General features: G+C 65.1%; 58 protein-coding genes (1 of these 58 cut by a window edge). 22 read left to right on the top strand and 36 right to left on the bottom strand.

All coding sequences use genetic code 11. The features are described 5' to 3' along the window. From AC13HB_RS05275 to AC13HB_RS05260, 4 genes are all read left to right on the top strand, one after another. Nucleotides 1-833 carry the 3' portion of a cell division protein FtsX gene (locus AC13HB_RS05275; RefSeq protein ID WP_482948686.1) on the top strand. Its footprint begins 73 nt before the window's first position, so 833 of the gene's 906 nt are visible here — the last part of the coding sequence; its start codon lies beyond the left edge, outside the window; its stop codon occupies nt 831-833. A gap of 105 nt (nt 834-938) precedes the next feature. Continuing rightward, complete coding sequence (locus tag AC13HB_RS05270; RefSeq protein WP_482948685.1) at nt 939-1,538, top strand: YdcF family protein; 600 nt, start codon at nt 939-941, stop codon at nt 1,536-1,538. Then, a complete protein-coding gene (locus AC13HB_RS05265; protein WP_482948684.1) occupies nt 1,538-2,272 on the top strand; it encodes a lysophospholipid acyltransferase family protein in 735 nt (244 codons plus the stop codon). The genes AC13HB_RS05270 and AC13HB_RS05265 overlap by 1 nt, the downstream gene beginning before the upstream one ends. A 4-nt stretch (nt 2,273-2,276) precedes the next feature. Beyond that, complete coding sequence (locus tag AC13HB_RS05260; RefSeq protein WP_482948683.1) at nt 2,277-3,284, top strand: DUF2125 domain-containing protein; 1,008 nt, start codon at nt 2,277-2,279, stop codon at nt 3,282-3,284. A 12-nt stretch (nt 3,285-3,296) separates the two neighbouring features. Here the strand turns inward: AC13HB_RS05260 and hisC are convergent, their stop codons facing one another. Both hisC and AC13HB_RS05250 read right to left on the bottom strand, forming a co-directional pair. Next, nucleotides 3,297-4,385: a histidinol-phosphate transaminase gene (gene hisC, locus AC13HB_RS05255; RefSeq protein ID WP_482948682.1), complete on the bottom strand. Its 1,089-nt coding sequence runs from the start codon at nt 4,383-4,385 to the stop codon at nt 3,297-3,299. A gap of 8 nt (nt 4,386-4,393) precedes the next feature. Continuing rightward, on the bottom strand, nt 4,394-5,167 hold the full coding sequence (locus AC13HB_RS05250; RefSeq protein WP_482948681.1) for a class I SAM-dependent methyltransferase: 774 nt from the start codon (nt 5,165-5,167) through the stop codon (nt 4,394-4,396). 73 nt (nt 5,168-5,240) lie between these two features. Here AC13HB_RS05250 and gloB point away from each other — a divergent pair, with 73 nt between their 5' ends. Next, nucleotides 5,241-6,011 carry a hydroxyacylglutathione hydrolase gene (gloB, locus tag AC13HB_RS05245; RefSeq protein ID WP_482948680.1) on the top strand — a complete coding sequence of 257 codons (771 nt, stop codon included), beginning with the start codon at nt 5,241-5,243 and terminating at the stop codon, nt 6,009-6,011. Nucleotide 6,012: 1 nt separating this feature from the next. Beyond that, complete coding sequence (locus tag AC13HB_RS05240; protein WP_482948679.1) at nt 6,013-6,477, top strand: cupin domain-containing protein; 465 nt, start codon at nt 6,013-6,015, stop codon at nt 6,475-6,477. Here the strand turns inward: AC13HB_RS05240 and AC13HB_RS05235 are convergent. Together AC13HB_RS05235 and phbB are read right to left on the bottom strand one after the other, a co-directional pair. Beyond that, the gene (locus AC13HB_RS05235; RefSeq protein WP_482948678.1) at nt 6,474-7,223 is read right to left on the bottom strand and encodes a DUF4908 domain-containing protein; all 750 of its coding nucleotides are present in this window, start codon (nt 7,221-7,223) and stop codon (nt 6,474-6,476) included. The genes AC13HB_RS05240 and AC13HB_RS05235 overlap by 4 nt on opposite strands. A 92-nt stretch (nt 7,224-7,315) precedes the next feature. Then, nucleotides 7,316-8,041 carry an acetoacetyl-CoA reductase gene (phbB, locus tag AC13HB_RS05230; RefSeq protein ID WP_482948677.1) on the bottom strand — a complete coding sequence of 242 codons (726 nt, stop codon included), beginning with the start codon at nt 8,039-8,041 and terminating at the stop codon, nt 7,316-7,318. A 152-nt stretch (nt 8,042-8,193) separates the two neighbouring features. Here phbB and phaR point away from each other — a divergent pair, with 152 nt between their 5' ends. From phaR to AC13HB_RS05215, 3 genes are all read left to right on the top strand, one after another. After that, nucleotides 8,194-8,811 carry a polyhydroxyalkanoate synthesis repressor PhaR gene (phaR, locus tag AC13HB_RS05225; protein ID WP_482948676.1) on the top strand — a complete coding sequence of 206 codons (618 nt, stop codon included), beginning with the start codon at nt 8,194-8,196 and terminating at the stop codon, nt 8,809-8,811. Between the two features lie 210 nt (nt 8,812-9,021). Continuing rightward, nucleotides 9,022-9,354 carry a hypothetical protein gene (locus AC13HB_RS05220; RefSeq protein WP_482948675.1) on the top strand — a complete coding sequence of 111 codons (333 nt, stop codon included), beginning with the start codon at nt 9,022-9,024 and terminating at the stop codon, nt 9,352-9,354. Between the two features lie 165 nt (nt 9,355-9,519). Next, complete coding sequence (locus AC13HB_RS05215) at nt 9,520-11,250, top strand: hypothetical protein (RefSeq protein ID WP_482948674.1); 1,731 nt, start codon at nt 9,520-9,522, stop codon at nt 11,248-11,250. 63 nt (nt 11,251-11,313) lie between these two features. Here the strand turns inward: AC13HB_RS05215 and AC13HB_RS05210 are convergent, their stop codons facing one another. Both AC13HB_RS05210 and AC13HB_RS05205 read right to left on the bottom strand, forming a co-directional pair. Next, the gene (locus tag AC13HB_RS05210) at nt 11,314-11,733 is read right to left on the bottom strand and encodes a hypothetical protein (protein ID WP_482948673.1); all 420 of its coding nucleotides are present in this window, start codon (nt 11,731-11,733) and stop codon (nt 11,314-11,316) included. A 137-nt stretch (nt 11,734-11,870) separates the two neighbouring features. Beyond that, nucleotides 11,871-12,620 carry a glycosyltransferase family 2 protein gene (locus tag AC13HB_RS05205; protein ID WP_482948672.1) on the bottom strand — a complete coding sequence of 250 codons (750 nt, stop codon included), beginning with the start codon at nt 12,618-12,620 and terminating at the stop codon, nt 11,871-11,873. 100 nt (nt 12,621-12,720) lie between these two features. On the opposite strand from AC13HB_RS05205, the gene AC13HB_RS05200 reads away from it, so the two are divergent. Continuing rightward, nucleotides 12,721-14,697 carry an ArnT family glycosyltransferase gene (locus tag AC13HB_RS05200; RefSeq protein WP_482948671.1) on the top strand — a complete coding sequence of 659 codons (1,977 nt, stop codon included), beginning with the start codon at nt 12,721-12,723 and terminating at the stop codon, nt 14,695-14,697. After that, entirely contained in the window at nt 14,672-15,580 is a 909-nt protein-coding gene (locus AC13HB_RS05195; RefSeq protein ID WP_482948670.1) for a hydroxymethylglutaryl-CoA lyase, read from the top strand. The genes AC13HB_RS05200 and AC13HB_RS05195 overlap by 26 nt, the downstream gene beginning before the upstream one ends. A 13-nt stretch (nt 15,581-15,593) precedes the next feature. Here AC13HB_RS05195 and AC13HB_RS05190 read toward each other — a convergent pair whose 3' ends face one another. From AC13HB_RS05190 to cysS, 9 genes are all read right to left on the bottom strand, one after another. Next, nucleotides 15,594-16,607: a glycosyltransferase family 2 protein gene (locus AC13HB_RS05190; protein WP_482948669.1), complete on the bottom strand. Its 1,014-nt coding sequence runs from the start codon at nt 16,605-16,607 to the stop codon at nt 15,594-15,596. Continuing rightward, nucleotides 16,535-17,761, bottom strand: coding sequence for an O-antigen ligase family protein (locus AC13HB_RS05185; protein ID WP_482948668.1), 1,227 nt, complete (start codon nt 17,759-17,761; stop codon nt 16,535-16,537). The genes AC13HB_RS05190 and AC13HB_RS05185 overlap by 73 nt, the downstream gene beginning before the upstream one ends. 16 nt (nt 17,762-17,777) lie before the next feature. After that, nucleotides 17,778-19,712, bottom strand: coding sequence for a threonine--tRNA ligase (thrS, locus tag AC13HB_RS05180; RefSeq protein WP_482948667.1), 1,935 nt, complete (start codon nt 19,710-19,712; stop codon nt 17,778-17,780). Next, the gene (gene yidD / locus AC13HB_RS05175) at nt 19,709-20,059 is read right to left on the bottom strand and encodes a membrane protein insertion efficiency factor YidD (RefSeq protein ID WP_482948666.1); all 351 of its coding nucleotides are present in this window, start codon (nt 20,057-20,059) and stop codon (nt 19,709-19,711) included. Before yidD ends, thrS begins: the two co-directional genes overlap by 4 nt. Nucleotides 20,060-20,229: 170 nt before the next feature. After that, the gene (locus AC13HB_RS05170; RefSeq protein ID WP_482948665.1) at nt 20,230-20,697 is read right to left on the bottom strand and encodes an iron-sulfur cluster assembly scaffold protein; all 468 of its coding nucleotides are present in this window, start codon (nt 20,695-20,697) and stop codon (nt 20,230-20,232) included. A gap of 39 nt (nt 20,698-20,736) precedes the next feature. Next, on the bottom strand, nt 20,737-20,982 hold the full coding sequence (locus AC13HB_RS05165; protein ID WP_482948664.1) for a hypothetical protein: 246 nt from the start codon (nt 20,980-20,982) through the stop codon (nt 20,737-20,739). A 248-nt stretch (nt 20,983-21,230) separates the two neighbouring features. Beyond that, nucleotides 21,231-21,497 (bottom strand): hypothetical protein, encoded by a 267-nt coding sequence (locus tag AC13HB_RS05160; protein ID WP_482948663.1) that lies wholly within the window; start codon nt 21,495-21,497, stop codon nt 21,231-21,233. 26 nt (nt 21,498-21,523) lie between these two features. Further along, complete coding sequence (locus AC13HB_RS05155; protein WP_482948662.1) at nt 21,524-22,225, bottom strand: AbiU2 domain-containing protein; 702 nt, start codon at nt 22,223-22,225, stop codon at nt 21,524-21,526. A 3-nt stretch (nt 22,226-22,228) separates the two neighbouring features. After that, nucleotides 22,229-23,614 carry a cysteine--tRNA ligase gene (gene cysS / locus AC13HB_RS05150; RefSeq protein WP_482948661.1) on the bottom strand — a complete coding sequence of 462 codons (1,386 nt, stop codon included), beginning with the start codon at nt 23,612-23,614 and terminating at the stop codon, nt 22,229-22,231. A gap of 232 nt (nt 23,615-23,846) precedes the next feature. Here cysS and folE point away from each other — a divergent pair, with 232 nt between their 5' ends. The 3 genes from folE to AC13HB_RS05135 all read left to right on the top strand — a co-directional run bounded on the left by folE (nt 23,847) and on the right by AC13HB_RS05135 (nt 25,578). Beyond that, the gene (folE, locus tag AC13HB_RS05145; protein WP_482948660.1) at nt 23,847-24,464 is read left to right on the top strand and encodes a GTP cyclohydrolase I FolE; all 618 of its coding nucleotides are present in this window, start codon (nt 23,847-23,849) and stop codon (nt 24,462-24,464) included. Nucleotides 24,465-24,621: 157 nt separating this feature from the next. After that, nucleotides 24,622-25,008 (top strand): DUF4168 domain-containing protein, encoded by a 387-nt coding sequence (locus AC13HB_RS05140; protein WP_482948659.1) that lies wholly within the window; start codon nt 24,622-24,624, stop codon nt 25,006-25,008. Between the two features lie 285 nt (nt 25,009-25,293). Continuing rightward, nucleotides 25,294-25,578, top strand: a complete 285-nt coding sequence (locus AC13HB_RS05135; RefSeq protein ID WP_482948658.1) for a DUF4168 domain-containing protein — start codon at nt 25,294-25,296, stop codon at nt 25,576-25,578. Between the two features lie 65 nt (nt 25,579-25,643). On the opposite strand, the gene AC13HB_RS05130 is transcribed toward AC13HB_RS05135, so the two are convergent. Then, nucleotides 25,644-27,335, bottom strand: a complete 1,692-nt coding sequence (locus tag AC13HB_RS05130) for an alkaline phosphatase D family protein (protein WP_482948657.1) — start codon at nt 27,333-27,335, stop codon at nt 25,644-25,646. A 106-nt stretch (nt 27,336-27,441) separates the two neighbouring features. Between AC13HB_RS05130 and AC13HB_RS05125 the strand changes: the two genes are divergently transcribed. The 3 genes from AC13HB_RS05125 (at nt 27,442) to AC13HB_RS05115 (ending at nt 29,971) form a co-directional block, all read left to right on the top strand. Continuing rightward, nucleotides 27,442-28,452, top strand: a complete 1,011-nt coding sequence (locus AC13HB_RS05125; RefSeq protein WP_482948785.1) for an RluA family pseudouridine synthase — start codon at nt 27,442-27,444, stop codon at nt 28,450-28,452. Continuing rightward, a complete protein-coding gene (locus tag AC13HB_RS05120) occupies nt 28,453-29,115 on the top strand; it encodes a TetR/AcrR family transcriptional regulator (protein WP_482948656.1) in 663 nt (220 codons plus the stop codon). Between the two features lie 94 nt (nt 29,116-29,209). Continuing rightward, complete coding sequence (locus AC13HB_RS05115; RefSeq protein WP_482948655.1) at nt 29,210-29,971, top strand: cupin domain-containing protein; 762 nt, start codon at nt 29,210-29,212, stop codon at nt 29,969-29,971. Between the two features lie 54 nt (nt 29,972-30,025). On the opposite strand, the gene AC13HB_RS05110 is transcribed toward AC13HB_RS05115, so the two are convergent. From AC13HB_RS05110 to ruvC, 15 genes are all read right to left on the bottom strand, one after another. Next, nucleotides 30,026-30,667, bottom strand: coding sequence for a glutathione S-transferase family protein (locus AC13HB_RS05110; RefSeq protein ID WP_482948654.1), 642 nt, complete (start codon nt 30,665-30,667; stop codon nt 30,026-30,028). 25 nt (nt 30,668-30,692) lie between these two features. Beyond that, nucleotides 30,693-31,523, bottom strand: a complete 831-nt coding sequence (folP, locus tag AC13HB_RS05105) for a dihydropteroate synthase (protein ID WP_482948653.1) — start codon at nt 31,521-31,523, stop codon at nt 30,693-30,695. 104 nt (nt 31,524-31,627) lie between these two features. After that, entirely contained in the window at nt 31,628-33,544 is a 1,917-nt protein-coding gene (gene ftsH, locus AC13HB_RS05100) for an ATP-dependent zinc metalloprotease FtsH (protein WP_482948652.1), read from the bottom strand. 72 nt (nt 33,545-33,616) lie between these two features. Next, the gene (gene tilS, locus AC13HB_RS05095; protein ID WP_482948651.1) at nt 33,617-34,999 is read right to left on the bottom strand and encodes a tRNA lysidine(34) synthetase TilS; all 1,383 of its coding nucleotides are present in this window, start codon (nt 34,997-34,999) and stop codon (nt 33,617-33,619) included. Continuing rightward, a complete protein-coding gene (gene ybgF / locus AC13HB_RS05090; protein WP_482948650.1) occupies nt 35,000-35,923 on the bottom strand; it encodes a tol-pal system protein YbgF in 924 nt (307 codons plus the stop codon). Between the two features lie 133 nt (nt 35,924-36,056). Beyond that, nucleotides 36,057-36,572: a peptidoglycan-associated lipoprotein Pal gene (pal, locus tag AC13HB_RS05085; RefSeq protein ID WP_482948649.1), complete on the bottom strand. Its 516-nt coding sequence runs from the start codon at nt 36,570-36,572 to the stop codon at nt 36,057-36,059. A gap of 133 nt (nt 36,573-36,705) precedes the next feature. Next, complete coding sequence (gene tolB, locus AC13HB_RS05080) at nt 36,706-38,067, bottom strand: Tol-Pal system beta propeller repeat protein TolB (RefSeq protein WP_482948648.1); 1,362 nt, start codon at nt 38,065-38,067, stop codon at nt 36,706-36,708. 20 nt (nt 38,068-38,087) lie between these two features. Then, entirely contained in the window at nt 38,088-38,927 is an 840-nt protein-coding gene (locus tag AC13HB_RS05075; RefSeq protein WP_482948647.1) for a cell envelope integrity TolA family protein, read from the bottom strand. 10 nt (nt 38,928-38,937) lie between these two features. Continuing rightward, on the bottom strand, nt 38,938-39,372 hold the full coding sequence (locus AC13HB_RS05070) for an ExbD/TolR family protein (protein ID WP_482948646.1): 435 nt from the start codon (nt 39,370-39,372) through the stop codon (nt 38,938-38,940). Nucleotides 39,373-39,375: 3 nt separating this feature from the next. Continuing rightward, nucleotides 39,376-40,044, bottom strand: coding sequence for a protein TolQ (gene tolQ, locus AC13HB_RS05065; protein ID WP_482948645.1), 669 nt, complete (start codon nt 40,042-40,044; stop codon nt 39,376-39,378). Between the two features lie 157 nt (nt 40,045-40,201). Continuing rightward, nucleotides 40,202-40,867, bottom strand: a complete 666-nt coding sequence (locus AC13HB_RS05060) for a nuclear transport factor 2 family protein (protein ID WP_482948644.1) — start codon at nt 40,865-40,867, stop codon at nt 40,202-40,204. Between the two features lie 81 nt (nt 40,868-40,948). Continuing rightward, a complete protein-coding gene (gene ybgC / locus AC13HB_RS05055) occupies nt 40,949-41,416 on the bottom strand; it encodes a tol-pal system-associated acyl-CoA thioesterase (RefSeq protein WP_482948643.1) in 468 nt (155 codons plus the stop codon). A 3-nt stretch (nt 41,417-41,419) separates the two neighbouring features. Continuing rightward, entirely contained in the window at nt 41,420-42,475 is a 1,056-nt protein-coding gene (gene ruvB / locus AC13HB_RS05050) for a Holliday junction branch migration DNA helicase RuvB (RefSeq protein WP_482948642.1), read from the bottom strand. A gap of 55 nt (nt 42,476-42,530) precedes the next feature. Next, a complete protein-coding gene (ruvA, locus tag AC13HB_RS05045; protein WP_482948641.1) occupies nt 42,531-43,184 on the bottom strand; it encodes a Holliday junction branch migration protein RuvA in 654 nt (217 codons plus the stop codon). Next, nucleotides 43,181-43,681, bottom strand: a complete 501-nt coding sequence (ruvC, locus tag AC13HB_RS05040) for a crossover junction endodeoxyribonuclease RuvC (protein ID WP_482948640.1) — start codon at nt 43,679-43,681, stop codon at nt 43,181-43,183. Before ruvC ends, ruvA begins: the two co-directional genes overlap by 4 nt. A 286-nt stretch (nt 43,682-43,967) precedes the next feature. On the opposite strand from ruvC, the gene AC13HB_RS05035 reads away from it, so the two are divergent. The 4 genes from AC13HB_RS05035 (at nt 43,968) to AC13HB_RS05020 (ending at nt 47,089) form a co-directional block, all read left to right on the top strand. Beyond that, nucleotides 43,968-44,306: a hypothetical protein gene (locus AC13HB_RS05035; RefSeq protein ID WP_482948639.1), complete on the top strand. Its 339-nt coding sequence runs from the start codon at nt 43,968-43,970 to the stop codon at nt 44,304-44,306. Between the two features lie 103 nt (nt 44,307-44,409). After that, nucleotides 44,410-45,024: a hypothetical protein gene (locus tag AC13HB_RS05030; protein ID WP_482948638.1), complete on the top strand. Its 615-nt coding sequence runs from the start codon at nt 44,410-44,412 to the stop codon at nt 45,022-45,024. Between the two features lie 21 nt (nt 45,025-45,045). Then, on the top strand, nt 45,046-45,723 hold the full coding sequence (locus AC13HB_RS05025) for a hypothetical protein (protein WP_482948637.1): 678 nt from the start codon (nt 45,046-45,048) through the stop codon (nt 45,721-45,723). 178 nt (nt 45,724-45,901) lie between these two features. Further along, nucleotides 45,902-47,089: a cupin domain-containing protein gene (locus tag AC13HB_RS05020; protein ID WP_482948636.1), complete on the top strand. Its 1,188-nt coding sequence runs from the start codon at nt 45,902-45,904 to the stop codon at nt 47,087-47,089. A gap of 75 nt (nt 47,090-47,164) precedes the next feature. Here the strand turns inward: AC13HB_RS05020 and tkt are convergent, their stop codons facing one another. The 5 genes from tkt to AC13HB_RS04995 form a co-directional block, all read right to left on the bottom strand. Further along, complete coding sequence (gene tkt / locus AC13HB_RS05015) at nt 47,165-49,147, bottom strand: transketolase (protein ID WP_482948635.1); 1,983 nt, start codon at nt 49,145-49,147, stop codon at nt 47,165-47,167. Between the two features lie 64 nt (nt 49,148-49,211). After that, nucleotides 49,212-50,762: a glucose-6-phosphate isomerase gene (gene pgi, locus AC13HB_RS05010; RefSeq protein ID WP_482948634.1), complete on the bottom strand. Its 1,551-nt coding sequence runs from the start codon at nt 50,760-50,762 to the stop codon at nt 49,212-49,214. Between the two features lie 54 nt (nt 50,763-50,816). Further along, nucleotides 50,817-51,968, bottom strand: coding sequence for an AGE family epimerase/isomerase (locus tag AC13HB_RS05005; protein ID WP_482948633.1), 1,152 nt, complete (start codon nt 51,966-51,968; stop codon nt 50,817-50,819). A 30-nt stretch (nt 51,969-51,998) separates the two neighbouring features. Then, a complete protein-coding gene (locus tag AC13HB_RS05000; protein ID WP_482948632.1) occupies nt 51,999-52,760 on the bottom strand; it encodes a YebC/PmpR family DNA-binding transcriptional regulator in 762 nt (253 codons plus the stop codon). Between the two features lie 101 nt (nt 52,761-52,861). Beyond that, nucleotides 52,862-53,944, bottom strand: a complete 1,083-nt coding sequence (locus tag AC13HB_RS04995) for a mannose-1-phosphate guanylyltransferase/mannose-6-phosphate isomerase (RefSeq protein WP_482948631.1) — start codon at nt 53,942-53,944, stop codon at nt 52,862-52,864. 192 nt (nt 53,945-54,136) lie between these two features. Between AC13HB_RS04995 and AC13HB_RS04990 the strand changes: the two genes are divergently transcribed. Next, nucleotides 54,137-55,234, top strand: a complete 1,098-nt coding sequence (locus AC13HB_RS04990) for an SMP-30/gluconolactonase/LRE family protein (RefSeq protein WP_482948630.1) — start codon at nt 54,137-54,139, stop codon at nt 55,232-55,234. Nucleotides 55,235-55,639: the final 405 nt, after the last annotated feature.

The following is a 55,639-nucleotide window of genomic DNA, read 5'->3' as shown; positions in this document are numbered from 1 at the left end:
GTCCCCTCTTCGTGGTGGCGTCCATCCTCGTCTTTCTTGCCTGTATCGCAGCACTCGGTGCGCGCGGCGCCTGGCTGCAGGCGGAACGCTGGACCAGCGATCTGGAAAGCAGCCTGACCATCCAGGTACGTCCGATGGACGACCGCGACGTGACCGCCGATGCGGAAGAGGCTGCACGCATCGCCGGCGAGCTACCCGGTGTGGCGAGCGCCACGGCGCGAAGCCGGGAGGATGCCGTCCGCCTCCTCACGCCCTGGCTCGGAGAGGGAAATCTGCCCGAGGATCTGCCTCTGCCGCTGATGGTGGAAGTCCGCCTGAACGGGAATGTCGAGGTGGACGCGGAGGCCCTGCAGGCGTCGCTGGATGCAGCCGGACTGGTCGCCCGCGTCGACGATCACGGACGCTGGGCCGAAGCGGTCAGGCGTGCAGCCCGGACCGCGCAGACACTGGGCGGTGCCTTGCTCGTCCTCCTGACCGGCGCAGCGGCCGCCGTCGTCGCCTTCGCCGCCCGTGCAAGTCTTGCCGCACGAACCGATGTCATCGATGCGCTGCATCTGTGCGGTGCCGCCGACAGTTTCATCGCCGGTCTGTTCGAGCGGCGCTTCTTCATGCTGGGGCTGAAATCGGGGGCCGCCGGCGCCTTTTTCGCCGGCCTGGTTTCGGTCCTCGTCTCGCTTGGCGATTCCCCGGCGGACATGGCATTTTTCCTGCCGCAATGGACCACGGCACCGTTCGAACTGGTCCTGCTGGTTCTGGCGCCGCTGCTGGCGGGCATGACAGCCGCGCTGTCCGCCCGGCTTGCAGTCGCCGCCGATTTGAGGGGACGCTGGTGACCGGTCACAAATCGGCCCGGATCGGATAGAAGAGTTCGCGAATGGACAGGCATGACAAGGCTCGCCGCAGGGACGGCCCGCCGCCCTCGACCGGAGGAGTGGCCGATGCGTGACGGTCGTTCGCAAACCGGCTCGCTCTTGCGCGCCATCGCTTTTCTTCTTGTCGTGGCCGCCATTATCGGCTTCGGCAATTATGCCGGCACGGTCACCGGCTACAAACTGCCGCCGGCGGACAACCGCTCCGACGCCATCATCGTCCTGACGGGTGACGCCGGACGTCTTGCCGCCGGGACGGAATTGCTGCGCGCCGGTCAGGCCCCGCACCTGCTGATTTCCGGCGTGAACCCGTCGACCACGCCCGGCGACATTCAGCGCTCGACCGGGTTGAGCGATGCGGAACTCGCCTGCTGCGTCACGCTGGGCCGCGACGCCACGGATACGGTCGGCAATGCCCGCGAGGCGAGCGAGCTGGTGCGTGCCAACGGTTATCGGCGCTTGATCATCGTCACGTCCGACTATCATCTGCCGCGGAGCCTTCTGGAAATGAAGATGTTGATGCCCGGCGTTGAACTTACCCCCTATCCGGTCCGGACCACGCCGCCCTGGCGCGATCTCGGCGCTGGCCGGCTCTGGCTGCAGGAATACGCCAAATACACCGCGGTCTGGCTGCTCCAGCCCTTCGCGCCGCGGCCGGACACCGCCTGATGAACACGCTGAAATCCTACGTTTTCTACGTCTATATGTACGGGCTGATGGCGATCATCGGCCTGATCTGCACGCCGGCCCTGCTCGGGCCGCGCAGCTGGTCGCGCGGCCTGCTGCGCCTTTATCTCAAGATCGTCTGGTTCGGCCTGCGCTGGATCTATGGTGTCCGCTTCGAGGTGCGAGGGCGCGAGAACCTGCCCGCAGGCGGCGCGCTGATCGGCTCCAAGCATATGAGTATGTGGGAGACGCTGGCATTTTGGGAAATTCTCCCCGATCCGGCCATTATCCTGAAGAAATCACTGATCTTCATGCCCTTCTTCGGCTGGTTTGCCGTCAAGCTCGGCAATATTTCCATCGACCGGAAGGGCGGTGCGAAAGCGCTGAAGAAAATGCTCCGCGATGCGGCGGCGCGCGGCGAGGAAGGCCGACAGGTCCTGATCTTCCCGGAAGGCACCCGCGTCGAACCCGGCGAGGCGCCGGACTTCAAGCCGGGCATTGCCGGTCTCTATCTCTCCATGAACCAGCCCTGCGTGCCGGTCGCGCTGACATCCGGGGTCTTTCTCAAATCCTATTGCGGCTTGAAGAAACCCGGCCGGATCGTGGTGGAATTCCTCGAACCCATTGAGCCGGGGCTCGACAAGCAGCGCTTCCTCAGCCTATTGCATGAGCGCATCAATACTGCGACCGACCGCCTGATCGAGGAGACGCGGGCGCCGGACGCACGGGAGCCGTAATCACATGCTGCGTTCGCGTTTCATGCTGCCCTTCGGCGGGATCGTCCTGCTGTTCGTGCTGTACACCGTCTACTGGTTCTTCGCCGGATCGAAAATCCAGGCCTCGGTCGAGGACTGGATTTCCGACCAGGAGGCGGCCGGCTACGCGATCGAGCACCAGGGCATCCGCATGGGCGGCTTCCCTTTCCGCTTCCAGGTCCGCATCGTCTCTCCGACCATTGCCGCGCCGCAGATCGAGGGCGGATGGGAAACGCAGTTCGCTGAATTGCGCGGCAATGCCATGCCGCATGATCTCAGCCTCTGGCGCGTGGATTTCTACGGCCCCATGCTGCTCAACGATTATATCGAGCCGGGCTCGCGCCTGCAGATCGATGCCGCCCGCGCCGCCTTCAGCCTGTCGCACAATTCCGACGGGCAGACCGAACGTGTCGGCGCCACCATCGAGCAGCTCGCCATCACCACGCTGGCCGGTCCGGCTCCCGATGTCAGCGCGATCGAGGAATTGCTGATCGGCAGTGCCGTCGAGGACAGCGATGCCCTGCGGCTTCGCATCGAGGCGCGCGGAGTCACCGCAGCGCCCGAGGCGCTGGAGCCGGACGTGATCCGCGCCTTCGGCCAGACAGCCGACGTCATGAAGGTCAATCTTACCGTCTCGGAATGGTCGACCCTGGCGCGCAGCGCCGACGCCAATGCCTGGACCCGGGCCGGTGGCCAGCTCGAAATCGTTTCGGCCGAGCTGGGCTGGGGTCCCGCGCATCTGACGGGGACCGGCGAGTTCACGCTGGATGCCATGGCCCGCCCGGACGGACGCCTCTCCCTGCGCATCACCGACCCGGACGCCCTCGCCGACGCCCTCGTCGAAGGCGGGCTGGTGCCGCGCGAGAACGAGGAAGCCCTGCGCCTCGCCGCCATGCTGGCACCGCGCAGCCCGGAGGGCGTATCACTGCCCTTCCGCGTCAATGATGGCGGAATCTATATCGGCCCGGTCCGGATCGGTTCGCTGGACCGATAAGGCCCCGGCAACCTAGCTTTTCATGAACTCTTCGAGGGCCGCGACGAGGGTCCGGTTCTCCGCAGCCTTGCCGACGGTGGCGCGCAGGGCGTTGGGCAGGCCGTAGGGCTGGACCGGCCGGATGATCACGCCCTTGGACGTCAGGAAGGCATCTGCGTCCGCCGCCGTCTTGCCCGGGGTTTCCGGGAAGTGGATCAGGACGAAATTGCAGACGCTCGGCGTCACTTCCAGGCCGAGACCGCCGATCTGCTGGCGCAGCCAGCCGACCCATTCCTCGTTGTGGTCGACGGAACGCTTCATGAAGTCGCGATCGGCGATGGCGGCGGTGCCCGCCTCGATAGCCGGCATGTTCACATTGAACGGGCCGCGCACGCGGTGCAGCACGTCGATGATGGACCGGTTGCCATAGGCCCAGCCAAGACGCAGGGCTGCGAGACCGTGGATTTTGGAGAAGGTACGCGTCACCACGATGTCGTCGCGCTCGCGGGCCAGCTCCATCCCGGCGGAATAATCCGCATCGCGCACGAATTCGGCATATGCGGAGTCGAGCACCAGCAGGGTCGAAGCCGGCAGGCCGTCGCGCAGGCGGCGCACCTCGTCGTCGCTGATATAGGTGCCCGTCGGATTGTTGGGATTGGCGATAAAGACGATGCGCGCATCATCGCCGGCCGCCTCGATGACGGCATCGACGTCGGTGCGGTAATTCTTCTCCGGGGCGGAGACGAGCTCGGCGCCGCACTGCATGGCGACCAGTCGATAGACCAGAAAGCCGTATTGCGACTGGACGACCTTGTCGCCCGGATTGAGATAGGCCCGGCCCAGAAGCTGGAGCAGTTCGTCGGAACCGGAGCCGCAGACGATATTCTCGGCCTCCAGACCTTCCTCGCGGGCGATCGCCTCGCGCAGCTTGGTCGCGCCGCCATCGGGATAGAGATGCAGCTTGTCGCGCGTCGCGGCGAAGGCGTCGGCGGCCTTGTCCGAACAGCCCAGCGCATTCTCGTTGGAGGACAGCTTGATCGGGTTGGCGTGCCCGGCGGCTTCGGACGCCCCCGGCTTGTAGGGGCGAATGTCGAGAATGCCGGCGCGCGGTTCGATGGCCATGGAAGTCCTCACTCCTCTCGCGGCGCAAGACGGGATGCCGGCGCCGGGTTCTGACGGGGAGATAGCGCGGGCTGCCCGCGGGCTTCAAGCCTGCGCACGCGCGCAGGTGCAGTACGCCGTTCCGGCGTGACCGCGCCGGTGTGCTTCACCGCCTCGACCATCAGCACGCCGCCCAGCCCCGCCCAGGCATATTCGCCGACCTCTTCCCACACATTTGCGATGCGGCGGTGCGTGGACCAGCCCCAGGGCGGCGCATAGAGCGCCCGCGACCAGGCCGTCGGCTCCAGCAAGGCGTCGTCGAGCAGGCCGGACAATTGTCCGCGTGAAAAGGGCTGCCCGTGCCCGAAGGGCGTATTGTCCAGCCAGGCCCAGAGCCCGGCGCGCGCCGCCGTGACGATGACCAGGCGGCCCTCCGGCGCCATCACGCGCCAGACCTCGCGCAAGAGGGGCTGCAACGCGTCCGCCTCCTCCAGGGCGTGGACCAGAAGGACACGGTCGAACATGGCCTCGGGAAACGGCAAATGCGTCTCGTCGCCGAGGGCCGCCGGACATTCGCCGCCTTCGGGCACCACGGCCCCCTGCCCCGCGGGCATGAAGGAGATGCAGCGCCGCGTTCGCCGCCTGTAGGGCTGGAGATAGGGTCCCGCAAAGCCGAGGCCGAGCATGTCGAGCCCGGTCACGTCGGGCCAGATCGCGGCCAGCCGCCGGGCGATCATGCGCCGCGCGGTCTCTCCCTGACGGGAGCGGTAGAAGCGAACGAGCTCGAGGGCATCACGTCGCACTGGCCAGCCTCCGGTCTGGTGCCTTACAACTGGACCTGATCCTTTCACACTCCCGAGCCGGACGGAACCGAGAATGAGCGCGCTCCAGATTCGCCAGTTTCCCTGCCTCACCGACAATTACGGCTTCCTGGTCCACGACCCGGACAGCGGCGAGACGGCCACGATCGACACGCCGGACGGGGAGACCATCGTGGCCGAAGCGAAGGCGGCCGGCTGGACCATTACCCAGATCTGGAACACGCATCACCATTTCGACCATGCCGGCGGCAATCGCACCGTCCAGGCGCTGACCGGCGCGCGTATCGTCGGCCCGGCGCGCGACACCCACCGCATTCCGGACATCGATGTGCCGGTGGACGACGGCGACCATGTCAGCCTCGGCAATCACACGGCACGGGTCGTCTTCACGCCGGGCCATACGCTCGGCCATATCTGCTATCTCTTCGAACAGGACCGGATCGCCTTCGTCGGCGATACGCTTTTCGCGCTGGGCTGCGGCCGCCTTTTCGAGGGCACGCCGGAGCAGATGTGGGACAGCCTCTCCACACTGGCCAGACTGCCCGACGAGACGAAGGTCTATTGCGCCCACGAATACACCCAGGCCAATGCCCGCTTCGCCCTGAGCGTCGATCCGGACAATCAGGACCTGCAGGCCTATGCCGCAGAGGTCGACCGCGAGCGCATTCATGGCGAACCGACCGTGCCGACGACGATCGGCGCGGAGAAAGCCGCCAACCCCTTCCTGCGCCCCGCCGACCCGGCCATCCGCGCCCGCCTCGGCCTCGAGGACGCCAGCGATACGGACGTCTTCGCCGAGCTGCGCAAGCGCAAGGACAATTTCTGAGATGACCGACAGCTCCGAAACGCTTCCCGGCCAGGCCCGCACCCTGATCGACATGCTGGGCATGCAGCCTCACCCCGAGGGCGGCTGGTATGCGGAGACCTTCCGCGACATCGCCGGACCGGACGGGCGGGCCCGCTCGACGGCGATCTATTTTCTCCTGCCCGCGGGCGAGGTCTCGCACTGGCACCGTGTCGATGCGATCGAGATCTGGCACTGGTATGACGGGGCCCCGCTCGCCCTGTCTATCAGCGAGGACGGCGACGGCGTGGAGACCGTCACGCTGGGTCCGGACATCCCGGCCGGACAGCGTCCGCAGGGCATCGTGCCGGAACAGGCCTGGCAAAGCGCCCGCTCGACCGGCGCATGGACGCTGGTCGGTTGCACGGTGGCACCGGGTTTCGAGTTTTCGGGATTCGAGCTGGCCGAGCCGGGCTGGGCACCGGAGAGCCTGCGCGGCGGCGGCTAGCTCTCGTTCGGTTCCGAGAGGAAAGCCTCGCGGATATAGGCCGAGGACGGGCGGCCTGCGAAACCGTATTGCGGCGCGATGACGATGACCAGCTCCGTACCGGTCCGGTAGGCGGCCGGGGCGTCGCCGGTGACAAGGCGGATCGATTCGAGATCACGGATGCGCTGACGCTCGCCGCGCAGCATGTCGACGGCGTGTATGACCCGGTTGAGCGTGTCGTACTGCACGCCCAGACCGGCCCGCGGCGCGGGTGTGTACTCGATCAGGATATCCCGGTTCAGCCATCGGGCGAGATCGTCGGCGAGACGGCTGGCGCGGCCGCGCACTTCCGAGGCCGAACGCGGGGTCGGCGCGATGCCGCCGGCCGGACTTGCATATTCGACGATGACGCCGTTCGGCGCTTCCGGCGGGAAATAGGTCGCGCCGCCCAGACCGGTCAGGCGCATGACTTCGCGTCCCGTATCGGTCACGAAAGCCGTACCGCCGCCGGGTGCGCGATTGGGGTAGAGGACCAGGACTTCCGCCTCGCTGTCGTCGCGCTCGCGCAGCAGGGCCGGGTCGCCGGACCGGTCGAACTGGAAGAACTCGCCGGTGTCCGCGCGCTGGTACCAGCCCGTAAGCTGCTGGCTGCGTTCATTGCGCAGGAGCCGGTCGCGCAGCGGGTTGTCCTGCGCCTCGGACATCGGCACAGAGATCGACCCGGCGCATAGCAGCGCGGCGAGTATGGCAAGAACGGATCGTGTCATCCCGAAAGGTGTATCAACCGGCAAGAGGGCAAATTTGGGGCAGGCGCTGCAATCGTGCTGCGGACACGCATCACGCGCAGTCCGCAGCAGGGTCAGGTGATGTACTGGCCACCATTGATGGGCAGGGTGGCACCGGTCATGAAGGCTGCGGCATCGCTGCACAGATAGACGGTAAGCGCGGCGATCTCCTCCGCCTCGCCGAGACGTCCGGCGGGAATGCCGGCGATGATGCCGTCGAGGACTTTTTCCGGCACGGCTGCGACCATCTCGGTATTGATATAGCCCGGCGCTATGCAGTTGACGGTGATACCCTTGCGGGCCGCCTCCTGGGCGAGCGCCTTGGTGAAGCCGATAACCCCGGCCTTGGCGGCGGAATAGTTCACCTGGCCCATCTGGCCCTTCTGGCCGTTGATCGAGGAGATATTGACGATCCGGCCCCAGCCGCGCTCGCGCATGCCCTCATAGACGGGCCGCGTCATGTTGAACATGGAGTCGAGATCGGTGCGCACCACATCGTTCCACTGCGCGAAATCCATCTTGTGGAACATCGCATCGCGCGTGATGCCGGCATTGTTCACGAGGATATCGAAACCGCCGCCAGCGAGGCGCTCGGCTTCGGCAATACCGGCCGCGCAGGCATGGAAGTCGCCCACATCGAAACGCGCGACCTCGATACCGCTCTCGCGCGAGAAGGCGCCGGCCTTTTCTTCATTGCCCGCATAATTGGCGACCACGATATGGCCGGCGGCCTTGAGCGCATGACTGATCGCAGCCCCGATACCGCGCGTACCACCCGTCACCAGTGCCCGTTTCGACATCTCCCCATCCCCTCTGGACAAAATGCAATAGTCTTCGCGCTTGCAGCACACCCGTCAGTGCGCGTACACCCTTACATGAAATAGCGACACGCGCATGTCGAGGGAAATAAGGCCCGAGACCCTGCGGGACACGCGAATATGGGGAGTATGTGGTGACGAAATCGAACGGTAAGACGCCGGACATCGTGATCAAGAAATACGCGAACCGGCGCCTCTACGACACATCGACCAGCCAGTATGTGACGCTCGACTACCTGCGCGACCTCGTGAAAAAGGGTTCCAATTTCCAGGTCGTCGATGCCAAGAGCGGCGAAGATCTGACCCGCGGCGTGCTGGCACAGATCATTTTCGAGGAAGAAAGCCGCGGCGCGAACCTTCTGCCGGTCGACTTCCTGCGCCAGCTGATCAGCTTCTATGGCGACAGCCTGCAGACCGTGGTGCCCGGCTATCTGCAGATGTCGATGAATTCCTTCTCCCAGCAGCAGGAGGAATTCCGCGAAAAGATGGCCGAGGCGATGACCTCGCCGCAGGCGGCCACGTCCCTGATCGAGGAACAGACGCGCCGCAATATGGAAATCTTCGGCCAGGCCATGCGCATGTTCACCCCCTTTACCCAGCCGGGTGGCGAGAGCGGCGGTCAGGCCGATGCGCCGGCAAAGCCGGCCGCGGCGAAATCGTCCACCGCCGAGGAGAGCGAAGATCTCGCCTCCATGCGCGAAGAGCTCGACGCCATGCGCGCCAAGCTCGACCAGCTGCTCGACAAGAAATAGCAGGTCAAGCAGGGTCTCCGGCCGGACTGTCCCGAATTGGCACAGCCGGCCCGCCCTCCCCGGCGTTAAGACTTTCGTATCGATATGACCCGGATCGGGCGGTTCTTGTGACCGTCCGGAGACGATTCGGGACATCTGGTTCACATTTACGCCCAGAATCGTGCTTAACCTCTCATTAAGACTTGGCACACGCCTTGCGACTTGATGAGCATGACCACGATCCGTAGCGCATATCCCGTCCCGATCCCGACCAGCCGCCGCGTTGAGCCGGCCGGTCGTGCGCGCGGTTCGAATGATCGTCCGGCCAGACAGGAACGGGCTCTCGTCACCGTCCCGACCCCGCAAAGCTCCGAGCGCGACGCGCCGCGGAATTTTGTGCGGGCCCGTCCTGCCACAGCCGAGGTCATGGTCCAGGTGATCGCCGGTCAGCCGCGCCGCGGTCTGAAGGCCGAAGCCAGCGAGCTCGACCGCTATCGCCGCACCTATGCGCAGGCCGCCAAGCCGGCTGCCGCGCCGCGCCCCAGCATGGAGCGCCGCGCATGATCGCCCGCGCCCTCACCTCCCGCCGCTTCGGCTTCTGGTGCGACGCCGCACTGGGCGCCGGCGTCGTCTTCGTGATGATCTGACGGGCGAGAGCTCTTCCTCCGCAATTCAGGCTTGCTTTCGCGATAAGCGCACGAAAGCATGCGCGCCTCGGGGGAGGTGTCCGTGCCAAATCAATCCGACTTGCCCGGCGGCCTCGCCCGGCTAAACCTGCTCACCTATGCCGTGCTGCTCGTTTTCGCCGTCCTGCTGCTGACGGTACCGGCTGCAAGCGAAGGGCTTGGAATACACAGGCATACTGCCTTGCCGGTCGCCGTCCTGTTCCTTTTCGACGTTATCATTCTCGGCCTCGCGTCGCCGGCAATACGCTTCAAGTTCAGCTCCCGATACTGGGATGGCTGGGTCCTCGGCACGGCGACCCTCGCCGTCTGGATGACCTTCGCGCTGAACACCTCGCTGGTCTGGCAGGTCGTCGTGATGGCAGCACGCTTCGACCGCGCCTGGATCGCGATCCTCCTGCTTCCGTCACTGGCCATGGGCTGGCTCGGTCTGAAATTCATGGCGGAGAAGCGTTACGCACGCGGCGAGAAAGATTCGGCCATCAAGGCTGCGCCTGAGGGGGACGCGAAGCCGACAATGCTGGAGCGTCTCGAAAGGCTCGTCATCGAAGGAGCCCGATCGCTGCTCGGGGTGGTCATCGTCCTCCAGCTCGTCATCATCGCGGGCGCCTTCTATTTGATAACCTATACATTCCTGAACGAAATGCTGGCGAATGATGTCGTCATCGCACCACGAAACCTCCCCGGTATCATTGGCGAGGTGAGTGGCCGCATAGCGGAATCCTATCTCGAGCTTGCCTGGCCTACGGCGCGAGTGACGCTCGTCCTCGGCGGGCTCACCTTTGCCATCATCATCCCTTTGGTTCTGCTCGTGGATGTCGCCATGAACCGATCAGTGCGGCGCCGTTCAAAGCTCGAACCGCTCAACGATGCCGACAGAAGCTGGATCGAAGCCGGTACGGAGACTTCGCTCGACTGGACTGCCGCACAACCGAAATCCCGGCTCGCCCCGCTCGTCGTCACGCCCATCCTGATTTTCGCGATGAGCCTCGCAGTCGGACTGGGGGCCGGCGCGCCTGCCCTGGGTAGCCGGACACTGAACGCGATCCTGTTCGCGCAGGATGACGAACTTTTCGGGTCAGTTTTGGGCATGACCGGCCCGGTCGTGACGGCCCTGCCCTTCATGATGATCGGTATTCTGGTCGGCTTCAGTGGCGCGCAGGCCCTGCCCGGACTGCGCCGCTTCTATCTCGCCATGAACCGCGACCGTGTGGAGCGCATGACCAGCCTGGCCCGCGCGGAAATCCGCTCTGCGCTGGAAAGCGCTGCGCGCAAGGGCTGGTACTCCAGATACGGCGCCTTCGACCCTGAGCACTTCCACCGGCGGTGGAGCCGTCGTGGCAGTGAGCTGGCCGGTCGCATTTTCATGGTTTGCCTTCCGATCGCGCTCGTGCTGACCGTCTATGATGCCCTCTGGTTCCGCAGCTGGGGCGAGACCTCGCTGCGCTATTCGGGACCGTTCGAGATCACCGTGCATGACGTCGCCTACACGGATGTGTCGCGCCTGGAAGTGCGCTGCGACGTGCTCACGGGCGATGCCGGGCCGGTTCCGTCGACCGAATACGCGATCGTGCTTGGGGACGGGAGCCGCTTCAGCCTGCATGACCGGCTCCGCCCCCATTTGCTCGACGCGCTCCGGTTCATCGACACAGCCGTCCGCGCTGGTCAGGCCGAGATGGTCGATCTGGCACCGGACGGCGACCGGGCGGGCTGCGAGGCCTTGCTGCGTGGCCGCTATGGCGACGATGCGGCAGCCATTATCGAGCTCCTGAGATAGCCCACAAGAAAAAGGCCTGCCCCGGAGGGCAGGCCTTTCGCATTTCGGGTGGTGACGGCTAGGTCATTCGCCGCCGCCGCCGACGGCGAGGTCGCGGCGGGCCGCGACGATGGTGACGACGAAACCGGCCACGGTATCCATGAACGCCATGAGCGTGATCAGGAAGAAAACCGAGGTGCCGAAACGGCCGACCAGCAGGAACATGCCCATCGCGATCACGAAGACGACCATGGACAGGCCGTGATTGAGAATGGTCGCGGTGCCGGTGCCGGCGGATTTCACGAGCTCGATAAAGAGCGTGAACATGCCGAGAATGATGAGCAGGTCTCCCAGCTTCATGTCCCAGGGACCGGAAGCGAGATTGATGGTGAAGACACCGCTGTCCATCATGGCGGCTGCTGCTGCGGGATCGCCGGCGCTGAAGAGCACAAGGGCGGCGTAGACCACCACCGGAACGATCATGAGCGGAATTACATTGAACATGGAACCTCCCCCGTTCTTGCCGCCGCGGCGTCTTGCCTGATCCGCTGCGGTCATACCCAACAATACGCCGTTATCCCCTCCTAACGCCATATCGTGTCCTTTCTGACATGCGGGGGACCGATACCGGCCCGCCCTGGCTAGACTTCGTCACTCCCGCGCGGATTGCGCGCCCGGGAATTTAACCACATCACGCCCAGCATGTCTGTCAAAGAGGCGAAAAGACGGCCAAAATTCGTATATTTCGACTCTCCGATGGTGCGATGGCGGTGCGTGACCGGCCGGAATTCGCACCTGTAACCCTCCCGATTCATCAGCGCAGGCAGGAAACGGTGCTGGTGGTCGAAGAAGGGGAGTTGCAGATAAGCCTCACGATAAAAGGCTTTCAGCCCGCAGCCCGTATCATTGCAATTATCGTTGAGCAGGCTCTTGCGGATGCCATTGCCGAAGCGCGAGGCGAATTTCTTCCAGGCCGAGTCCTGGCGATTGGCAGACCGGTCGCCCCCGACGAGGGCGAGATCTTCCGGCGCGTCCTCGCGCATCAGGGCATCGATCACGGTCGGCAGGTTTTCCGGCGGGTTCTGGCCGTCCCCGTCGAGCATGCTGACCACCTTGCCGCGGGCATGCATCACGCCCGTGCGCACGGAACGCGACTGGCCGGCATTATTGCGGTGGGCGATCACCCGCAGCATGGGCAGATCGGCCTTGGCCTCGATCAGCTCCTTGCGCGTATCGTCGGTGGAGCAGTCATCCACGAAGACGATCTCGAAATTCCGGCCCTCGAGCGCCTGCGCGATCTCGCGCGCAAGCGGCACGACATTGCCGGCTTCGTTATAGGCGGGCACGACGACGGAGATGTCGGGCGTGTTGGTATCGGCGGTCTGGCTCATAGGTGTCTGCTTGAGCTTGCGAAACAGGGATACCCGTTTCATACCGGGTTTGACACGCGACGCGAGGCTTTTCTCAGCCGCGCGCCATCCGGAGCGGGAAATGACCGAACTTTCCAGGGGCTTGCGCGCCTATTTCATCATCGGCCTTCTGGCGGCCCTCTCCGCACTGGCGGGCATTTTCACCATGCCGCCGCTGGACCGCGACGAGAGCCGTTTCGCCCAGGCGACGGCGCAAATGCTGGAGACCGGGAATTTCGTCGAGATCAATTTCCTCGACGAGGAACGCAACAAGAAGCCGGTCGGGATTCACTGGCTGCAGGCGGCCTCGGTCGCAGCCTTTTCCGACGCCGAAGCGCGCGAGATCTGGGCCTATCGCATCCCCTCCCTGCTCGGCGTCATCCTCGCCGCAATCGCGGCTTTCTGGGGCGGGCAGCGCCTTGTGGGACGCGAGGCGGCCTTCGCGGGCGCGGCGCTCTTCGCGACGACCGTCCTGCTCGGCATCGAAGGCGGCATCGCCAAGACGGATGCGATGCTCGCTGGCTCCACCACGCTAGCCATGGCCGCGCTGGCGCATGTCAGAGCGGGCTCGACCGGCTGGAAGACGGCCCTCATCTTCTGGTTCGCCATCGGGCTTGGCGCGCTGATCAAGGGTCCCGTCACGCCCATGGTGGCGGGCCTCGCCGTGATCGCGCTGGTGATCTGGGAGCGCAAGGCACGCTGGCTCATGCCGCTGATCAGGTTCTGGCCCGGCCCGATCCTCGCCATCGCCATGGTTCTGCCCTGGCTGATCTCCATCCAGATCGCCACCGATGGCAATTTCCTGCGCGAGGCGCTGGGCGACGATCTCGGTCCCAAGCTGGTGTCCGGCCATGAGCGTCATGGCGGACCGGTAGGCTATCACCTCCTGCTCCTGCCGCTCCTCTTCTTCCCGGCGACGCTCTTCCTCCTGCCGGGCGCCGGACGCGTCGTGGCCGCCGTGCGCGGCAAGCTGGACGATAATGCAGGCGCTGCGGCCCGCTTCCTGATCGCCTGGGCGATCCCGACCTGGCTCGTCTTCGAGATCCTGCCGACCAAGCTGCCGCACTACGTCCTGCCCGCCTATCCGGCGCTGGCGCTCGCGGCAGGCTGGGGACTGATGGAACTGGCGAAGGCCGCACAATGGCAGCGCTGGGTGAGCTGGGGCCTTTTCGCCTTCGCCGGTCTCGTCTTCGCCATCGCCATGCCGGTCCTCTTTGCCCTGTACGGATCGAATGCGAGCTGGGATGCGGTACGCCTGTCCATGGCCGGTTTCGAGGGCGGGTTCGAGCTGGGGCTCGATCCGGCCGTGGCCGCCTGGGTCGCCGCCGCGGCCGCACTGTTCGCGGCATTCACCGGAGCCGCACTGATCGCCGAGCGGACCGGTCGCACGGCGCTGGTCCTGGTGCTCGCCGTACTTGCCGGACTGGGCTGGCAGGTGATGGGCCGCGGCGCTGCGGCGCCCAATGCCTATGCCGTGCGCCTCGCCGACCAGGTCCGCGCCGCCCGCGCCTATTCCGACACGATCGCCGGTATCGCGCCGGAGGAAATTGTCACTGCCTCCAGCTATACCGAGCCCAGCTTGGTCTTCTCGCTGGGCACGGATACCGTGCTGGGCTCGGCAGAAGAGGTTTTGGCCTTCACGGAAGGACGGGATGAGCCGACCATGGTGGTGCTGGACTTGTCGCGAGCCAGGTGGCTCAGCACACTTCTGATATCTGGACGTGTCAATGCCGATGACGTTCCGGAAGAAGTCTGGGCCTACCGTGGATTCGGATCTGTCAGCCTTCCAGGCCTTCCTGAAGTTCAAAATGTCCGCGATGCTAGGTCTGCCAAAGTAGCGGCCCTGGGCCGGTTCATCACTTGGATCATCGACAATGACGTTTGCCATATCAGTCTGGCATCAGGAACGAATTACTCGCGTGGCGATGGCGCGACGTTGATCCTGGCCTGGACTAATTGTGGCAACGGACGCCAGCTTCTAGACCGGATTGACCTGTCTCATATCGATCCTTGGCAAATTGATGAGAACCCCAATGACCCGCAAGATCGAAATCGTTGAAGTCGGCCCGCGCGACGGGCTCCAGAACGATCCGGCGATGATGTCGACGGACACCAAGATCGAATTCGTCTCCCGGCTGATCGATGCCGGCGTCAAGCGCATGGAAGCCGCGAGCTTCGTGCACCCGAAACTCGTTCCGGCCATGGCGGACTCCGCGGAAGTCATGGAGCGCGTGCCGCGTCAGGACGGGGTGAAATATATCGGCCTCGCGCTCAATGAGCGCGGCATGCGGCGGGCGCTCGATGCGGGCTGCGACGAGGTCAATTACGTCATGGTCGCCTCGCCGGGTTTCGGCCTCAAGAACCAGAACGCCACGCCGGAACAGACCGCCGATCTCTTCGACAGGATCGCCATTCTCGCCCATGACGAGGGCGTGCCGGTCTCGGTCACGGTCTCGGTGGCCTTCGGCGATCCCTTCGACGGCGAGGTCGATCCGAAAACCGTGGCCCATCTGGCGTCCCGCGCCCGGGCCGCGGGTGCCGTTGAATTTGCCATAGGCGACACGATCGGTGTGGCCGATCCCTGGACGGTGCGCGAAACGCTGGATCTCGTCCGGGCCGAGAGCGGGGATATGCGCCTGCGCATGCACTTCCACAACACGCGCAATACGGCGATGGCGAATATCTATGCCGCCGTCGAGGCCGGCGTGGACGTCATCGACGCCTCGGTCGGCGGGATCGGCGGCTGCCCCTTCGCCCCGGCGGCGACGGGTAATGTCGCGACGGAGGACGTCGTCTACATGCTCGAGCGCGGCGGCTACGAGACCGGGCTCGATCTTTCCAAGCTGATCGAGACGGCGAAATGGCTGGAAACGGACGGGCTGAAACACCCGGTCGAGAGCGCGCTGTCGAAAGCGGGCGGCTTTCCCAAACCCTCAGCCTGACGCGACGCGCCCGTCAGCGGCTGGCGCGGTGCGCCCGGAGCCGTTTCAGGCGCCGCAGGGCGCGATTGCGATGACGGCGATTACGAACGCCCCGGCGCAGTTTCAGAAAGGCGACACGGCCCCACAGGGCGGCGAAGATCGGGACGATCATCGCCATCGTCGTCAGGCGTTCGAGCGGGCCGGTGTAGAACTTCCAGAAATACTTGATGAAGCCGAGACCCTTCTGGGTCTCGACGAAGGTCGGGGAGGTCCGGCTGGTCCCGCCGAAATGGACGATGTCGGCCCGCGGCTCGAACCAGACGCTGCCACCGGCTTCACGGACGCGGCGGCAGATATCGATATCCTCGACATGCAGGAAATAGCGCTCGTCGAACCCGCCGAGTTCCCGGAAACCCGCGCGCGGCATGAGCAGGGCGGCACCCGATACGACGGGAACCGGCATGAGCGTGTCCGTCAGCGGATCGCGCTCATAGTGCAGCGATTTCATGCCGGGGACAAAACGATCAAGCCCCAGGAAACCGACCATGGCAGAGGCCGGCGTCAGCTCGCCCCGCCGTCCGCCGCGCTGCTCGCTCCCGTCCGGATTGACGATGCGCGCGCCGATAATCCAGGGCGCATCGCCGGGCAGTCCGTCGGCTGACTGCTTGAGACGGGAGGCGACACCGGTCGCCAGCACGGCATCGGGGTTGAGGAAGAGTACGAGATCGCCGCGTGCGCGCTCGACGCCGATATTGCAGCCGCGCGCGAAGCCGTGATTGCCGCCGGTCTCCACGAGTACGAATTTCTCCGTCGCCGCAGCCTTCTCGCGCAGGGCCCTCGTCATGCGCTCGGGATTGCCGTGATTGACCAGCACGAACTCGTCGACCCCGTCAGCGGACAGGATCGAGTCGACCGCATCGAGCAGGCGGGGTCCGGTCTGCCAGGAGACCGTAACGACGGAGAGCGTAGGCCGGTTCAGCGAACCGGCTTCCTCGCCCCGAGAAAGAGGACCGAGGCCGCCGCCAGCGCTACCGTCCCTTGGTGCCATTCCTGCCATACCCCGTAAGAGAACACGATGAGCGCGACATAAACCACGAGCACCCAGACGGCGCCAACCGCCTGAAGCCGCGAGAGCTGTATCGCACCGGCAATTCGCCCCCCTAACGCAATGAGCGTGCCAGCCAACAACCCCGCCCCGACCGCGCCGGTCTCAAGCCAGATTTGCAGCGTCGCATTATGGGGATGCAACGGCAAGGCTTCGACATTGTGCACGGTATCCCCGACGACGATAAAAAGCTCGTCATTGAGCGGTCGCGACGCGTTGAATCCGTATCCGAACCAGGGCTGTTCGCGGATGCGTTCGCCGACGAAGGCCCAGATGTCGAGGCGGTAATCCCAGGAATCCGGCAGAGCCTGCCGCAAGCCATCAGGCACCACCTCGATCAGGGCCGGCGCGATCAGCGGCAGTACCAGAACCAGTCCGGCCGACGCACCGAACACGAAGACCACCATGGCCCTCGGCCAGACCATGGCGAGCCCCGCCGCAACGCTCGCCAACAGGAAAGCGGCTGCGTTCACCTCGGTGCGAAAACTGAACGCCGCAATAGCCGCAAATATCATCACCACCACGCCGATAACGGGTCCGCCCGCGCGCCAGGCGATCAGCGATACCGGAACACTCATCAGGATCAGCGGGACCGCGGCATGGCCCAGATTGCGAAAGACGAATTCGTCCACATCCGCACGCGTCATCTCAGCGAAGAAGGGGTCGAGCATCTTGAAGCTGCGGGTGACATAACCGCCCATCAGGGCTTCCGACAGAAGGATCAGCCCCAGCGTGACGACCATGAAGATCATCATCGCCTCGACCCGCCGCCGCCAGCCATTGCCCAGCTGCCCCATCCGCACGGCGAACAGGATATAAAGCGGTATCCCGAAACCGGTCTTCAGTATCTGCTCGGGATTGTCATAGGGCGACCAGAGAAAGCTGAGCAGTGCCCAGGCCAGGAAGGCCAGCGCCCCCGCGAGCGCCCATGGGAATTCGCGGAAGCGCCAGAATTCACGGTCCAGCGGGACGGCGACAATCGCCAGCAAAGCAACCAGGGGCGGGATCAGCAGCGAACCGACCGCGGCGAACCCCGTCGAGAGGGCATAGCCGACGATGCCGCAGATACCGGCCCGTGTCTCGCCGCGAACGTTCACCGGATCACCGCCTCTCCTAGGCCCGTTTGAGGTCCGGATCGAGGGCATCGCCGGCGATGCGCGCAATGGCGTCCTCCAGCGGCAGGATTTCCTGCTTCTTGCCATCCTCGCCCAGGAAACGCAGGGCCAGCGTGCCCTCTTCGGCCTCCTTGCGACCGACCACGGCGATGACCGGCACCTTGCCGACGGAATGTTCGCGGACCTTGTAGTTGATCTTCTCGTTGCGAAGATCCGTTTCCGCGCGCAGTCCGGCCTTCAGCATGGCGGCCTTCACTTCGTCGGCGTAACCGTCCGCATCGGAAGTGATCGTCGCGATCACGACCTGACGCGGCGCCAGCCAGAGCGGCAGCTTGCCGGCATAGCTCTCGATCAGAACGCCGAGGAAACGCTCCAGCGAGCCGAGAATGGCCCGGTGCAGCATGACCGGACGGTGTTTCTCGCTGTCGTCGCCGACGAAGGTCGCATCCAGACGTTCCGGCAGGTTGAAGTCGCACTGAATCGTGCCCGTCTGCCATTCCCGGCCGATCGCGTCCTTGAGCACGAAGTCCAGCTTGGGGCCGTAGAAGGCGCCGTCGCCCGGATTGTGCTCGAAATCGAGACCCGACGCCTCGGCCGCCTCGCGCAGCGCCGCCTCGGCCTTGTCCCAGACCTCGTCGGAGCCGACGCGCTGTTCCGGACGGTCGGAGAACTTGATGCGGATCTCGTCGAAGCCGAAATCGGAATAGACGGATTTCAGAAGATCGCAGAAGGACTTCACCTCGTCCGTGATCTGGTCGACCGTACAGAAGATGTGCGCGTCGTCCTGCACGAAGCCGCGCACACGCATCAGACCGTGAAGCGACCCGGACGGCTCGTAGCGGTGACAGGACCCGAACTCGGCCAGGCGCAGCGGCAGATCGCGATAGGATTTCTGGCCCTGGTTGAAGACCTGGACGTGGCAGGGGCAGTTCATCGGCTTTACCGCCAGGATTTTCTCTTCCTGGTCGATGGAGGAGATGAACATGTTCTCCCGGTATTTGTCCCAGTGACCCGAGGCCTCCCAGAACTTCCGGTCCATCAGCTGCGGCGTGCGGATCTCGACATAGCCGGAGGCCTCGAGACGGCGGCGCATATAGTTCTGCACCGTGCGATAGAGCGTCCAGCCATTGGGGTGCCAGAACACCTGGCCCTGGGCTTCTTCCTGGAAGTGGAAGAGTTCCATCTGCTTGCCGAGACGGCGGTGGTCGCGCTTCTCGGCTTCCTCGATCCGGTGCAGGTGCGCCTTGAGCTGTTTCTCGTCCGGCCAGGCCGTGCCGTAGATACGCTGCAGCATGGCGTTGCGATGATCGCCGCGCCAATAGGCGCCGGCCAGCTTCATCAGCTTGAAGGCCTTGCCGATCTTGCCCGTGGAGGGCAGGTGCGGACCGCGGCACAGATCCATCCAGTCGCCCTGGCGGTAGATCGTGATCGTCTCGTCTTCCGGCAGATCGCGGATCAGCTCGGCCTTGTAGGCCTCGCCCATCTCCTCGAATTTGGCGATGGCGTCGTTCCGGTCCCAGACCTCGCGCTCGAAAGGCAGGTCGGCATCGACGATCTCGGCCATTCGCTTCTCGATCGCTTCGAAGTCCTCCGTCGAGAACGGCTCGTCGCGGGCGAAGTCGTAATAGAAGCCGTCCTCGATGGCCGGGCCGATCGTGACCTGCGTGCCGGGGAAGAGGTCCTGCACCGCCTGGGCGAGGACGTGCGCCGTGTCGTGGCGGATCACCTCGAGCGCCTTATCGTCCTTGCGCGTGACGATGGCGACTTTCGCGTCTCCCTCGAAGGGGCGCGTCAAATCCCATTCCTCACCGTCCACCTCGGCGATAATGGCCGCCTTGGCGAGGGATTTGGAAATACTCTCGGCCAGGTCGAGCGGCGTAGCCCCGTCGGCGAGTTCTTTTCGGGAGCCGTCGGGAAGCGTTACATTGATCATCGGTCTTCGTCCTTGTCGTCGGCGCGGTCCGCCGGCGGAAGCCTGTCCGTCATCGGGTCTGGCTGTTCGGGCCTGAACGCCCAGACAGCCCACCATCTTGCCTTGGTGCGCGTCTCCGGTGCGGGGTCGAAACCATAGGTGCCGCCCGGGCGGCAGCGGCCGAGCCGGCCGAGCGTCAACCAGCCTCCGCGCCAGCTGCCCTGGGCCTTGATGGCATCCTTGGCATAGTGCGAGCAGGTCGGCTCATGCCGGCAGCGCACACCCAGCGCGAAAAAGACCGGCGACAGCGTCAGCTGATAGACACGGAGCATGCCGATCATCAGCCAGGCCAGCGGACCTTTTCCCATTTCTCCCCGTTCCTTCGAACGCATGTGGATTCAAGCCTTTTAACGCCCCGCCGCGCCCTGTCCACCATGGACCTCAAATGCGCAGCGCGGACCGCAGTAATCTGAGGGGGTGAATACGGTCTTTCCGGACTGTCCGGGGCGTCCTGCCGGCGCGGCGGGACCGGACAGCCCTAACCGGTCTCGCGACCGGCGAGCGGGGTGGTAGTGGTCGTCCCGGTGCGCGCCCGGCTCACCGCGTCCACGATGGCGTCGAAGGCCAGCATGATGGACTGGTGCCGCGCGGCGTATTCGCGCGCACCCTCGAGCACGGCGAGTTCGGCGAAGCGCCCTTTGGGGACGCGCTTGCCCTGTTTGAGCATTGCGAGAAGGCTGTCACGGGCCTGCTCGAGTTCCTGGCGCGAGGCCCCGACGGCATGGCGCGCAAGGATGGAGGCGGAGGCCTGCCCCAGCGCGCACGCCTTGATGCGCAGCGCCAGATCGGCGACCCGGTCGCCCTTCATGGCGACATCCACCTCGATCTCGGAGCCGCACAGGCGGGAGACCTTGCGCGCAGACGCCTGCGGCCGGGCCAGTCGCCCGACATGCGGAATATCCGCGGCCAGTCCGAGGACGGCATTGGAATAAAGCGCGTCTGCCATACCCGCTATTTAAGCGCCTTCCCGGCGCTTTGCCAGCCCCTACCCGTCCAGATAGATGCGCGCGCCCAGACCGGTCACGCGGCGCACGTCCGGTCCCTCGAACCGGCTTTCGCCGAGATCGGTAACGCTGTCATCGTCCAGGCACTCCACGTCCTGCAAGGCCAGGGAGGCGCGCGCCAGCACGGCAGCCTCGGCCGCTTCGCTGGCGAGCACATGCGCGACCATCCGGAAACGGCCCGTCTCGTCCCTGCAGTGCAGAACAACATCGAAACGGCGCGTCGTCATGCCGGCCCCTTGCCCCTGCCCGCCCGGGAATCAGTCAGGCAGTCCAAGAAGATAGCATGAAACGAGTCGAACTTCGCAGGAAACCGCGTTCAAGGTCCTCGCCCTTGACGGGCGAGGGGGACCGCGCCGAAGGCAGGGTGGAGTGGGTGACTTCACCAAAAGCGGAACGCTTCGCGTTTCACCCCTTCCGTCACGCTTTGCCTGACACCTTCCCCGTCAAGGGGAAGGACCTCGGAGAGTTCGCTCCCTCAATCGATATCCATCTCGTCTTCGTCGAGATAGGTCGGTTCGGTGCGGCCGAGGACTTCCGGGATATCGCCCAGATCTTCGCCCTCGTCCGGTTCCGGCTCCCAGACCTCGTCGATCTCGACGCCCCAGAAACCTTCCGACAGCGCCGCGCCCTCGGCGAGCCTCGCCGCCGCATCGGCATCCGCCGCGACCACGCCATAGGAGACGAAACACACCCCCACGGCGTCCTCCGCCTGGAGCATCACGTTGAAACCTTTAAGGGACATAACAAAAACTTTCCTCGTCCGGAACTTCAGCCGGGCCTGTCGAAGCGCAGCCGGGACGGCTCGATTCCGGACAGCCGCGCCCAGAATTCTTCCGAGTAGACCCGCGCGAACTCGCGCACGTCTGCCGGTGTCGTGCAGGTCATGAAACTGGCAAACTGTAGTGCGATCTCGATAATCTCATCAGCCAACTCAAACAAACAGTCATAGCTGGGCAATATAAGCGGCTGATGCTGTTTTACAGGGTTACCAAGGTGAGCCACGATCTGGTCTCTCATGCCTTTCACCTTCTTAAACTTATCGGACGACTGCAGGGCCTCTAAGCGTTGGCTTAATTGGTTCACAAAAGCTGTGGGGCTCACAGCCACTGACAGCCCCAGCCCATCCGGCTGGTCGGTCAACAAGCTTACTCCGCCTTGACCAATCCAATCGGCCTCCAAGTCCGACCAGAAAGGCTGCTTCCGCACGTTGCTTATTAGGCCTTTTAAGGAAAAAGCGCCCTTCGTAGGATCCATTGCTTTGGCGACAAACCCAACAATATCCCGGGCCACAACACTACGAAGGTGCCACAGGATGTGATTTTCATAGGTGTCGTTTAGAGCTTCCTGCAGTGCGTTATCGTAGACGAGAGGGCGCACGGTGACGATCGAGTAGGCAGCGAAGTCGACAGAACGCATGTACTCCTCGACGTAAGCTGCCGCCTTTTCCTGCCAGCCTCCCTTCAACGACATGTCCTACTCCGCCACCCGCCAGGTCGAACCTTCCGGCCCGTCATCGACCTGGACATTGAGCGCGTTGAGCTCGTCGCGCAGCTCGTCGGCGCGGCCCCAGTCCTTGCCGGCGCGGGCCTGCTGGCGCTGCTCGATGAGATCGTCGATCATCGCGCGTTCGGCCGGATCCATGCCGGTCAGGCCGAACCATTGGTCCGGATCGCCCTGGGCGAGCCCCAGAAGGGCGCCGGCCGCGAGCAGTTCGCCCTTGGCCTTCGCCTTCTCGGCATCGCTCTGTGCCTTGTTGGCAGACCCGGCGAGCGCAAAGAGCTCGGAAATGGCCTTGGGCGTGTTGAGATCGTCCAGCACGGCATCGAGGAAGGCTTGCGGCAGCGCGGCCGGTTCGGCCTCGATATCGCCGAGACGGCGCAGCACGCCATAGATCCGGTCGAGCGAGCGGCGCGTCTTGGCCAGCAGGTCGGCATTCCAGGTCAGCGGCGCACGATAATGCGCGGTCAGCAGGGCGCAGCGCAGCACCTCGCCCGGCCAGCTTTCCTTGAGATCGTGGATCAGGGCGACATTGCCGATCGACTTGGACATCTTGTCCGAGCCCATATTGAGAAAACCGTTGTGCAGCCAGTAGTTCGCCATCGCCTTGCCGCCATGGGCGCAGGTCGACTGGGCGATCTCGTTCTCATGGTGCGGGAAGACCAGATCGATGCCACCGCCATGAATGTCGATGGTCTCGCCGAGATGCGTCTCGCACATGGCCGAGCATTCCAGGTGCCAGCCCGGACGGCCGCGCCCCCAGGGACTGTCCCAGCCCGGCTCGTCCTCGCTGGACGGTTTCCACAGCACGAAGTCGGCCGGATCCTTCTTGTAGGGTGCCACCTCGACGCGGGCGCCCGCAATCATGTCGTCCTGCGAACGCCGAGAGAGCGCGCCATATCGCTCGTATGACGTCACCGAAAAGAGTACATGGCCTTCCGCCTCATAGGCGTGACCGCCATCGATCAGACGCTGCATCATGGCAATCATCGGCTCGATATGGTCGGTCGCCTTGGGCTCGAGCGTCGGCGTCTCGACACCCAGCGCATCGAGATCCTCGCGATAGATGCGGGCGAACTTCGTCGCGACGGTCTCGATCCCCTCGCCGCTCTCCCGGGCGGCGGCCATGATCTTGTCATCGATATCGGTGATATTGGCGGCCAGCACGACATGCTCGGGCCCGTAGAGCACGCCGAGCACGCGGCGCAGAACGTCGAACACGACCGGCGGCCGGGCATTGCCGATATGGGCGTAGGAATAGACCGTCGGCCCGCAGACATACATCGTCACCCGGTCAGGATCGATCGGTTCGAAGACCCGTTTCTTGCGGGCCATCGTGTCGTAGAGGGTGAGCGTTTGCATGGGAAAACGGCTTTCTGAGAGTGCGGTACTGAAAAATTCGGGCGCCGGATGCCCTCTTAACATTGGAAACGCGGCGCAGACGACCTAAATACGGGCTGCGCGCACATGCGCAAACAGAGGATTTCAGGGGAAAGACTGCTTTCAGCCGTTCCTGCCGTCCTCGATCCGGAAACCGGAACTACGGTTTCGACGTATAGGTCGAGCCGACCCGTCAACGAAAGGATCCATGAGGATGGACGCCGTGACCCCAGAAGCTGCCCGTATTGCTGCCCTTGCCGCCAGCCGCCCGTCGCGCGAAGAGGCCGAAGAGGCCGTTCGCACCCTGATCGCCTGGGCCGGCGACGACCCGAAGCGCGAAGGCCTGATCGACACGCCCAAGCGCGTGGTCAAGGCGTGGAAGGAATGGTTCTCCGGCTATGAAGCCGATCCCGCACAAGCCCTCGGCAAGACGTTCGAGGACGTGCAGGGCTATGACGACATGGTCATGCTGACCAATATCGACGTGGAGAGCCATTGCGAGCACCACCTCGCTCCCATTCTCGGCGTGGCCCATGTCGCCTATCTGCCGTCGAAAGCCGTGGTCGGCATCTCCAAGATCGCCCGCGTTGTCGAAATCTTCTCCAAGCGCATGCAGACGCAGGAGACGATGACCGCCCAGATCGCCGATGCGCTCACCGACGCCATGCAGCCGCGCGGCGTGGCCGTCCTGGTCGATGCCAAGCATCAGTGCATGACGACCCGCGGCGTGCACCACCCGAACGTCTCGACCATCACGACGAGCTTTACCGGCGAGTTCCAGACCGATCCGGCCCTCAAGGACCGCTTCATGCGCCTCGTCGAGCGGGCCTGATACGGCAGGGCTTCGGCCGATCAGGACAAATTAATCGAATACACCCCCGCGCATCCCAGTGCGGGGGTGTTTTTCTGTGCGCAGGTTTGTTACGCCAGTGGGGTTCCGAGCCGCGGGCCGCAAGGCCCCTTATCTTGCAGCAACCGGAAAGTACCCCATGACATTCAGCAAAATTGCCAGCGCCGCGCTCGCGGCGACGGCCCTCGTATCCGTGTCCGCCACGCCAGCTCTCGCACAGCAGGCCGAGGCCGCGCAGACAGGCGACTACCAGTTCCAGCTGACCGAGGAACACATCGTGTCCTTCGTCGATGCAGCGATCGCCATCGAGGCCCTCGTCACGGAAGTCCAGCCGCAGCTCCAGGCTGCCTCGACGCAGGAAGAGCAGGCGGAAATACAGGAGCAGGCCCAGGCGCGGATGACCGCGATCGTCACCGATAGCGGGCTTAGCGTGGACGAATACAATGCGATCGCATCAGCCGCGCGCGAGAACCAGAGCGTCGCCCAGCGCCTGCGGGCGGAAGCCCAGTCGCGGGGCACGCAATAGCCGTCGCAACCCACCCGATGCGATGAAGCCCCTGCCGCGCGGCAGGGGCTTTCTCACGCGACGCATTCCTAAATAAACCGGCCTAATTACGCAGAATTCACATGCTTGCAGAGACGCGATTCTACGTAATTCGAATGACGCATTTCAGTATTTTGGACGAATCGATCTTAAAAATACGGGCCCATTACTCATTCAACATGACATGATTGCGTATTGCGCCGAACCGATACGGCTCCTAATTCAGGACCAGCACTTTCCCATTAAACTTCCGGAGGGACATTCCACATGACCGAGTATACCGACGCCCAGATCGACCAATTCCTCGCCGCCGCAATCGGCGTGCAGGGCGTTGTCGAGACCTTCACGCCGCAGCTCCAGGCCGCTGAAGGCGAGGAAGCCCAGAACGCCCTGCGCGAGCAGGCCCAGCAGCAAATGGCCGTGCATGTCGAGAATTCCGGCCTCTCCATCCCGGACTACAACGCGATCGCGGAAGCCGCCCAGACCGACAAGGCGCTCGCCGAGCGCATCGAGGCTGCAGCCGTCGCCCTGCAGGGCCAGGCCGGCCAGTAAATCCCGCGCACGGACGTGCACGACGAAAAAGGGCGGCCCGGCGGGCCGCCCTTTTTGCGTTTCCTCTAGCCTACCCGTTCCAGCGGCGGGGCGCCCAGGCCCGAGCGCTCGAGGCGCCAGGCGCTTTCCAGAGAGGCGCGATAGTCGCGCTGCAGGATAGTGGAGACCTTGATGTATTCCGCATCTGCGGAACCCGGCGTCAGGGTCAGGCGGATATAGCCGTGATCTTCCATATTGCAGTGGGCGACGTCGGGATTGGCCTCGACCATCATCTTCCCGTAGTCGACGCCCGGCGCTGCGAAGCCGGAGAAGGGCGACGGCGAGGTCACCGAGGCTCCCACGAACTCCGTACCGACGCGATTCCCGTCAGCATCGGCCAGATCATTGGCCCAGAAGGAGTGGACGTCCCCGGTCAGGGTGATGACATCCGCATCGACCGCACGAAGCGCGTCATAAAGGCGCTCGCGTTCCGCCGGATAGCCATCCCACATGTCCAGATTGAAGGGGATGTCGAAACGGGTCCGCATGATGAACTGGCGAGCGAACTCGCTGTTGCGCGTCGCATACCAGCGCAGCCAGGCCGGCATTTCGGTGGCGAAATTCGGGAAATTGACGCGCGACATGATCACCTGGTTGGCCAGGATGCGCCACGGCTTGCCTGCCGCGACCGACGCCGCGCAGGCCGACTGGATGCCCGCGATCTGCGTCTCGCCGATCAGCTCGCGATCCTCGGCGCCGACCACATCGCGCTTCCAGGCGGCGACGGCGGCCAGATTGTCCGGATCGGTATCGTCCGTGTCCGAGGCGATCGGGAAACTGTCCAGCGCCACTTCCTGATCGCGCGCCGTCAGTCGGCTCTCGATCAGGCAAAGCGTGGCAAGGTCGCCGATCTCATAGGTTCCGAACCGCTCACGCATATCCTCCGGCTCGCGGCTCGGGGTCCAGTCATACCAGGCGCGCAGGGCCGCATCACGCCGCGCCTCCCAGCGGCCCTCGCCGGCATCATGGTTTTCCGCCCCGTCGCGCCAGGAATTATTCGCCGTCTCGTGATCGTCCCAGGACATGATCCACGGCGCGGCCGCATGCAGGGCCTGCAGGTCCGGATCGGACTTGTACTGGGCGTGGCGGGCGACGTAGTCAGCGTGGGAGACGATCTCGTGTCCCGGTTGCGGTACCCGGTTGAGCGCCTGGGCATTTTCGGTCGCATACTCCCCCATGGCGTATTCGTAGATGTAGTCGCCCAGATGGATGACGAGATCGAGATCGCCGTTCGCGGCCGCTTCCCGGTAGACGTTGAAATGACCGGCCGGAAAGTTCGAACAGGAGAAAACGCCGATCGTGTAACTGTCGACCGTGCCTTCCGGGAGGGTGCGCGTCACGCCGACGGGAGAGTATTCGTCGCCGAGACGGAAGCGGTAGAAATATCGCTGCCCCGGCTCCAGCCCCGTCGCGAGGATTTTCAGCGTGCCCAGGGGCTGGACGGTGATGTAGGCAATCTCCTCGCCCGCTTCGAAGACGATGTCCGAAAACGCATCGTCGCGTGCCACTTCCACGCCGCGATAGCCACCGCCGTCATCGGTCAGGGCCGTCCAAAGCATGACGCTGGTCCCGTCCGGATCGCCGGACGCCACACCATGGCGGAAGGTCGTGCCGCCAGCCGGCGTGAAGGCGTCCGGGCTGTCCGAGCAGGCTCCGACGGCGAGACCGGCCCCGGCCGCCCCGATCAGTGCGCCGCGGCGCGTCAGCTTGCTGGTCATACTCGTCCCCCGGTCTACTCACTCATCGGCCCCGTGTCACAGGCCCGGTGTACTCAATCGCACGCGAATATTGCGTGTTCGCGACAGCAAGGCTACTCGCTTGACGATGAATGACACCACACCGGACATCCGCACGCTGAACGTCGATGACGAACAGCAGGGAGAACGTCTCGACCGCTGGCTCGCCAACGCCCTCGACGATCTCTCCCGTTCCCGGGTTAAAGCCCTGATCGAGGACGGCCAGCTGAGCTGCAACGGCGCGGTGCTGACCGATCCCTCCGCCAAGATTGCGGCAGGCCAGACCTATGCGCTGACCGTTCCGGCGCCGCGCGCGGCAGAACCCAAGCCGGAGAAGATGGACCTCGACGTCCTGTTCGAGGATGACGACCTTATCGTGCTGATGAAGCCCGCCGGGCTCGCCGTTCATCCGGCCGCGGGAAACTGGACCGGTACGCTCGTGCACGGATTGCTCCACCATTGCGCCGGATCGCTCTCCGGCATCGGCGGTGTGGAGCGGCCGGGCATCGTCCACCGTCTGGACAAGGACACGTCCGGCGTCATGGTCGTCGCCAAGTCGGATCGCGCCCATCAGGGCCTTGCTGCGCAGTTCGCCGAACACTCGGTCGAGCGCGCCTATATCGCCTTCACCCGCAACGCGCCCTCGCCCAAGGCCGGACGTATCGAGACGCGGATCGCCCGCGCCTCGCGCGACCGCAAGAAATTCGAGGTTCCGCACGATCCGCACAGCGAGGCCGGCAAGCACGCCATCACCAACTACCAGACCTTCGCCCGATACGGGCAGGCGCCGGATGCCGCGGTAGGGACGGCCCTCGCCGCCAAGGTCGAATGCCGGCTCGAGACGGGACGCACGCACCAGATCCGCGTGCACATGGCCCATCAGGGCTGTCCGCTGCTGGGCGATCCCGTCTATGGCAATCGCCGCGGCAATATCCTCGCGACGTCCGATAATGGGCGCGAGCTGAGGGATTTCCGCCGCCAGGCACTGCACGCCGTCATTCTCGGCTTCATCCATCCGGTATCCGGCGAGCATCTACGTTTCGAGTCCGAGCTGCCAAAAGACCTGCAGCGGCTCGAGAAGTTTCTGGAGCGTCTTTAGATGTCCGACCCGTCAGCCCAGTCCCGCCCCGTCCGGCGCCGCAATGCAGCGCTGACGCGCGACAAGCTGATGAAGGCGGGCGAAGACCTGTTCTCCGCACATGGTTTCGCAGGGACGACGCTGGATGCGATCGCCGAGAAGGCGGGCGTGAACAAGGCGATGATCCGCTATTATTTCGGCGACAAGGAGGGCCTCTACACGGCGACGCTGGAAGCGATCATCGACGATGTCCTCGACCAGCTGGGAAAGAGCGTGCCCGCGGAAGGCGAGCCGGTCGACGCCATAGGCGATTTCATCGAGGTCTTCGCCGACGCCATCATCGCCCGGCCGAGCTTCTCGCGCATGATCCTGCGCGACTATCTCGACGGCGACATCATGACCCGCGAAGAACCCGCGAAAAAGCTGCGCAATTTCATGGAGACGACGCGGCGCTTCTACGAAGCGGGACGGGAGACCGGGCGCTTCCGTGAGGTGGATCCGCACATGCTCCACCTCTCCATCGTCGGCTCGGCCATCTTTTTTTCGCTCACCGACCGCATCCGAAAGGCGGTGACCAGGCATCAGGGTATGGCAGACCTTGAACTCGAGGCTGCCCCGTTTGCCCGGCATCTGCGCCGGCTGGTCCTTTCGGGGATCGGGACCGGCGAGGATGACGGGGGATAATCCGGCGGTGTGCTGTGCCGCTTAATTATCTATCTGGTTAGTTAGTTTTAAGAACGGGTACAGGAAAGACACTTTCAAACGGGGGATAGAACCCATGAAGACCCTTATTCGCACCACCCTCGCCGCTGCTGCGGCAAGCCTCTCCATCATCCCGGCAGCACTGGCACAGTCGCCCGAGCACGGCGCCATTCTGGAGCGTTTCGCCGCCGACTACATGACCGACCCGACCTTCGCCCGCGACTGGGCCTTCGGCGTCGTCGTCGACGATGACTGGTGGACGGTCGAGCTCGACCGGGAGAATACGCGCTTCAGAGTCCGGCCGGGTGAACCGGAAACGCCGACCTTCTACTACACGGCGGAAGGCGGAACGCTCGGCCAGGTCGATCGCGGCGAAATGGCGGCGCTCACGGCCATGGGCAAAGCCTTCTCGACCGATTACGCACCGATGGATATCGAGCTCATGGAAGGCGCCGGTTTCGATCCGGCCATCCTCGCCTTCACCTTCCACTTCTTCACGCGCGGCACGCCGGAAATCATCAATTGGCGCGAGCATGAGACCCGCCTCGTGCACGGCGGCAATGCCGGTCTGGTCTACTACCAGCCGGGCTTCCGCAGCGGCTTCGGCTATCTCATGCCCGGACAGCATGTGAACGAGGACCCGCGCAGCCAGACCAATCCTTTCCCGACCATCATTGCCATCACCGGCGATCGCGCCATCGCGCGGCTCGACGGTGTGGACCATGAAGTCCATGACGGGCAGATCATCTTCATCCCGGCCGGAATGAGTCACGAGTTTCTCAATCCCTACGACCAGCCGGCGGAGTTCCTGCTCTTCATGTTCGGCGAAGGCGCCTGACCGGCCAGGGACCGGGACGGTGCAGGCCTCCGGTCTGCGCCGTCCGGTCCGGCGTCAGACGACGAGGTCGTAATTGCGCGACCAGACCTCGCGGATGACCGGGTTCTTCTCGGTCGCCCGCACGGGTCCGGCAAGATTGGGACAATTGGCGATGAACCAGTCCCGGCGCGGATCCCAATAGCTCATCATCGAGACATAGACGTCGAGCATGCTCATCTGTTCGCCCAGAAGGAACGGACCCGGCTTGCCCTTCCACGCATCGTCCATCACCCGCCACATCGCCTTGCGCCGCTCGTCGGCCTGAAAGAGGAGCGTCTTGTGGGTCGCCGGGTCGGGATGAAATCGCTCGGGCCCGTCGGAGATCGTGAAGGTCGCGTAGAAGCTCGAGGCGAGGAAGAGCAGCCAACGCAGATACTCAGCCCGCTCGGGCGCATCCACAGCCGGCGCCAGACCCGCCTCGGGATGGAGATCACCGAGATAGATGAGGATGGCCGCGCTTTCGGTCATCACATCGTCATCGGGCAGGATAAGGGCCGGAACCTGGCCGACCGGGTTGACCGAACGCACCAGTTTGCGGTTTTCCGCATCGCCGATCGGATTGGCCTCCTCGAAATCGTAATCGAGGTCGAGCAGCTCCAGCGCCGCCTCGACACAGGTCGAACCGAAGCCGGATTGTCCGTATAGCGTGTAACTCAATTCTGTCTCCCGGAACTCTGACGCGTCACGACCGGCCCTTGCGGATCGCCGCCTGGACCTTGAGGGCCTGGACCGTCATTCGCACATCGTGCACCCGCACCATCGCCGCGCCCGCCTGTGCCGCCCGCAGGGCCGCCGCGAGCGAGCCGCCGAGGCGTTCCATCTCTTCCGCCCCCTCGTCGATGGCCGCGATGAAGCGTTTGCGGGACGCCCCGAAGAGGACCGGATAGCCCAGACCGATGACTTCATCGAGATGGTGCATCAGGGCCAGATTGTGATCGAGCGACTTGCCGAAGCCGATCCCCGGATCGAGCCAGATACTGTCCGCATTCACCCCGCCTGCCATGGCGATATCGGCCCGGTCTGTCAGGAAATCGCAGACTTCCGAGACGACGTCGTCATACTGCGGATTCTTCTGCATGGTCTGCGGGGTTCCGGCCATGTGCATCAGGATGACGGGAACGCCCAGCTCGGCGGCCGTCTTCACTGCGCCGTCCGCACGCAGGGCCATGACGTCATTCCAGATATCGGCACCCGCCTCGACCGCCGCACGGGCCACTTCGGGCTTGAAGGTGTCGACGGATATCCGCGCCGCCGTCTCCTCGCGGAGGGCCTTGATGACCGGAACGATACGGCGGATCTCTTCGTCAGCCGGAACGGGCTCGGCGCCCGGCCGTGTCGACTCGCCGCCGATGTCGATCACGTCGGCCCCGTTGCGCAGCATTTCCAGCCCGCGTGCGACCGCCGCCGCCTGGTCGAGCCATTTGCCGCCGTCGGAGAAACTGTCCGGCGTAACGTTCAGCACCCCCATTACGAAGGGCAGGTCGGAATTTCGGCGCGATCTGAATTTCGGCATGTCCGCTAGCTAGTCCCGCGACGAGCGGAAGGCAAGCGGCATCCGTTGAAACAAAAACCCCCGGATCGCTCCGGGGGTTCTCATATTCGTATGCCAGTTCCGGATCAGGCGCCCTGGGGCTCCGGGCCGACCTCCGGGTCGGGATCCTCGTCCGTGGTCGGAACGGCGCTGGACGGCGTGCCGGACGGCGGTGTGGCATCGTCCTCCGGGCGGCTCGGCGGCTTGCCGTTCAGGAGATCCGTTATCTCCGCTCCCGACAGCGTCTCGTATTCGAGCAGTCCTTCCGCCAGCGTCTCCCAGTCCTTGCGCTTTTCTGTCAGGACACGCTTGGCATCGGCAAGACCCTGATCAACGAGCTTCTTCACCTCGTCCTCGATCTTCTTGGCGGTGTCCGACGAGACCGAACGGGACTGCACCAATTGCTGGCCGAGGAAGACTTCACCCTGGTCGTCGGCATAGTCGATCGTGCCGAGCTCATCGCTGAAGCCCCAGCTGGTGACCATGGCGCGCGCCAGGCGCGTCGCCTGCTGGATATCGGAGGCGGCGCCGGAAGTGACCTTCTCCTTCCCGAATTTGAGTTCCTCGGCGATGCGGCCGCCCATCATGACGGCCAGACGAGAGGTCATCTCCTCACGGGTCATCGACATCTTGTCGCCTTCGGGCAGCTGCATGACCATGCCCAGAGCGCGGCCGCGCGGAATGATGGTCGCCTTGTGCACCGGATCGGTGGCCGGCATGTTCAGCGCCACCAGGGCGTGACCGGCCTCGTGATAGGCGGTGAGCTGCTTCTCCTTCTCGGACATGACCATGGAGCGGCGCTCGGGTCCCATCATGACCTTGTCCTTGGCGTCCTCGAATTCGATCATCGACACCAGACGCTTGTTCCGGCGTGCGGCCAGGAGCGCGGCCTCGTTGACCAGATTGGCGAGGTCGGCGCCGGAAAAGCCCGGCGTTCCGCGCGCGATAACTTTCGGGTCGACGTCCGAGCCGAGAGGCACGTCGCGCATGTGAACCTTGAGGATTTTCTCGCGGCCGGTGATGTCCGGGTTCGGCACCACGACCTGACGGTCGAAACGGCCCGGGCGCAGCAGCGCCGGGTCGAGCACGTCCGGACGGTTGGTCGCTGCGATCAGGATGATGCCTTCATTGGACTCGAAGCCGTCCATCTCGACCAGCAGCTGGTTGAGTGTCTGTTCGCGCTCGTCATTGCCGCCGCCAAGCCCGGCGCCACGGGACCGTCCGACCGCGTCGATCTCGTCGATGAAGATGATGCAGGGCGCGTTCTTCTTGGCCTGCTCGAACATGTCTCGGACACGGGAGGCGCCGACGCCGACGAACATCTCGACGAAGTCTGAACCGGAAATCGTGAAGAAGGGCACATTGGCCTCGCCGGCCACGGCACGGGCGAGCAGGGTCTTACCCGTACCCGGCGGGCCGACCAGCAGTGCACCCTTGGGAATCTTGCCGCCGAGGCGCTGGAATTTCGACGGGTCCTTGAGGTATTCGACGACTTCCTGGAGCTCGTCCTTGGCCTCGTCCACACCAGCGACATCGTCGAAGGTCTTGCGGCCCTGATGCTCGGTCAGCAGGCGCGCCTTGGACTTGCCGAAGCCCATGGCGCCGCCGCGTCCGCCGCCCTGCATCTGGCGCATGAAGAAAATCCACACGCCGATCAGCAGCAGGAAGGGGAACCAGCCGATCAGCGTATTGATCAGGAAATTGCCTTCCTGGCTGTCCTGTTCGACACGGATATTGACGCCGGCTTCGCGAAGCAGGCCGACGGTTTCATTGTCCTGCGGCGGCAGGGTCGCCACCACGAGACCGGTCGCCGTCTGCGCGCGCACCTCGTCGCCACGGATCGTGACGTCTTCTATCTCGTTGCGCTCCACGCGCTCGAGGAATTGCGAGTAGGTCACTTCCTGGGGGGCCACGCCGGGCGTGGACGAGTTCTGGAGGAGCTGGAACAGAGCCAGAACCAGAACGAAAACCAGGGCCCAGATCGCAAGATTTCTCATTTGCATACATCAAATCCGTTCAGACTGTCTCGGTCTCGAGACCAGATATGGGCATTCCGCGCCCCGCTTGCCACCCGTTCACGCAGTGGTCACGGGAGATTCGCCGAGGCGAAGTCCCGCTGTTTCCGGAGTTCCGCCGAGACGTTCCCAAAACCTCTGCGCGGCCAGCGGCTTGATGCAGCCGATAGCCTCGGGCGGAGAGAGAAGTCCAGCAATGGCAACAACCCGATTATCCGACGATAACACGGTTTCATTGCCAGTCCGTTCCCGAATTGCCGGCAATCCGCTTCGAGCCGCGCCGGGCACGACGTCCAGAACCGACCGGTCGTCCAGACCGGCATAACTGTCGCCCAGACTGGCGGCTTCCAGTCCCGCTTGAACAAGTTCGACCTCGAACCGCCCGTCCCAGACGGTGTCGGTCTCGCCCGATCGCACCACGCCTGCACCGGGCGTTCCGTCAGCCCGTCCGAGCACGGCGCCCCGGTCGCGGACGACCCAGCAGCCCCCGCGCCAGTCCAGAATGCGTACGCCGGCGGCGGTCGTCTCCTCGCCCCCGGTCAAGGCCTTGTCGAGACGATCGAGGGCGGCCTGTCCGGGGGGATGCGCCGCCCCGGATACGGAGAGGCAGGCAGCACTGAGGAGACACCGGCGGACAACCGGTCGTGCACGCCGGTACAGCGAGCGATCAAGCCGCGCTCCCCCCCAACTCTCGAAATGGACAGCCCGTTCGGCAAGTCGAACCGCGGCGCGGCGCTCGGCCGCGATCAGACACCTGATCGTCGCGGCCAGTTCGGCAAGCCGCTCGGTCCGGAACCCTCCACGCTCAAACTCCGCCAGTTTTTGCCGCACGCGAACGCGCTCGAATTTCCGGTCCTCATTGGACGGATCCTCGATCCAGGTCTCGTTTCGGACGGCGAGTTCGGCGCGAAGCGCCTCGCGCCGTATGTCCAGGAGCGGCCGGGCGATGCGGATGCCGCGGCCTTCCGGCCAGACCGGCGACGGCGACAGGGGCTCCATGCCTGCACAGGCCCGCCAGCCACCGCCGGCCGCCAGTCGCATCCAGACGGTTTCCGCCTGGTCGTCGAGTGTGTGGGCGGTCAGCAGCGTATCGATGCCCTCGTCCCGGCAGGCCTGCGCCAGGAGGCTGTGCCGGGCGATCCGGGCACGCGCCTGGATGCCTGAGCCAGTTGGGTCGCCCTGCCAGCGGAGGACGCGCGCCGTCAGGCCCAGCCGTTCGGCGCGCTCAGCCGCGAGAACCGCCTCTGCCGCGCTTTCCGTGCGCAGTCCATGGTCCACGGTCAGGGCCAGGGCGTCACGGTCTCGCGCGTGGCACCAATCGGCCAGAAAGCACAGGAGGGCGTGAGAATCGCCGCCGCCGGAATAGGCCAGCGCAAGACGCCGGCCCTCTCCGGTCAGACGGTCAAGCTGTTCGAAGACATGCGATCGCAGAGCGTCCGGCACCTATCGGCAGTTCGCGCGCACGGATTCCCGCGCGGCCCGTTGCCGGGACTCGGCGGACGCGTTCGGGAACTGGCGGCCGAAACGGGCCAGTGTCGCGCAGGCATCGTCCTGCCGGCCGAGCCCGTAGAGGGAGGCTGCCAGCCGTACCAGCGCATCCGGCGCCTTCGGGCCTTCCGGCGCGGAGCGCAGCGAGGCGATATAGGCATCCGCCGCATCGGTGAAGTCGTCGCGGACGAAGAAGGTTTCGCCGAGCCAGTACCAGGCCTCGCCGGCCTGGGCATGCTCGGGGTGTTCGTTGACGAAGGTCTCGAAACCGGACTGGGCCCCGGCGAAATCACCGTCGAGAAGTCGGGCACGGGCATCGGAATAGACCGTGGCCGGATCGACCGGCGCGGCCTCCGCGAGCATAGTCTCGTCACCGATATCGCTGGTATCGTCCACCGGACCACCGCCAAGCGTGCCGGTCGCCTCGGCGCGAGCACGGGCGATCGGATCTGCGGGAGCGCCCATTTCATCCGACGCGTCGACCTCCGTCATGTCACCGTCGTCGGTCATCTCATCGCCATTGAGACCTTCGCTCATCCAGGCGGAAGCCTCATCGTCCACGGGAACCTCCTCGACAGGCGCGCGCGCTGCATCGAGTTCAGCCTGGAGCAATTCGACTTGCTGGCGCAGCTGGCGGTTCTCGAAGGCGAGACGCTCGGTCTCGCCGGTCAGCTCGCGGACCTGGAAATCGAGCGCATCCATGCGCTGCATGAGCGTTTCGGCGACCGGGTCGCCGGCCATGAACTGGTCTTCGAGCTCGCCGATGCGCACTTCCGTCGCATCGATGCGCTCGGCCAGTTCACGGCGCGACTGGGCATGGGCGGGCACTGTCACGGCGGTAGCGGCGACAATGGCGATAAGACTGAACATACGGATCATGGTGCACACCTTGGTTTGCGAGCACGGCAAAAATACGGCGAACCACCCGACCGGGACCAGCCCCTGCCTGCCGCCGAACGGAAAACGCCCGCGACGGATGTCACGGGCGCTTCCAGGTCATTCCGGCCGTCACCTAGTTGGTGTAGCCGTCCACGATGGTGGTCGTGGCATTACGGTTGACCGCCCAGCAGGTCTCGTTGGACTGCGTGCAGGTCGGGTTCTCCTTGCCGTAGGAGGTGGTGTTGATGCGCGACGGATCGACACCCTGGCTCACGAGATACTCGCGGGCCGCATTGGCGCGGCGAGCGCCGAGGGCGAGGTTGTATTCGCGCGTGCCGCGCTCGTCGCAATTGCCGGCGATCATGATGCGAGCGCCCGGATAGCTGGCCAGCCAGGCCGCCTGGCGACGCAGCACCGTGCGTGCTTCGTTCGACAGGTCGTGGCGATCGAGGTCGAAGAAGACGCGGTCGCCCGCGGTCTCGACGAAGTGCTCGCGGGACCCTTCGACCGGACCCATCGGCTCGGTGGTTTCGGTGACTTGCGGTTCCGGTTCCGGCTGCGGAATCGAAGCTTCCTCTACCGGCGGCGTCGACGCACAGGCCGTTGCGATGGCGCCCAGCGCCGCAATGGCAAACAGTTTGATCTTCATGGTGTTACACCCTCATCCGGCCCAGGCCCAATGCGCCTGTGGCGTACTCTCGAACATGCCTCGTAAAGCATGAATACTACTACGGCCCCCCCACTGGCGCCGTTTACCGGAGTAAACGTTACGCAGAAAAAGCTTATTCGATCAAGGGCGACCACGCCGGGTCGGATGCCATTCCGCCCGTCGCCAACCGCCTCAGGTTGAACCCGGCCAGATCGATACTCCAGATCTCGTAACGCGTACCATTGGCGCGTGGTTCCCCGCGCGTGAACAGCAGCACGCGGCCATTGGGCGACCAGGCGGGCGTGTCGACGAAATATCCCTCGAAGAGAATGCGTTCGATTCCGGAGCCGTCCGCGCGCACCACGCCGAGCGAAAACGTGCCGCCTTCCTGCTTGGTAAAGGCGATCAGATCGCCTCGCGGCGACCAGACCGGGGTCGTGTAGCGGCCGCCACCGAAGGTGATGCGCTGAACATCGGTACCGTCGCGGTTCATCGTGTAGAGCTGCGATCCACCACCCCGCGAGGACGAGAAGACGATCCGTTCGCCGTCCGGCGAGAAGGATGGTTCCACATCGTCCGCGGGATGCTGGGTCAGACGCTGCAGCGTCCGCGAGCGCAGATCGAAGAGATGGATATCGTGGCCGGCCGCGCGCTCGACCGAGACGGCGAGAAGCGATCCGTCCGGCGAGAAGCGGGCGGACAGGCTCTGCCCGTCCGGCTCGACCTGCGAGATCATCCCGCGGCCTCCGGTCGCGAAGAGCGCCTCCTGACGACCGGTTTCCAGATCGTAGAGATAGGTCGTCGCCTGGCCGTCGATGAAGGACACATAGGTGATTTCCTGCGCGCTCGGCGAATAGTTGGGCAGGAGCGCCATATAGGAGCGGTCGGTCAGGAAAGACGGATTGGCGCCGTCCTGGTCCATCAGGGCGAGCTGGCGAATGGGCTCGCCCTCGCTGTTGCGGCCTTCGGCGACATAGACGATGCGCGTGTTGAAATAGCCGGCCTCGCCGGTCAGGCGCTGATAGACGGCATCGGCGACCTTGTGCGCGACCCGGCGCCAGTTCTCGGGCGCGGTGCGATATTGCAGGCCGAGCAATTGCTCTTCCAGGCGCGTATCCCAGAGCCGGAAGGCGACCACGAGGCGGCCGTCTTCCTGGATGGTCACGCTGCCTACGAGCAGCGCCGAGGCATTGATCACGCGCCAGTCCGAAAAGCGCGGGCGCAGATCGATATTCTCGATATCCTCGATGAAGGCATCCGGATCGACCGGCGCAAAGAGGCCGGAACTGGCAAGGTCGTTGGTGACAACGCGCGTGATGTCCGCACCCCGGCTGAGCGCTTCGTCGGACTGGCCGGTGAATTCGGGCAGCGCGATCGGGAGCGGATCGAGATGTCCCTGCGTGACATCGACCTCGAGCGGTTCCTGGGCTTGCGCCGCGGCCCCGAAGACGAGCGCGGTGAGCATTGCCGAAACGACGAAGAGCAGTCGGGTCATGAGGCTGGCTCCATTTGAGGTCATTGTTGCGAGGCGTTATCCGGGCCGAAATTGACCCGAATAAGGCGCCATTGATTGTACTGGTTTGCCGGCAGCGGATAAGGGGCGCATTCGACGGCGGCCCGCAGGGCTCGCTCGCGAATGACGTCGCGGAAGCTGTCATTGCGGTCGCGGGTACGGCGTTCGTCGAGCTCCGGCGGCCCGTCCAGCGTGCCGTCGCGATTGAGCCGCATGGTAATCGTTACCACGCGCTCCTCCGGATAGGGCGCATCCAGCGGCATGCGCCAGCAACGCTGGCGGACGATATGGCTGTTGATGAGATCGCGCAGCGTCGCAGTCATGGCGCTGGCATTGCCGACGGCATCGCGGGTCTCGCCCTCTTCGGGAGAGCCTTGCGACTGACGCGCCTCGGCGACGTCACGTTCGATATTGCCGAGCATGTCGAACAGGGACGGCTCCGTCTCTTCCGGGGCTTCCGGCTGGACCGTTTGCTGGCGCTCCGGCTGTTCCGGCTCCGGTTCGGGCTCGGGTTCCGGCTCGACGGGTTCAGGCTCGGGCTCCGGTTCCTCGGTGGGCGCGATGTCGATGATTTCCGGTTCGGTCTCGACGGGTTCCGGTTCGGGTTCCGGTGCAGGCGCCGGCGCCTCGATCTCGTCCTCGATCGTCTCCTCGGGCGTCTCCTCGGGTTCCGGCTCAGGCTCGGGTGCGGCCGCGCGGATATTCGTGGTCTCCGCGATCGTCACCATCTCGATCGGCACGACCGGCGTGGCATCGAGCAGCTGCGCGGCCCGGGGCAGATAGATCAGCCCGGCCGCGAGCATGCCCGCGTGAACGAAAAGAGAGAGAACGAGACCACGCACGAGGGATCCGTTATTGGTCTATAGGGTCGGTAACCAGGCCCAGATTGGTGAAACCGGCCGCGCTGATATTGGCCATGACGCGCGCCACGTCCTCATAGGCCGCTGCACCGTCGGCGCGGATATAGATGCGCGCATCGAACCCGGTTCCGGCAATGGCCCGCAGGCGCGGCGACAGCTCCTCGAGCGTCACTTCGGTTTCCTGCAGATAGATCATGCCGTCCGTCGTCACGGTAATGGTCAGCGGCTCCTCCCCGGCGGGAAGATTGCGCGCTTCCGTTTCGGGCAATTGCACCGGCACGCCGACTGTGAGCAGCGGCGCGGTGATCATGAAGACGATGAGCAGGACCAGCATCACATCCACGAAGGGCGTGACATTGATCTCCGCCTTGGGCTTCCAGCGGGCCCGGCCGCGGCCGGAGCCGCCGCTATCCAGCGACACCGCCATGGTTCAGCTCTTTTCCCGGTCGGCCAGCGCCGCCAGCTCGTCGACGAAACCGTCCAGCTTGGCGCCGTAACGCGCGAGATTGGCAGAGAGCGCGTTGAAGAAGATGACGGCCGGGATGGCAGCGAGGAGGCCGAGCGCGGTCGCGAACAGCGCCTCGGCAATGCCCGGCGCGACGACGGCGAGATTGGTGTCCTGCGAGGCCGCGATCGAGCGGAAGGCATTCATGATGCCCCAGACCGTACCGAACAGGCCGACGAAGGGGGCCGCGGACGCGATACTGGCGAGGATCCCCAGCCCGTTCTCGCACTCCGTCATCTGACGTCCGGCCTCGGCTCCGGCAGCCTTGTTGACGCGTCCGCCGGCGCGGGCGCCTTTCCACTCGCGAAGTCCGGCCGAGAAGACCCGGCTGAACGGCTCGCGCGGGGACTTGGCGAATTGCTCGGCCAGCGCATCGAGCGAGCGGCCGGACCAGAATTCGCGCTCGAAAACCTTTGCCTTCGCATGCAGGCCGCGCAATTGCAGCGCCTTGTCGATGGCAACCGCCCAGGACCAGACCGACATGAAGGCCAGAATGCCCATCACGCCCTTGACGACCCAGTCCGCGCGCATGAACAGAGCGAAAAAGGAAAAACCCTCCACCGCCTGCGTGACGTCGACGACCGATGACTCCATGAAGCTACCCTTTGACTTCAATTCCCCCTGCGGGACGCGCCCGCCGCCTGGATCGATACCATGCACGCGGCGTGCCCGTTTCCCAAGGGGCAGACATACCGCAAGCGCAGTGCCTAGGGAATGAGGCCAATTTCAGGACGGCAGCCACGAGACAGTCTCAGGTATCGTCATTATCGGCCACCGAATAGGGCGCGACCTCCTGAACGACGTCCCAGTGCTCGACGATACGACCGGCATTCAGCCGAAAGAGATCACAGGCGCGATAGAACTGCCCGCCCTCGTCGAAGCAGCTGAATATAGCGACGAAATCACCTTCTCCGACCAGATTGTCCACGCCGTGATAAACCTTGCCGGCCCGCGGACGACGCCGCTCGATGATTTCGTCATACCCGGCTGGCGACGCACACCGTTCCGGCGCATGGGAGACGAAGACGTCGCGGTCGACATATTTGTCGATCACCTCGGCTCCCGCTTCGTCCATGACAGCCCGGGTAAATCTGCGCACGACGACCTTGTTGCGGCGCGTATCGGCCGCATCGCCTGTGGGATAGCCGATCCCCGCCATTTCGGCGCATGGAAATTCGGCCTGGTGGTATTGCGCCGACACCTGCCGGAGCACGGAGACGCGGCCGTCCTCGGCTTCGCGGATCAGGCTCATCGACCACCAGCCAGTGGCACTGTCGGGGGGTTCGTTTATGGACTGGAAGAATGTGCAGGGTCCGTCACGCAGGACTCTTGCTACCTGGAACTCGAAGTTCGGCGGCGCCGTCCTGCCGGCATTCTCATCGCTTCCCGGGGTTTCAGCCGGGTCCGATTCGTCCAAAGCACACTCCCTGTCCGCTTTCAGGGCTAAACGGACTTGCCGTGCGGCGCAAGACGATATCCGTCTGCAATCAGGGATGAATCAGGCGCCGTCGTCTGGTTGTAAAACGAAACCCGACCATGCTTCAACCATGCTCTTCGGAGGGCGCACGGCCCGCCCCCCGGTCGTGATGCATACCGCCTGGACGTCAGCGGACGCGATCAGTTCGGAACCGCGCAAGAGCCGCTGCTCCATCATCAGCCGGGCACCTTTCTGGGGCCGGTAGAGAGTCTCGACCACGAGCGCATCATCGACCCGCGCCGCGCGGACATATTCGATATTCATACGGCGAACAGCGAAGGCGAGCCCGGCATCGCTCTCTGCGAGATCGGAATGATGAATGCCGAGACAGCGCAGGCTGTCGGTGCGGCCGCGCTCGAAAAAATGCAGATAGCGGGCGTGATAGACGACGCCGGTGAAGTCCGTGTCCTCGTAATAGACCCGCACCGGCAGGCGATGGATCCTGTCCGCGCCGAACAGGCCGGCGGTGGGCTCGAGAGGGTCGGTCATGGCTTACTTCCCGAACAGGCCGGACGGGTTCGGCGCCTGCGATTGCGGCGGTGTCAGGCCGAGATGCTCCCAGGCGCGGGCGGCGGCCATGCGGCCGCGCGGCGTGCGCTGGATGAAACCCTGCTGGATCAGGAAAGGCTCGACCACATCCTCCAGCGCATCGCGCGCCTCGGCGAGGGCTGCGGCCAGCGTCTCCACGCCGACAGGCCCGCCACCGAAGCTGGACGTCAGCGCTTTCAGATAGCGGCGGTCCAGACTGTCGAGGCCGAATTCGTCGACCTCGAGCCGCTTCAGCGCCCGGTCGGCGACCTCGCGCGAAATCTCGGTGGCGTCCTCGGCCTCGGCGAAGTCCCGTACCCGGCGCAGCAGACGGCCGGCAACGCGTGGCGTGCCACGGGCGCGCCGGGCAATCTCTCGTGCACCGTCTCCGGTCGCCTCGATACCGAATTTCGCGGCCGCGCGGCTGACGATGAAAGCGAGCTCGTCCTCGTCGTAGAATTCGAGGCGCACGGGCACGCCGAAACGGTCGCGAAGCGGCGTCGCCAGGAGCCCGGCGCGGGTGGTGGCACCGACCAGCGTGAAAGGCGGCAGCTCGATCCGGACCGTCCGCGCGGCCGGCCCCTCCCCGATCACCAGGTCGAGACAGAAATCCTCCATCGCCGGATAGAGGATTTCCTCGACCGCCGGGGCGAGCCGGTGAATTTCGTCGATGAAGAGCACGTCTCGCGGTTCGAGATTGGTCAGGATGGCCGCAAGGTCGCCGGCCTTCGCGATGACCGGTCCGGACGTCGCCCGGAAGCCTACGCCCAATTCCCGCGAAACGATCTGCGCCAGCGTGGTCTTGCCCAGCCCGGGCGGCCCGGACAGGAGGACATGGTCGAGCGATTCCTCGCGCCGGCGGGCGGCCTCGACGAAGACTCTCAGATTGGCGATCGCGGCCTTCTGACCCACGAAATCGGAAAAACTGAGAGGACGCAGCGCACGGTCCCGGCCGTCGCCGGCTTGCTGTTCGCGGTCGACCAGGCGGTCGGCGTCGGAAGGCAGGGGCGCATCACTCATTGCTTTACCGGTTTAGCCTGATCGCAGCGGCACTCAAACTTCCCTCTCAGCGCGGTCACGGGGCGAGCTCTTTCAGGGCGCTGCGGATCACATCCCCCAGCGGGGCGTCCTCGCCGGTTTCGCGCAGCACGGTCGCGACCGCCTGCCGGGCCAGCGTTTCGTGATAGCCCAGATTGAGGAGTGCCGAGACCGCATCGTCGCGCGCCGCAGCCGAAGCGGCCGGGGCGCTCTGCGGCGTCGCGGACGGGCTGTCGCTCCCCCCCTCTCCGGCATCATGGACAGGCAGACCGATGGAAAAACTGCGCCCCTGGGGCGGCGCCTTGTCCTTGAGTTCTGTGGCGATGCGCGTGGCCAGTTTCGGCCCGACGCCCTTCGCGCGCGAGAAGGTCGCCTTGTCGCCGAGCGCCGCTGCATTGGCGATCTCGCTGACCGGGACCGCGTCGAGGATGGCGAAAGCCGCCTTGGCGCCCACGCCCTGGATATTCTGAAGGTGAACGAACCAGGCACGCTCGATATCGTCGAGAAAGCCGTAAAGCCGGAACGCGTCCTCGCGCACATGCGTTTCGATATGCAGGGTAACCCGCGCGCCGACTTCCAGCCGTGCGAGCGTGCGGCTCCCCGCACCGACGAGATAACCCACACCATTCACGTCGAGCACGACTTCATCGGCCCCGAGCGCTGACACCGTGCCGGTCAGTATTCCGATCATGCAGCTGTCCCCATGCGTGCGGCCTTTCGGTGATGAGCGTGACAGATGGCGATCGCCAGGGCGTCGGCTGCATCGGCCTTCGCCTGGGTTCCGGGCAGGAGGATCGACATCATTGCGGCGACCTGCGCCTTGTCGGCCGCCCCCGTACCGACCACAGACTTTTTCACCAGCTTGGCGGCGTACTCGGCGACCGGGAGACCAGCCTGGGCCGGCGCCAGCAGCGCTGCTGCCCGGGCATGCCCCAGCTTCAGCGCCGAGATCGCACTCTTGGCCATGAAGGCTTCCTCGATCGCCGCCTCGTGCGGTTCGTGCTCACGGACCAGCTCGGTCACGGCGTCGAAAATATGGGAGAGCCGGACAGCGAGCGCGGCATCGGTCGGCGGCGTCACAACGCCGTGCGCGACAGCGCTCAGCCGGCTGCCATCGACCGTGATCACGCCCCAGCCCATCCGGCGCAGGCCCGGGTCGATACCGATAATCCGAACTGGTTTGCTCATGCCGCCCCCAATATCTGTCCGACAGTTAGCATCAATCGGGCATGCGGAACAAGACGTGAACGGACAGCCACTGCACATTCTGGCCGTGGCTCGGTACAGCATGCGAATAAGTCGCAAACACACTATATTTGAGAACAACTCTCAAACATTCCTGCAACTGCTTGAATTATAGTATTATTATTATTTCTAGTAGTATTTGACCCCCTGTTACGCCGCCGCTTAAACTCATGGAAAGTTTCATATCTGCTCATGGGGACGGGCAGAGGATCAGGGGAGACCAAAGATCATGGCCAAAAAAGGCAAGCTGAGCCGGCGTTCATTTCTGACTCGCGTCGCAGGTGGTGTTGTTGCAACCGGCGCTGTCGGCACGGTCGCCGGTGCGGCGATCCTGCAGCAGCGCGGGGCCGATGCCGATCCGGTGGACGCGACACCGCGGACCGGTGTGACCGACTCGGATCCGAGCGACTACGCCAATCACGGCCGCAGCTATACCGGCGTGACCGACTCCGACAGCGGCGCCTGCGCCGATGCTGGCGGCTACGGACGGGGCAATACCGGCTATACCGACAGCGACTCGCAGGGCTGCTCGGATCCGGGCGGCCGTGGCCGCGGTCCGAGCCTCTAGGCACGCGCACGGACCGGCGGGCCCGTGGCTCGCCGCAATCGAATTCGCCGAGGGACGGACCGGCTTGCTTGGGGGCGGCCGGGATAACAGGCAGGAGAGTTGAATGGCCAAGAAGGGCAAGCTGAGCCGGCGCTCGTTCATGACGCGCGTCGCAGGCGCGGCGGTTGCGACAGGTGCCGCTTCCGTCGTTACGGGGACGGGTTCCGCACAGAATTACACCGGCCAGACGGACAGCGATAGCGGTTCCTATGCCGATCGCGGCGGCTATGGCCGTACCGGCCGCACCGACAGCGATGGCGGCGCCAATGCCGATCGCGCCGGTTACGGTCGCGGCAATTCCGGGGTCACCGACAGTGACAGCGGTTCCTATGCCGACCCGGCCGGACGTGGACGGGGCAGATCCGGCATTACGGACAGCGATAGTGGCTCCTATGCCGATCCGGCGGGCAATGGCCGTGGTCGTTCGGGCCTCACCGACAGCGATAGCGGCTCCTATGCTGATCCGGCCGGCAATGGCCGCGGTCGTTCAGGAGTCACCGACAGCGATAGCGGCACCTACGCCGACCCGGCCGGCAATGGCCGTGGCAGCTCCGGCGTCACCGACAGCGATAGCGGTTCCTATGCCGACCCGGTCGGCCGCGGACGCGGGCGCCGTTCCTGCACCGACAGCGACACCGGCAGCTATGCCGATCCCGTCGGCCGCGGAGACCGCTGCTAGATCAGGCACAGGGAGGCTTCCATGGCGAAACGTGGAAAGCTCAGCCGCCGCTCGTTTCTCGGAAAGGTGGCCGGTGCCGGTCTCGCGACGGGTGCTGCCGGCATCGTCTCGGGCTGCGCGACGACCGGCTATACCGACAGCGATTCGGGACCGTATGCCGATCCCGCCGGCGGGGGGCGCGGCGGACGCCGCACCGGCATTACGGACAGTGACTCCGGACGCTATGCGGACCCGGCCGGCAATGGCCGCGGCGGCGGCATTACCGATCGCGATACGGGTGCCTATGCGGACCCCGTAGGCGGGGGACGCGGCGGTGGCGTGACCGACAGCGACACGGGCAGCTATGCGGATCCCGTCGGTCGCGGACGCGGCAGCTCCGGCATCACCGACAGCGACAGCGGGGCCTATGCCGACCCGGTGGGCCGCGGGCGTGGCGGCGGCGTGACCGACAGCGATACGGGCCGCTATGCGGATCCGGTCGGCGGCGGTCGCGGCGGCGGGCGGACGGGTATCACCGATAGTGACTCGGGCAGCTATGCAGACCCGGTGGGCGGTGGCCGTGGCGGCCGCAGAACCGGCGTGACCGACAGCGATTCGGGCAACTATGCCGACCCGGTCGGCGGCGGTCGCGGCGGGTCCTGCACGGATAGCGATGGGGGCAATTATGCCGACCCGGTGGGCCGGGGCCGGCGCTGCTGATCCAGACCGTCCGGCGAACAGATCATCCCGCTCCGCATGACCTTGCGGGGCGGGATTTTCTTCGCGCCCTCGCCGTCACCCGCTTCAGTCCACGTGCGGCAATGCGCCCCTTGCAGACATCGCCGGAACCGCCTCACAGTGAGTACCAGACCTGCATTTTCCAGGTTCGGGGGGAAACATGACCGATACACCGCTCTGGCTGAACGATCCGATCCGCGCGCTCGTGGACCCGGTCGATCCGGACACATTTTTTCGCGACTATCATGAGAAAAAGGCGCTGATCGCCCATCGCGACGAGCCGGATCGCTATTCGGGCCTGCTCTCGCTCGACCGTATCGATGCGCTCGTCGCCAGTCTCGATCTCGGCGCCGACTCCCTGGACATGGCGCGCACCGATCCGCCGCTGACGCGAGATGCCTTCATTTTCGAAAACGGACGTGTGGACAAGGGTGCGGTCGCCAACCTCTTCCGGCAGGGCGCGACGCTGATCCTGCCGCAGCTCCACATGCAAGACCCGGTCCTGGGCGCCTTCTGCCGCGCGGTCGAGTCCGTCCTGTCCTGCCATGTTCAGACGAATATCTATCTGACCCCGCCCGATTATCAGGGCTTCAACACGCATTACGACGATCACGACGTCTTCGTCATGCAAATCGAGGGCGAGAAGCTCTGGCGCTTCTACGATACGCCGGTGGCCAACCCCTATCGCGGTGAAGGCTTCCGCCCCGGCGATCACCCGGTCGGCGAGCCGACCGAGGAATTCGTGCTCAAGGCGGGCGAATGCATCTATGTGCCGCGCGGCCTGATGCACGACGCGTCAACGCATGGCGATCAGCCCTCCCTCCACATCACGCTCGGCCTGATCGTGAAGACCTGGGCCGATCTGATGCTGGAAGTCGTCTCGGAAGTGGCTCTGCGCCACTCCGAATTCCGCCAGGCCCTGCCCGCCGGATTTGCCCGGCCCGATTATGACCGGGCGCAATCGGAAGCCCATTTCGCCAGGCTGATCGACGTTATCGCGAAGGACGCTGAGCTCGACGGGGCGATGGATCTCTTCGTCGACAATTTCATCCGCTCCCGCATACCCGATACGCAAGGCACGATTACCGGCTATCGCCGCTCAGGCGATGCGGAGCAGCGCTTCCGCCTGCGTCCCTTCGTGCCCTGGCGCCTGGCCGGAGATGGCGAGGATGTCGTGATCATCACGGCCGGCGGCGAAGTCCGCTTCCCCGGCACCGCCGAACCGGCCCTGCATACCCTGCTCGACGGCGGCGAAATTTCGCTGGCCAGTTTCGATCAGATGGACGAGGACGGCGCCCGCGAGGCCCTCGGCAAGCTGCACGCCTTCGGTCTCGCCATTCCCGTCTGACCGTGCGAAATCGGCGCAATGCAAAACGGGCGGCCCGGCGGGCCGCCCGTTCTTAGTCAATCCGCTACCAGGCGGCTAGTCCGCGATGAGGTCTTTCGCGGCGGAGACGACCGCATCGGCCGTGATCCCGAAATGCTGGTAAAGCGTGCCGGCCGGCGCACTTGCGCCGAAACCCGTCATGCCCACGAAGGCGCCCTTGCGGCCGATCAGGGCATCCCACCCATAGCGCAGGGCCGCCTCGACCGCGACGCAGGGAACGCCGTCCGGCAGCACGCTGTCCTGATAGGACTTCTCCTGGGCGAGGAAACGATCGACGCAGGGCGCTGACACGACGCGAGCCTGGATGCCATCCTTCGCCAGCTCCGCCGCCGCCTCGACCGCGAGCGCCAGCTCGGACCCGGTCCCGATCAGAACGACGTCCGGCGTGCTTTCCGTATCCTGGATGATATAGGCGCCACGCACCGAGCGATTGTCGCGCCCGTCATCATCGCGCAGGAAGGGCAGTTTCTGACGCGACAGCGCCAGAATGGTCGGGCCGTCCAGACGGGTCAGCGCCGCCTCCCAGGCCTCGGCCGTTTCCAGCGCGTCGGCGGGCCGGAACACTTCGACATTCGGAATGGCGCGCAGCGAGGCCAGCGTCTCGACCGGCTGGTGCGTGGGGCCGTCCTCGCCCAGACCGATCGAGTCGTGGGTGAGCACATAGATCACCGGCTGGTTCATCAGCGCCGACAGGCGGATCGAGGGACGGCAATAGTCGGCGAAAATGAGGAAGGTGGCGACATGCGGCCGGAAGCCGCCATGCAGCGCCATGCCGTTGGCGCAGGCCGCCATGCCGTGCTCGCGTACGCCGAAATGGATGTACTGGCCGGCATAATCGCCCGCCTTCACCACACCCACGCCAGGCGTCTTGGTGAGGTTCGAGCCTGCAAGGTCGGCCGACCCGCCCGCCAAGGACGGCCAGTCGCCGATAATGGCTTCGAGCGTCTTGCCGCCGGCAGCACGGCTGGCGAGGTCCGGACGGTCCTCGGCCACTTTCTGACGCCAGGCCTCGAGCGCGGTCAGTTCGTTCTGACCCGGCTCGCCGGACAGCATGGCGACAAGATCGTCCGACTGCTCGGACTCGGCGATGCGGTCACGCCAGGCGGCATGAGCCTCCGGCGATCCGGCGGCGCGCCAGGCTTCGTAGACATCGTCGGGAATCTCGAACGGCCCGTATTCCCAGCCGAGCGCCTTGCGCGTGCCCGCAATCTCCTCGTCGCCCAGCGGAGCGCCGTGCGAACCGGCCGTACCTGCCTTCGTCGGCGCGCCGTAACCGATCGTCGTGCGGCAGGCGATCAGGACCGGCTTGTCGCTGGACTTGGCGGCCTCGATCGCCCCGTCGATGGCGTCGTAGTCATGACCGTCGATGCGGGAGACCGACCAGTTGGCCGCCTCGAAACGCTTCAGCACATCGGTCGACTCGGCAAGCTCGGTCGGGCCGTCGATGGAAATTTCATTGTCGTCCCACAGCACGCAGAGCCGGTTCAGGCCGAGATGGCCGGCCAGCGAGATCGCCTCGTGGCTGATGCCCTCCTCGAGATCGCCGTCCGAGGCGATGACCCAGGTGCGGTGATCGACCAGATCGTCGCCGAAGCGCGCATTCAGCATGCGCTCGGCCAGTGCCATGCCGACCGCCGTGGAAATGCCCTGCCCCAGCGGCCCGGTCGTCGCCTCGACGCCAGGCGTGTGACCGTATTCCGGATGACCGGCGGTGATGGAGCCGAGCTGGCGGAAATTCCTGATCTGCTCGAGCGTCATGTCCTCGAAACCCGTCAGGTGGAGCAGCGAGTAGAGCAGCATGGAGCCGTGACCGGCCGACAGCACGAAACGGTCGCGATCCGCCCAGGCGGGCGCGGCCGGGTCGAATTTCAGATGCCGGGACCAGAGCACCGTCGCCACGTCGGCCATGCCCATCGGCATGCCGGGATGGCCGGAATTGGCCGCCTGGACGGCGTCCATGGACAGGGCGCGGATCGCGTTCGCCATGCGGCTGAGGCTGGTTCCGGTCGAAGATGTCATGCGTGCTTTCTCCATGCACTGCAATTCGGGGCGCTTGCTTCGAGCCTGACCGCCGTATGCGCGACTAGTCGCCGGTCAGGCCCGTACGCTCAAGCAGGGCCTTTGTGGAGGCGTCATAGCTCGATATGTCGCCGTCCAAAATCCCCTTGGTCAGAACTTTTCCCAGCTCGACGCCCCACTGGTCGAACGGGTTGATGTCGTAGATCACGCTTTCGACGAAAACCTTGTGTTCGTGCAAGGCGATAAGAGCGCCGAGCGTCTCGGGCGTCAGATCGTCGAGCAAAAGCGTCGACGAGGGACGTTCCCCGCTCATGGATTTGTGCGCCGCCAGATCCGGCTCGGCAGCCGGGTCCACATCGCGGCCGCAGAGCAGCGCCGCCCCCTGCGCGGCCATGTTCGCGGCCAGCGCCCGCTCGCGCGGGTCCGCGCTGGCGAAGTGGCGGCGAATGCCGATGAAGTCGACCGGGGCGATATCGCCGCCCTGGTGCAGCCACTGGAAGAAGGAATGCTGGATTTCCGTACCCGCACCCCCCCAGACGAGAGCGCCGCCTGGCGTTGCCGCGGACGCGCCGCTTTGCGTGACCGACTTGCCGAGCGATTCCATTTCCAGCTGCTGGAAATAGTCGGCGAGTTTTCCCATCCGCGCCGAATACGCGGCAACGCAGCGGCTCGGATAGCCCAGGCCGACACGGTTCCAGACATCGATCAGCCCTTTGATCACGGGCAGGTTCTTGTCCAGCGGCGCGGAGGCAAAATGCTCGTCCATATCCCGGCCACCGGCGCGCAGCGCATCGAACACGTCCGGCCCCAGACCGATCTGAAGCACCAGCCCGACAGCACTCCACACCGAATAGCGCCCGCCGACCCAGTCGGGGAAATCGAAGACCAGATCCGGATCGATGCCGAAGGCGGTGGCCTTGTCCGGCGCCGCCGAGGCCGCGGCGAAATGGGCCCCGGCCCGCTCGCCGACATGTCCGGCCAGCCAGTCGCGCGCCGCCTCGCCTCCCATCAGCGTTTCCTGGGTGGAGAAGGATTTGGATGCGACGATGAAAAGCAGGGTTTCCGGATCGCAGCCTGCCACCGCATGCGCCAGGTCGCTCGGGTCGAGGCTCGCGACGAAGCGCATTTCGGGACCGCCCGAGGCGAAATCCGCCAGGGCGTCGGCGACCAGCCGCGGTCCGAGATCCGATCCGCCTATCCCGATATTGACCACACGGGAAACCGGCTTGCCCGACGGACGGAATTCGCCGCTCCGCACCCGCTCGGCAAAGGCACGCGTGGTGTCCTGGCTTTGCGACACGAAATCCGCAATCCCGGAATCGCCGGACCGGTCCCCGCCCCGATAAGCGGTGTGCAGCGCCGGGCGACCCTCGGTTTCATTGACGATGCCGCCGGAGAGCAGCACATCGCGGCGCGCTTCCAGCCCGCATGCCCGTGCGACAGCGATCAGGGCCTGGAGCGCTTCCGCATCGAGCCGCTGCTTGCTGGCATCAAGCTCTATACCGGCAGCACGCCAGACGAAGGCGTCACTACGGTCACGGTCGGCGTCGACGAGCGAGCGGAGCGACTCGCCCCGGAGGCGAGCGGCATGAGAAGCGATGTCTGTGAAGCTCAAGAGATCATCCTGACCAGCGGTTGGAGGGCTCACGTTAGGTGCAGCTGGGCCGCATCACAAGCGGACTTCCGGACCGGTGTCTGCCGGTAAGGACAATTCCGTCAGACACCCGAAGAGATGGTAGAGAATGCTCGCCGGCATGACCTTCGAGAGCGGCTTGCCATCGGCGTCGACCTTGTCGATCCAGCCGCCGGCCACGGCCGGGTCGAGGTGGTAATGAAACAGGCGCTCGCAGGCCGTCGCCAGCGCGGCGTCCGCATCGGCTTCGCCATGGCGCTTGCGGATGATGGCAGCACGAACCCATTCGGTCTGGGTCCAGATTCGCGAGGAGGGTTCGGTGACGGTGCCGTCCGGCGCGATCTCGGCATAAAGCAGACCCGTCTGCGGATTGCAGCCGCGCCGGATCGCCTGTTCGTAGAGCGCATCGCCCGCCGTATCGAACGCCTCGCCGGTCTGGCGTGCATAGGCATCGAGCAGCCAGATCCACTCGCACATATGCCCGGGCTCGATGGTCTCGCCTTTCGGTCCGGGAATACGTGACCAGTCGGCCTCGAAATACTCACGGACGACGCCCGTGTCCGCATCGAAGAAGACGCGGTCGAACAGGGCCTTAACGACCCTGGCACGCTCGAGGAAGATCGGGTCTCCCGTAGTCTGGTGCCAGTCGAGCAGGGCCTCGAAAAGGTGCATGTGCGGGTTCTGTCGCCGCGGCAGGCGTCCGGCGCCGATCGCTTCCTCGAAACCGCCGGCCGGAGACCGCATCCAGCCGTCCAGAAAGCCGAAAACTTCCGCCGCCTCGGTCAGGTAATCGGACTTGCCCGTGACCCGGTAGAGCGAGGACAGGGCGAGCAGGATGAAAGCGTGGTCGTAGAGATCGCGGGCGGGATTTTCCGCGCGGCCGTCGGGATGCAGCGTATGCACCCAGCCCGGCCGTGCATCGGGGCTGCAGGCGCGCTGCTTGAGCAGGGCGAAGCCCTCCTCGGCCAGGTCGAGCGCATCGACCCAGCCGGCCGCATGGGCCAGCGCGAAAACATGAACCTGGCGGGCCTGCACCCGGACGCGCCGGACATCGCCATCAACCGGATTGCCGGCCAGATCGAGCGATTCCAGGAAGCCGCCATGACGGGCATCCCAGCCGCGCCCGCGCCAGAACGGCAGCGCCGTTCCGATCCCCCATTCGCTCAGGCGCTGTGCCCCGTCAGCCATGCGTCGCGCTCGCCGGTTGCTTCCCCGGCATCAACCTAGCGCGGCCATGTCCTCGTCGGAAACATCGAAGTTCGCATAGACGTTCTGGACGTCGTCGCAATCCTCGAGCGTTTCCATCATCTTCATCAGGGTCGCGACCTTGTCGCCCGTGACTTCGATGAGGTTCTGCGGCTTCCAGATCAGCTTGGCGGAGGACGGGTCGTCGAATTTCTCGGACAGGCTGCCGACGACATCCATCAAATCCTCGCGAGCCGTGTAGATGACGTGTTCGCCCTCATTGTCCTCATCGCCCTCTTCGGAGGTCACGTCTTCGGCGCCGGCCTCGATGGCGGCCTCCATCATCGTGTCCTCGTCCGCCTTGGAGAGCGGGTAGCGGATCTCGCCGACATTATCGAACATGAAGGCGACCGAACCGGTCTCGCCCATATTGCCGCCATTCTTGGCGAAGGCGGTGCGCACTTCCGCGGCGGCCCGATTGCGGTTGTCGGTGGAGACCTCGACGATCACGCCGACGCCGGCCGGACCGAAGCCCTCATAGCGAATATCCTCGAAATCATCGCCTTCGCCGCCGGATGCCTTGTCGATGGCCCGCTGGATATTGTCCTTGGGCATGGACTGGCCCTTCGCGTTTGCGATCGCGAGGCGCAGGCGGGGATTGGCGTCGGGGTCGGGGCCACCCATTTTCGCCGCGATGGAGATTTCCTTCGACAAGCGCGAAAACAGCTTCGAGCGCACCGCGTCCTGACGGCCCTTGCGGTGCTGGATATTGGCCCATTTGGAGTGTCCGGCCATGGTCGGTTTCCCCTCTTCCTGCGGATATGAGGCGCTTTCCTTACAAAGATTGCCCGGGAAAGGCCACTGGCGACGGCAGAACCGCCTTGTTCAGGACGGCGTCACAACAGGTTGGAGCGCTCGCCGGCCTTCAGCGCATCGACGATGCGCTTGACGTCCTGGCTGCGATCCCGGCGCGTCACGAGGACGGCATCCCCGGTCGCCACCACGACGATGTCCTCGATCCCGATCGTGCCGACATGGGGGCCGGAGCTCAGGACATAGGAATTGCGGCTGTCGAGCAGGTGTACGTCGCCGCGGGCGACATTGCCGTCCTGGTCCTTCTCCGCGATGGTCCAGAGCGCCTCCCAGGAGCCGACATCGGACCAGCCGATATCCGCCGGCACCACGGCCGCGCGGTCGGTACGCTCCATGACGGCATAGTCGAAGGAGATGGAGGGCGATTTCGCGAACGCGGCTTCGTCGAGCAGGATCTTGCCGTCGACGCGGCGTCCCTCGCGAACGGCCGTCTGCGCCGCCTCCAGCACGTCCGGGCAATCGCGCTGCATGGCCTCGGCCAGCGTGCCGACGCCGAACAGGAACATGCCCGCATTCCAGTAATAGCGACCGTCCTCCAGGAAGTGCGCGGCGCGCTCCCGGTTCGGCTTCTCGGTGAAGGCATCGACCGCATAACCCGCACCGACCGCCGCGCCGCGACGAATATAGCCATAGCCGGTCTCCGGGCGATCGGGCTGGATACCGAAGGTGATGATATGGCCGTCCGCGGCGAGCTCCGCACCGGCGGCCACGGCCCTGTGGAAGGCGACATCGTCCTTGATGTGGTGATCGGCGGGCAGCAGGAGAACGAGTGCGTCCTCGCCGTATTGCTGACGCACCACCTCGGCCGCGACCGCCGCGACCGGGGCCGTATTGCGTCCGAAGGGTTCGACCACGAAATGCGAGGCTTCCACGCCCAGAACTTCCAGCTGATGGCGAGCGAGATCGTGCTGGGCCGCATTGAGCACGATGAGCGGCGGCTCGAAGCTGAAACCCTCGTCCGTCGTCGCGACCCGGCGCACGGTCTCCTGCACCATAGTCATGTCCGAGACCAGGGCGTGCAGCTGCTTCGGACTGGCCAGGCGCGAGAGCGGCCAGAGCCGGGTGCCGGAGCCGCCGGACATGATTACGGGTACGATGCGTGTCACCGGTCTTCCTCGCCGCTTGATTGCTTTCGGGTCAGTCCCGCCCGGGCGTGCAAGCCCGGGACCAGTCCGGGTTACACCGAAACGACACCCGCGTCATGGGAGGCTGTCTTCGGTATCGCTTTGCGCTGGCGATGAAATTTGCCATCCTCCCGGCCAGGAGCCGGACCGGCTCGCGGTTTCGGGGGGAAAATCATGCGCGGCATTCTGGCAATCCTGACAGCTCTTGTCGTTTTCATCCTGGTCTGGACGGCCTGGCCCAGCCGCGTCGACCCGGCCTATTGGGAAGAACCGGAAGCGCCGGCGCTCACAGGCGTCCTCGAACCGCGCGGCCGCCTTGCCGAGGCGGAACTGATCGGCGAGGGCCTGATCGAAAATTCCGAAGACATCGCGCTCGACCCGCACGGCACCGTCTATGCCAGCCAGCACAGCGGCAGCGTGGTCCGCCTCGTCCGCGGCGAGGCCGGGGCATGGTCCGCGGAAACCGTGGGGCAGGTCTCCGACCTGCCGGCCCTCGGCCTGCAATGGGATGCCGAAGGCCGGCTCGTCGTCGCCGCTTCGGACGGTCTCTATCGCGTCGATGTGGCGACCGGCGAGGTCGAAACCCTGACCCGCACCGGCATCGACGGACGGCCGCTCGGCTTCGCGGATGATCTCGATATCGGACCGGACGGCACCATCTATTTCACCGAGGCCAGCTGGAAATGGGCCAACCGCTCCGACGCGCCCTCCTACCAGCTCGACATGGCCGAGAACCGCCCTTATGGCGCCCTCCTCGCCTTCGACCCCGCGACCGGCGAGACTCGCACGCTCGTCGACGGCCTCTATTTCGCGAACGGCGTCGCCATGGCGGCGGACAATCGATCCGTCTTCTTCCTCGAGACCTATCGATACCGTCTCTCGCGCTACTGGCTCGAAGGCCCGCGCACCGGCGAGGTCGAGATCGTGGACGACAATCTGCCCGGCATTCCGGACGGGCTGATGGGCGACGGCACGGGCCGGCTCTACATCGCCATGGACACGCAGCGCGTCCCGCTCCTGCGCATCCTGCATGAAAACCCGGTCCTCACCCGCATGGTCACCAAACTGCCCGACGCCGTCTGGATGCGCGCCGGCACGCCGGCCGGTTTTCTGCTCGAAATGGACGAGGACGGCACCTATCGAGACAGCTTCCACGACCCCGACGGCCGCTTCGGCTTCATCGCCAATGTCGTGCCGGACGAGGCCGGAAATCTGTGGATCGGCTCGCTGACGGAAGGTGTCGTGGGGCGGTATGAGCGACCGGAGGAGTAGGAGCGCCGGGTTTGGCGGAACGAAATGGATCGAGTTGTCATCCCGGCCGGATAGCCCGCGCAGGCGGGCTGCAGAGCCGGGACCCATAAGCGCGGGATTTGGACGAGAGCAGGTTCGGTATCCACGCCGCGCCTTCTTCCGGCCAGCACCGGGCGTATGGGTCCCGGATCTCCGCCCGGCACAGGGCCGGGCATACGTCCGGGATGACATGCTTGGTGTCTTTCAGGGAAGTTATCCCCACCCTCGAAATCTCCCCTAGACTCCTCCCCGTTCTCGCACCGCTCGAGGCCCGGCCTGGTTCGCCGGGGGTGTGGGGAGTACGGAGCCTGCCCGTCCCTGCTGACTGACCAAAGCAGGGCCCGGTGGTGGCCATCGGTAAGGAGAGGCAGCAAAAGCGCTGACTGT

The sequence above is a fragment of the Maricaulis sp. B-26 genome, from assembly GCF_056857855.1.
This window is presented reverse-complemented; position numbering and strand designations above follow the sequence as displayed.

What these genes read in the sequence shown, in the direction of transcription:
- AC13HB_RS05200 (WP_482948671.1), top strand. Translation starts at nt 12,721, where the DNA reads ATGACCGAACTTTCCAGGGGCTTGCGCGCCTATTTCATCATCGGCCTT.
- AC13HB_RS05235 (WP_482948678.1), bottom strand. Translation starts at nt 7,223, where the DNA reads ATGACACGATCCGTTCTTGCCATACTCGCCGCGCTGCTATGCGCCGGG.
- folE (WP_482948660.1), top strand. Translation starts at nt 23,847, where the DNA reads ATGGACGCCGTGACCCCAGAAGCTGCCCGTATTGCTGCCCTTGCCGCC.
- AC13HB_RS05130 (WP_482948657.1), bottom strand. Translation starts at nt 27,335, where the DNA reads ATGACCAGCAAGCTGACGCGCCGCGGCGCACTGATCGGGGCGGCCGGG.
- gloB (WP_482948680.1), top strand. Translation starts at nt 5,241, where the DNA reads ATGAGCGCGCTCCAGATTCGCCAGTTTCCCTGCCTCACCGACAATTAC.
- AC13HB_RS05195 (WP_482948670.1), top strand. Translation starts at nt 14,672, where the DNA reads ATGACCCGCAAGATCGAAATCGTTGAAGTCGGCCCGCGCGACGGGCTC.
- AC13HB_RS05210 (WP_482948673.1), bottom strand. Translation starts at nt 11,733, where the DNA reads ATGTTCAATGTAATTCCGCTCATGATCGTTCCGGTGGTGGTCTACGCC.
- AC13HB_RS05025 (WP_482948637.1), top strand. Translation starts at nt 45,046, where the DNA reads ATGGCGAAACGTGGAAAGCTCAGCCGCCGCTCGTTTCTCGGAAAGGTG.
- AC13HB_RS05115 (WP_482948655.1), top strand. Translation starts at nt 29,210, where the DNA reads ATGAAGACCCTTATTCGCACCACCCTCGCCGCTGCTGCGGCAAGCCTC.
- phbB (WP_482948677.1), bottom strand. Translation starts at nt 8,041, where the DNA reads ATGTCGAAACGGGCACTGGTGACGGGTGGTACGCGCGGTATCGGGGCT.
- ruvB (WP_482948642.1), bottom strand. Translation starts at nt 42,475, where the DNA reads ATGAGTGATGCGCCCCTGCCTTCCGACGCCGACCGCCTGGTCGACCGC.
- AC13HB_RS05160 (WP_482948663.1), bottom strand. Translation starts at nt 21,497, where the DNA reads ATGTCCCTTAAAGGTTTCAACGTGATGCTCCAGGCGGAGGACGCCGTG.
- tolQ (WP_482948645.1), bottom strand. Translation starts at nt 40,044, where the DNA reads ATGGAGTCATCGGTCGTCGACGTCACGCAGGCGGTGGAGGGTTTTTCC.
- ybgC (WP_482948643.1), bottom strand. Translation starts at nt 41,416, where the DNA reads ATGACCGACCCTCTCGAGCCCACCGCCGGCCTGTTCGGCGCGGACAGG.
- AC13HB_RS05190 (WP_482948669.1), bottom strand. Translation starts at nt 16,607, where the DNA reads ATGGCACCAAGGGACGGTAGCGCTGGCGGCGGCCTCGGTCCTCTTTCT.
- tolB (WP_482948648.1), bottom strand. Translation starts at nt 38,067, where the DNA reads ATGACCCGACTGCTCTTCGTCGTTTCGGCAATGCTCACCGCGCTCGTC.
- pal (WP_482948649.1), bottom strand. Translation starts at nt 36,572, where the DNA reads ATGAAGATCAAACTGTTTGCCATTGCGGCGCTGGGCGCCATCGCAACG.
- AC13HB_RS05155 (WP_482948662.1), bottom strand. Translation starts at nt 22,225, where the DNA reads ATGTCGTTGAAGGGAGGCTGGCAGGAAAAGGCGGCAGCTTACGTCGAG.
- AC13HB_RS05265 (WP_482948684.1), top strand. Translation starts at nt 1,538, where the DNA reads ATGAACACGCTGAAATCCTACGTTTTCTACGTCTATATGTACGGGCTG.
- AC13HB_RS04990 (WP_482948630.1), top strand. Translation starts at nt 54,137, where the DNA reads ATGCGCGGCATTCTGGCAATCCTGACAGCTCTTGTCGTTTTCATCCTG.
- ftsH (WP_482948652.1), bottom strand. Translation starts at nt 33,544, where the DNA reads ATGCAAATGAGAAATCTTGCGATCTGGGCCCTGGTTTTCGTTCTGGTT.
- AC13HB_RS05240 (WP_482948679.1), top strand. Translation starts at nt 6,013, where the DNA reads ATGACCGACAGCTCCGAAACGCTTCCCGGCCAGGCCCGCACCCTGATC.
- thrS (WP_482948667.1), bottom strand. Translation starts at nt 19,712, where the DNA reads ATGATCAATGTAACGCTTCCCGACGGCTCCCGAAAAGAACTCGCCGAC.
- AC13HB_RS05220 (WP_482948675.1), top strand. Translation starts at nt 9,022, where the DNA reads ATGACCACGATCCGTAGCGCATATCCCGTCCCGATCCCGACCAGCCGC.
- ruvC (WP_482948640.1), bottom strand. Translation starts at nt 43,681, where the DNA reads ATGAGCAAACCAGTTCGGATTATCGGTATCGACCCGGGCCTGCGCCGG.
- AC13HB_RS05135 (WP_482948658.1), top strand. Translation starts at nt 25,294, where the DNA reads ATGACCGAGTATACCGACGCCCAGATCGACCAATTCCTCGCCGCCGCA.
- AC13HB_RS05035 (WP_482948639.1), top strand. Translation starts at nt 43,968, where the DNA reads ATGGCCAAAAAAGGCAAGCTGAGCCGGCGTTCATTTCTGACTCGCGTC.
- hisC (WP_482948682.1), bottom strand. Translation starts at nt 4,385, where the DNA reads ATGGCCATCGAACCGCGCGCCGGCATTCTCGACATTCGCCCCTACAAG.
- cysS (WP_482948661.1), bottom strand. Translation starts at nt 23,614, where the DNA reads ATGCAAACGCTCACCCTCTACGACACGATGGCCCGCAAGAAACGGGTC.
- tkt (WP_482948635.1), bottom strand. Translation starts at nt 49,147, where the DNA reads ATGACATCTTCGACCGGAACCAGCCTCAGCCGCATGGCGAACGCGATC.
- folP (WP_482948653.1), bottom strand. Translation starts at nt 31,523, where the DNA reads ATGCCGAAATTCAGATCGCGCCGAAATTCCGACCTGCCCTTCGTAATG.
- AC13HB_RS05205 (WP_482948672.1), bottom strand. Translation starts at nt 12,620, where the DNA reads ATGAGCCAGACCGCCGATACCAACACGCCCGACATCTCCGTCGTCGTG.
- AC13HB_RS05125 (WP_482948785.1), top strand. Translation starts at nt 27,442, where the DNA reads ATGAATGACACCACACCGGACATCCGCACGCTGAACGTCGATGACGAA.
- AC13HB_RS05170 (WP_482948665.1), bottom strand. Translation starts at nt 20,697, where the DNA reads ATGGCAGACGCGCTTTATTCCAATGCCGTCCTCGGACTGGCCGCGGAT.
- AC13HB_RS05260 (WP_482948683.1), top strand. Translation starts at nt 2,277, where the DNA reads ATGCTGCGTTCGCGTTTCATGCTGCCCTTCGGCGGGATCGTCCTGCTG.
- ybgF (WP_482948650.1), bottom strand. Translation starts at nt 35,923, where the DNA reads ATGATCCGTATGTTCAGTCTTATCGCCATTGTCGCCGCTACCGCCGTG.
- AC13HB_RS05140 (WP_482948659.1), top strand. Translation starts at nt 24,622, where the DNA reads ATGACATTCAGCAAAATTGCCAGCGCCGCGCTCGCGGCGACGGCCCTC.
- AC13HB_RS05030 (WP_482948638.1), top strand. Translation starts at nt 44,410, where the DNA reads ATGGCCAAGAAGGGCAAGCTGAGCCGGCGCTCGTTCATGACGCGCGTC.
- AC13HB_RS05070 (WP_482948646.1), bottom strand. Translation starts at nt 39,372, where the DNA reads ATGGCGGTGTCGCTGGATAGCGGCGGCTCCGGCCGCGGCCGGGCCCGC.
- AC13HB_RS05000 (WP_482948632.1), bottom strand. Translation starts at nt 52,760, where the DNA reads ATGGCCGGACACTCCAAATGGGCCAATATCCAGCACCGCAAGGGCCGT.
- AC13HB_RS05020 (WP_482948636.1), top strand. Translation starts at nt 45,902, where the DNA reads ATGACCGATACACCGCTCTGGCTGAACGATCCGATCCGCGCGCTCGTG.
- AC13HB_RS05270 (WP_482948685.1), top strand. Translation starts at nt 939, where the DNA reads ATGCGTGACGGTCGTTCGCAAACCGGCTCGCTCTTGCGCGCCATCGCT.
- AC13HB_RS05005 (WP_482948633.1), bottom strand. Translation starts at nt 51,968, where the DNA reads ATGGCTGACGGGGCACAGCGCCTGAGCGAATGGGGGATCGGAACGGCG.
- yidD (WP_482948666.1), bottom strand. Translation starts at nt 20,059, where the DNA reads ATGGGAAAAGGTCCGCTGGCCTGGCTGATGATCGGCATGCTCCGTGTC.
- AC13HB_RS05120 (WP_482948656.1), top strand. Translation starts at nt 28,453, where the DNA reads ATGTCCGACCCGTCAGCCCAGTCCCGCCCCGTCCGGCGCCGCAATGCA.
- AC13HB_RS05165 (WP_482948664.1), bottom strand. Translation starts at nt 20,982, where the DNA reads ATGACGACGCGCCGTTTCGATGTTGTTCTGCACTGCAGGGACGAGACG.
- ruvA (WP_482948641.1), bottom strand. Translation starts at nt 43,184, where the DNA reads ATGATCGGAATACTGACCGGCACGGTGTCAGCGCTCGGGGCCGATGAA.